The 57,671-nt window shown below is 40.7% G+C and carries 53 protein-coding genes and 1 pseudogene (1 of these 54 only partly in view); 47 read left to right on the plus strand and 7 right to left on the minus strand.

Annotated elements, in window-relative coordinates; translation table 11 throughout:
- Nucleotides 1-321: 321 nt before the first annotated feature.
- The 7 genes from acnA to AC2YHV_RS02670 all read left to right on the plus strand — a co-directional run bounded on the left by acnA (nucleotide 322) and on the right by AC2YHV_RS02670 (nucleotide 6,203).
- Entirely contained in the window at nucleotides 322-3,033 is a 2,712-nt protein-coding gene (gene acnA / locus AC2YHV_RS02640; RefSeq protein WP_048678624.1) for an aconitate hydratase AcnA, read from the plus strand.
- A 204-nt stretch (nucleotides 3,034-3,237) separates the two neighbouring features.
- Nucleotides 3,238-3,771, plus strand: a complete 534-nt coding sequence (locus tag AC2YHV_RS02645; RefSeq protein WP_053534825.1) for a redoxin domain-containing protein — start codon at nucleotides 3,238-3,240, stop codon at nucleotides 3,769-3,771.
- Nucleotides 3,772-4,582: 811 nt separating this feature from the next.
- Nucleotides 4,583-4,711, plus strand: a complete 129-nt coding sequence (locus tag AC2YHV_RS02650) for an FbpB family small basic protein (protein ID WP_072272906.1) — start codon at nucleotides 4,583-4,585, stop codon at nucleotides 4,709-4,711.
- A gap of 129 nt (nucleotides 4,712-4,840) precedes the next feature.
- Entirely contained in the window at nucleotides 4,841-4,984 is a 144-nt protein-coding gene (locus tag AC2YHV_RS02655) for an acid-soluble spore protein N (protein WP_048678620.1), read from the plus strand.
- Nucleotides 4,985-5,050: 66 nt separating this feature from the next.
- Nucleotides 5,051-5,296: a small acid-soluble spore protein Tlp gene (tlp, locus tag AC2YHV_RS02660; RefSeq protein ID WP_098865528.1), complete on the plus strand. Its 246-nt coding sequence runs from the start codon at nucleotides 5,051-5,053 to the stop codon at nucleotides 5,294-5,296.
- Nucleotides 5,297-5,453: 157 nt separating this feature from the next.
- The gene (locus AC2YHV_RS02665; RefSeq protein WP_034312417.1) at nucleotides 5,454-5,885 is read left to right on the plus strand and encodes an acyl-CoA thioesterase; all 432 of its coding nucleotides are present in this window, start codon (nucleotides 5,454-5,456) and stop codon (nucleotides 5,883-5,885) included.
- Nucleotides 5,886-5,909: 24 nt separating this feature from the next.
- Nucleotides 5,910-6,203, plus strand: a complete 294-nt coding sequence (locus AC2YHV_RS02670) for a hypothetical protein (RefSeq protein WP_034312413.1) — start codon at nucleotides 5,910-5,912, stop codon at nucleotides 6,201-6,203.
- A gap of 37 nt (nucleotides 6,204-6,240) precedes the next feature.
- On the opposite strand, the gene AC2YHV_RS02675 is transcribed toward AC2YHV_RS02670, so the two are convergent.
- The gene (locus AC2YHV_RS02675) at nucleotides 6,241-6,537 is read right to left on the minus strand and encodes a HesB/YadR/YfhF family protein (RefSeq protein WP_034312410.1); all 297 of its coding nucleotides are present in this window, start codon (nucleotides 6,535-6,537) and stop codon (nucleotides 6,241-6,243) included.
- A gap of 90 nt (nucleotides 6,538-6,627) precedes the next feature.
- Between AC2YHV_RS02675 and AC2YHV_RS02680 the strand changes: the two genes are divergently transcribed.
- The gene (locus tag AC2YHV_RS02680) at nucleotides 6,628-7,113 is read left to right on the plus strand and encodes an NUDIX hydrolase (RefSeq protein ID WP_145505818.1); all 486 of its coding nucleotides are present in this window, start codon (nucleotides 6,628-6,630) and stop codon (nucleotides 7,111-7,113) included.
- Between the two features lie 253 nt (nucleotides 7,114-7,366).
- Here the strand turns inward: AC2YHV_RS02680 and AC2YHV_RS02685 are convergent, their stop codons facing one another.
- A complete protein-coding gene (locus AC2YHV_RS02685; protein WP_082609358.1) occupies nucleotides 7,367-7,516 on the minus strand; it encodes a YycC family protein in 150 nt (49 codons plus the stop codon).
- A gap of 324 nt (nucleotides 7,517-7,840) precedes the next feature.
- Here AC2YHV_RS02685 and AC2YHV_RS02690 point away from each other — a divergent pair.
- Nucleotides 7,841-8,319 (plus strand): annotated as a pseudogene (locus tag AC2YHV_RS02690) (protoglobin domain-containing protein).
- A gap of 120 nt (nucleotides 8,320-8,439) precedes the next feature.
- Here AC2YHV_RS02690 and plsY read toward each other — a convergent pair.
- Nucleotides 8,440-9,027, minus strand: coding sequence for a glycerol-3-phosphate 1-O-acyltransferase PlsY (plsY, locus tag AC2YHV_RS02695; RefSeq protein WP_034312400.1), 588 nt, complete (start codon nucleotides 9,025-9,027; stop codon nucleotides 8,440-8,442).
- Between the two features lie 491 nt (nucleotides 9,028-9,518).
- On the opposite strand from plsY, the gene AC2YHV_RS02700 reads away from it, so the two are divergent.
- From AC2YHV_RS02700 to AC2YHV_RS02845, 30 genes are all read left to right on the plus strand, one after another.
- Complete coding sequence (locus AC2YHV_RS02700; protein ID WP_063576383.1) at nucleotides 9,519-9,929, plus strand: CoA-binding protein; 411 nt, start codon at nucleotides 9,519-9,521, stop codon at nucleotides 9,927-9,929.
- A gap of 382 nt (nucleotides 9,930-10,311) precedes the next feature.
- Nucleotides 10,312-12,297: a DNA topoisomerase IV subunit B gene (parE, locus tag AC2YHV_RS02705; RefSeq protein WP_063576382.1), complete on the plus strand. Its 1,986-nt coding sequence runs from the start codon at nucleotides 10,312-10,314 to the stop codon at nucleotides 12,295-12,297.
- Nucleotides 12,287-14,731: a DNA topoisomerase IV subunit A gene (gene parC, locus AC2YHV_RS02710; RefSeq protein ID WP_106026501.1), complete on the plus strand. Its 2,445-nt coding sequence runs from the start codon at nucleotides 12,287-12,289 to the stop codon at nucleotides 14,729-14,731. Before parE ends, parC begins: the two co-directional genes overlap by 11 nt.
- A gap of 313 nt (nucleotides 14,732-15,044) precedes the next feature.
- Nucleotides 15,045-16,640 (plus strand): long-chain-fatty-acid--CoA ligase, encoded by a 1,596-nt coding sequence (locus tag AC2YHV_RS02715; protein ID WP_487372521.1) that lies wholly within the window; start codon nucleotides 15,045-15,047, stop codon nucleotides 16,638-16,640.
- Between the two features lie 45 nt (nucleotides 16,641-16,685).
- The gene (locus AC2YHV_RS02720; protein ID WP_063591289.1) at nucleotides 16,686-17,837 is read left to right on the plus strand and encodes an acyl-CoA dehydrogenase family protein; all 1,152 of its coding nucleotides are present in this window, start codon (nucleotides 16,686-16,688) and stop codon (nucleotides 17,835-17,837) included.
- A gap of 26 nt (nucleotides 17,838-17,863) precedes the next feature.
- Entirely contained in the window at nucleotides 17,864-19,039 is a 1,176-nt protein-coding gene (locus AC2YHV_RS02725) for an acyl-CoA dehydrogenase family protein (RefSeq protein ID WP_057277806.1), read from the plus strand.
- Nucleotides 19,040-19,059: 20 nt separating this feature from the next.
- Nucleotides 19,060-19,824: an SDR family oxidoreductase gene (locus tag AC2YHV_RS02730; protein WP_487372522.1), complete on the plus strand. Its 765-nt coding sequence runs from the start codon at nucleotides 19,060-19,062 to the stop codon at nucleotides 19,822-19,824.
- An 18-nt stretch (nucleotides 19,825-19,842) separates the two neighbouring features.
- Nucleotides 19,843-20,295, plus strand: a complete 453-nt coding sequence (locus tag AC2YHV_RS02735; RefSeq protein ID WP_095678347.1) for a MaoC family dehydratase N-terminal domain-containing protein — start codon at nucleotides 19,843-19,845, stop codon at nucleotides 20,293-20,295.
- Nucleotides 20,292-20,693 carry a MaoC/PaaZ C-terminal domain-containing protein gene (locus AC2YHV_RS02740; protein WP_053534836.1) on the plus strand — a complete coding sequence of 134 codons (402 nt, stop codon included), beginning with the start codon at nucleotides 20,292-20,294 and terminating at the stop codon, nucleotides 20,691-20,693. Before AC2YHV_RS02735 ends, AC2YHV_RS02740 begins: the two co-directional genes overlap by 4 nt.
- A 134-nt stretch (nucleotides 20,694-20,827) precedes the next feature.
- Entirely contained in the window at nucleotides 20,828-22,525 is a 1,698-nt protein-coding gene (locus AC2YHV_RS02745; RefSeq protein ID WP_487372523.1) for a sigma-54 interaction domain-containing protein, read from the plus strand.
- A gap of 583 nt (nucleotides 22,526-23,108) precedes the next feature.
- Nucleotides 23,109-23,534 carry a MarR family winged helix-turn-helix transcriptional regulator gene (locus AC2YHV_RS02750; protein ID WP_222619763.1) on the plus strand — a complete coding sequence of 142 codons (426 nt, stop codon included), beginning with the start codon at nucleotides 23,109-23,111 and terminating at the stop codon, nucleotides 23,532-23,534.
- Nucleotides 23,535-23,848: 314 nt separating this feature from the next.
- Nucleotides 23,849-25,489 (plus strand): MFS transporter, encoded by a 1,641-nt coding sequence (locus AC2YHV_RS02755; protein ID WP_487372524.1) that lies wholly within the window; start codon nucleotides 23,849-23,851, stop codon nucleotides 25,487-25,489.
- On the plus strand, nucleotides 25,486-26,118 hold the full coding sequence (locus AC2YHV_RS02760; protein ID WP_057277799.1) for an HlyD family secretion protein: 633 nt from the start codon (nucleotides 25,486-25,488) through the stop codon (nucleotides 26,116-26,118). The genes AC2YHV_RS02755 and AC2YHV_RS02760 overlap by 4 nt, the downstream gene beginning before the upstream one ends.
- 43 nt (nucleotides 26,119-26,161) lie before the next feature.
- Nucleotides 26,162-26,692 carry an NAD(P)H-dependent oxidoreductase gene (locus AC2YHV_RS02765; RefSeq protein ID WP_057277798.1) on the plus strand — a complete coding sequence of 177 codons (531 nt, stop codon included), beginning with the start codon at nucleotides 26,162-26,164 and terminating at the stop codon, nucleotides 26,690-26,692.
- A 12-nt stretch (nucleotides 26,693-26,704) separates the two neighbouring features.
- Complete coding sequence (locus AC2YHV_RS02770; RefSeq protein ID WP_278089947.1) at nucleotides 26,705-27,076, plus strand: hypothetical protein; 372 nt, start codon at nucleotides 26,705-26,707, stop codon at nucleotides 27,074-27,076.
- Between the two features lie 1,069 nt (nucleotides 27,077-28,145).
- Complete coding sequence (locus AC2YHV_RS02775) at nucleotides 28,146-29,009, plus strand: branched-chain amino acid ABC transporter permease (RefSeq protein ID WP_487372525.1); 864 nt, start codon at nucleotides 28,146-28,148, stop codon at nucleotides 29,007-29,009.
- Between the two features lie 28 nt (nucleotides 29,010-29,037).
- Nucleotides 29,038-30,006 (plus strand): branched-chain amino acid ABC transporter permease, encoded by a 969-nt coding sequence (locus AC2YHV_RS02780; protein ID WP_231892262.1) that lies wholly within the window; start codon nucleotides 29,038-29,040, stop codon nucleotides 30,004-30,006.
- Entirely contained in the window at nucleotides 30,003-30,773 is a 771-nt protein-coding gene (locus AC2YHV_RS02785) for an ABC transporter ATP-binding protein (protein ID WP_487372526.1), read from the plus strand. Before AC2YHV_RS02780 ends, AC2YHV_RS02785 begins: the two co-directional genes overlap by 4 nt.
- Nucleotides 30,766-31,473: an ABC transporter ATP-binding protein gene (locus tag AC2YHV_RS02790; protein ID WP_063576370.1), complete on the plus strand. Its 708-nt coding sequence runs from the start codon at nucleotides 30,766-30,768 to the stop codon at nucleotides 31,471-31,473. Before AC2YHV_RS02785 ends, AC2YHV_RS02790 begins: the two co-directional genes overlap by 8 nt.
- A 22-nt stretch (nucleotides 31,474-31,495) precedes the next feature.
- Entirely contained in the window at nucleotides 31,496-32,677 is a 1,182-nt protein-coding gene (locus AC2YHV_RS02795; protein ID WP_063576369.1) for an ABC transporter substrate-binding protein, read from the plus strand.
- A gap of 360 nt (nucleotides 32,678-33,037) precedes the next feature.
- Nucleotides 33,038-33,946: an N-acetylmuramic acid 6-phosphate etherase gene (gene murQ / locus AC2YHV_RS02800; RefSeq protein ID WP_268936866.1), complete on the plus strand. Its 909-nt coding sequence runs from the start codon at nucleotides 33,038-33,040 to the stop codon at nucleotides 33,944-33,946.
- A 10-nt stretch (nucleotides 33,947-33,956) separates the two neighbouring features.
- A complete protein-coding gene (locus AC2YHV_RS02805) occupies nucleotides 33,957-34,814 on the plus strand; it encodes a MurR/RpiR family transcriptional regulator (protein ID WP_057277791.1) in 858 nt (285 codons plus the stop codon).
- A gap of 32 nt (nucleotides 34,815-34,846) precedes the next feature.
- Complete coding sequence (locus AC2YHV_RS02810; RefSeq protein WP_487372527.1) at nucleotides 34,847-36,217, plus strand: PTS transporter subunit EIIC; 1,371 nt, start codon at nucleotides 34,847-34,849, stop codon at nucleotides 36,215-36,217.
- Complete coding sequence (locus AC2YHV_RS02815; protein WP_487372528.1) at nucleotides 36,214-37,224, plus strand: MupG family TIM beta-alpha barrel fold protein; 1,011 nt, start codon at nucleotides 36,214-36,216, stop codon at nucleotides 37,222-37,224. The genes AC2YHV_RS02810 and AC2YHV_RS02815 overlap by 4 nt, the downstream gene beginning before the upstream one ends.
- Before the next feature lie 201 nt (nucleotides 37,225-37,425).
- On the plus strand, nucleotides 37,426-39,366 hold the full coding sequence (locus AC2YHV_RS02820; RefSeq protein ID WP_487372529.1) for a glycoside hydrolase family 3 protein: 1,941 nt from the start codon (nucleotides 37,426-37,428) through the stop codon (nucleotides 39,364-39,366).
- 46 nt (nucleotides 39,367-39,412) lie between these two features.
- Nucleotides 39,413-40,618 (plus strand): exo-beta-N-acetylmuramidase NamZ family protein, encoded by a 1,206-nt coding sequence (locus AC2YHV_RS02825; RefSeq protein WP_283930862.1) that lies wholly within the window; start codon nucleotides 39,413-39,415, stop codon nucleotides 40,616-40,618.
- Between the two features lie 190 nt (nucleotides 40,619-40,808).
- Nucleotides 40,809-42,284, plus strand: coding sequence for an N-acetylglucosamine-specific PTS transporter subunit IIBC (nagE, locus tag AC2YHV_RS02830; RefSeq protein ID WP_487372530.1), 1,476 nt, complete (start codon nucleotides 40,809-40,811; stop codon nucleotides 42,282-42,284).
- Between the two features lie 367 nt (nucleotides 42,285-42,651).
- Nucleotides 42,652-43,080 (plus strand): DUF1801 domain-containing protein, encoded by a 429-nt coding sequence (locus AC2YHV_RS02835; protein WP_487372531.1) that lies wholly within the window; start codon nucleotides 42,652-42,654, stop codon nucleotides 43,078-43,080.
- Between the two features lie 45 nt (nucleotides 43,081-43,125).
- Nucleotides 43,126-44,169 (plus strand): oxidoreductase, encoded by a 1,044-nt coding sequence (locus AC2YHV_RS02840; protein ID WP_063577755.1) that lies wholly within the window; start codon nucleotides 43,126-43,128, stop codon nucleotides 44,167-44,169.
- Between the two features lie 151 nt (nucleotides 44,170-44,320).
- Nucleotides 44,321-44,455: a hypothetical protein gene (locus AC2YHV_RS02845; RefSeq protein ID WP_487372532.1), complete on the plus strand. Its 135-nt coding sequence runs from the start codon at nucleotides 44,321-44,323 to the stop codon at nucleotides 44,453-44,455.
- Nucleotides 44,456-44,639: 184 nt separating this feature from the next.
- Here the strand turns inward: AC2YHV_RS02845 and AC2YHV_RS02850 are convergent, their stop codons facing one another.
- Nucleotides 44,640-45,827, minus strand: coding sequence for an MFS transporter (locus AC2YHV_RS02850; RefSeq protein ID WP_057277784.1), 1,188 nt, complete (start codon nucleotides 45,825-45,827; stop codon nucleotides 44,640-44,642).
- A 121-nt stretch (nucleotides 45,828-45,948) separates the two neighbouring features.
- On the opposite strand from AC2YHV_RS02850, the gene AC2YHV_RS02855 reads away from it, so the two are divergent.
- Both AC2YHV_RS02855 and AC2YHV_RS02860 read left to right on the plus strand, forming a co-directional pair.
- The gene (locus tag AC2YHV_RS02855; RefSeq protein WP_057277783.1) at nucleotides 45,949-46,395 is read left to right on the plus strand and encodes a MarR family winged helix-turn-helix transcriptional regulator; all 447 of its coding nucleotides are present in this window, start codon (nucleotides 45,949-45,951) and stop codon (nucleotides 46,393-46,395) included.
- A gap of 299 nt (nucleotides 46,396-46,694) precedes the next feature.
- Nucleotides 46,695-48,284, plus strand: coding sequence for a long-chain-fatty-acid--CoA ligase (locus AC2YHV_RS02860; RefSeq protein ID WP_487372533.1), 1,590 nt, complete (start codon nucleotides 46,695-46,697; stop codon nucleotides 48,282-48,284).
- 166 nt (nucleotides 48,285-48,450) lie between these two features.
- Here AC2YHV_RS02860 and AC2YHV_RS02865 read toward each other — a convergent pair whose 3' ends face one another.
- Nucleotides 48,451-48,954 carry a hypothetical protein gene (locus tag AC2YHV_RS02865; RefSeq protein ID WP_487372534.1) on the minus strand — a complete coding sequence of 168 codons (504 nt, stop codon included), beginning with the start codon at nucleotides 48,952-48,954 and terminating at the stop codon, nucleotides 48,451-48,453.
- Nucleotides 48,955-49,712: 758 nt separating this feature from the next.
- Here AC2YHV_RS02865 and AC2YHV_RS02870 point away from each other — a divergent pair.
- Genes AC2YHV_RS02870 through AC2YHV_RS02895 form a run of 6 tightly spaced genes read left to right on the plus strand, consistent with a single transcriptional unit; the run spans nucleotide 49,713 to nucleotide 55,781 of the window.
- Entirely contained in the window at nucleotides 49,713-50,816 is a 1,104-nt protein-coding gene (locus AC2YHV_RS02870) for an amidohydrolase/deacetylase family metallohydrolase (RefSeq protein ID WP_328129889.1), read from the plus strand.
- Entirely contained in the window at nucleotides 50,794-51,903 is a 1,110-nt protein-coding gene (locus AC2YHV_RS02875; RefSeq protein WP_057277778.1) for a DgaE family pyridoxal phosphate-dependent ammonia lyase, read from the plus strand. Before AC2YHV_RS02870 ends, AC2YHV_RS02875 begins: the two co-directional genes overlap by 23 nt.
- Nucleotides 51,900-52,655 carry a 2-dehydro-3-deoxy-phosphogluconate aldolase gene (dagF, locus tag AC2YHV_RS02880; protein ID WP_487372535.1) on the plus strand — a complete coding sequence of 252 codons (756 nt, stop codon included), beginning with the start codon at nucleotides 51,900-51,902 and terminating at the stop codon, nucleotides 52,653-52,655. The genes AC2YHV_RS02875 and dagF overlap by 4 nt, the downstream gene beginning before the upstream one ends.
- A complete protein-coding gene (locus AC2YHV_RS02885) occupies nucleotides 52,648-53,661 on the plus strand; it encodes a sugar kinase (protein WP_363928677.1) in 1,014 nt (337 codons plus the stop codon). The genes dagF and AC2YHV_RS02885 overlap by 8 nt, the downstream gene beginning before the upstream one ends.
- A gap of 15 nt (nucleotides 53,662-53,676) precedes the next feature.
- A complete protein-coding gene (locus AC2YHV_RS02890; protein WP_191930205.1) occupies nucleotides 53,677-54,399 on the plus strand; it encodes a GntR family transcriptional regulator in 723 nt (240 codons plus the stop codon).
- 56 nt (nucleotides 54,400-54,455) lie between these two features.
- Entirely contained in the window at nucleotides 54,456-55,781 is a 1,326-nt protein-coding gene (locus AC2YHV_RS02895) for a GntT/GntP/DsdX family permease (RefSeq protein WP_034312312.1), read from the plus strand.
- Nucleotides 55,782-55,998: 217 nt separating this feature from the next.
- On the opposite strand, the gene yppF is transcribed toward AC2YHV_RS02895, so the two are convergent.
- Nucleotides 55,999-56,181 carry a YppF family protein gene (gene yppF / locus AC2YHV_RS02900; protein ID WP_055348417.1) on the minus strand — a complete coding sequence of 61 codons (183 nt, stop codon included), beginning with the start codon at nucleotides 56,179-56,181 and terminating at the stop codon, nucleotides 55,999-56,001.
- Between the two features lie 253 nt (nucleotides 56,182-56,434).
- A protein-coding gene (locus AC2YHV_RS02905) for an MFS transporter (protein ID WP_487372536.1) crosses the window boundary here: on the minus strand, nucleotides 56,435-57,671 show its 3' portion. Its footprint extends 59 nt past the window's final position; the window shows 1,237 of its 1,296 coding nt (coding positions 60-1,296); its start codon lies beyond the right edge, outside the window — the gene reads right to left on this strand; its stop codon occupies nucleotides 56,435-56,437.

Genomic DNA, 57,671 nt, shown 5'->3' on the forward strand with positions numbered 1-57,671 from the left:
TTGATGGAATAATTTATCAGGCCGCAAATAGGGGGATTTTCAAGAAAATGCATATCAGCAAGTCTTCTTAAATGCACTTTAATATGTGGGGGATTTTTTTCTATAAGAGAAACTTATCAAAAACAATAACTTTCTTGTTATTTACTTATACTCATTTCTATATTAGTATTAAGTTGAAGGAAGAGTTAGGGTGGGAGAAGAGAGAGAAAATTCGACAAACTAACTTTTTTACTTATATTTATAGTAAACATGGTTTCAGTGAACCAGGTTTTACTTTCATGTGCAGAATACGTTCTGACAGTTTAATAGGGGGTAATATTCATGACGAAAAATGACGTATACCAAGCGCGTAAGTCCTTTGAAATTGATGGGCAACGCTACAACTACTACAGCCTAGACGCTATTGAAAAAGCAGGGGATGGCCAAGTATCACGCCTCCCATATTCCATTAAAGTATTACTTGAAGCGGTCCTTCGCCAAGTAGACGGAAGAGTAATCACAAAAGAACACGTTGCGAACCTTGCTAAATGGGGAACAAGCGAGCAACAAGATATAGATGTTCCGTTCAAGCCTTCACGTGTAATCCTACAAGATTTCACTGGTGTTCCAGTTGTTGTTGATTTAGCTTCTTTACGTAATGCTTTCGCGGCACTTGGTGGAGATCCTGACAAAATCAACCCGGAAATCCCGGTTGACCTTGTAATTGACCACTCTGTACAAGTTGATAAAGCAGGTACAATGGATTCCCTAGATGCCAATATGGATCTTGAATTCGAACGTAATGCAGAGCGTTACCAGTTCCTAAGCTGGGCTCAAAAATCATTCAACAACTATCGTGCAGTTCCACCGGCAACTGGTATCGTTCACCAAGTTAACCTAGAGTACCTTGCGAACGTGGTTCATGCTGTTGAAACTCCAAACGGAGACTTCGAAGTATTCCCTGATTCTGTTTTCGGTACAGATTCACATACTACAATGATCAACGGTATTGGTGTTCTTGGTTGGGGTGTCGGCGGTATCGAAGCAGAAGCGGGCATGCTTGGACAGCCATCTTACTTCCCAGTTCCAAAAGTCGTTGGTGTTAAACTGACTGGCCAACTTCCTAAAGGTACAACAGCTACTGACCTTGCATTGAAAGTAACACAAGTTCTTCGTGCACACGGCGTAGTTGGTAAATTCGTTGAGTTCTACGGCCCAGGAGTAGGATACCTTCCACTTGCTGACCGTGCAACAATCGCTAACATGGCTCCTGAATACGGTGCTACAGTTGGTTTCTTCCCTGTTGATGCAGAAGCGATCGATTACATGCGCTTAACAGGCCGTGATGAAAAACAAATTAAAGTGGTTGAATCATACTGCAAAGAAAATGGTTTGTTCTACTCTCCTGAAAACGAAGATCCAGCATACAATGATGTTGTGGAAATCGACCTTTCAGCAATTGAACCAAACCTTTCAGGCCCTAAACGCCCGCAAGATTTGATTCCACTTTCTCAAATGAAAAAATCTTTCCATGACGCGATCAATGCACCTATGGGCAACCAAGGTTTTGGCATGGACAATTCTGAATTGGATAAAGAAGTAACTGTTAAATTTGCCGATGGCAAAGAAACGGTAATGAAAACAGGTGCGATTGCAATTGCTGCAATCACGAGCTGTACAAACACTTCTAACCCGTACGTAATGCTTGGAGCGGGTCTTATTGCTAAAAAAGCAGTTGAGAAAGGCTTGACTGTTCCGGATTATGTAAAAACATCATTGGCACCAGGTTCTAAAGTTGTTACTGGTTACCTTCGTGATGCAGGTCTTCAACCATACCTTGATCAATTAGGATTCAACGTAGTTGGTTACGGCTGTACAACATGTATCGGTAACTCAGGTCCATTGGCTGACGAAATCGAAGCAGCTGTTGCTGAAGCTGATCTACTAGTAACTTCAGTGCTTTCTGGTAACCGTAACTTTGAAGGTCGTATTCACCCACTAGTGAAAGCAAACTATCTTGCTTCACCTACTTTGGTTGTAGCTTATGCTCTTGCTGGAACTGTGGACTTCGATCTTAACAATGATTCTCTTGGTAAAGACAAAGATGGTAACGATGTATATCTTGCTGATATCTGGCCATCACAAGAAGAAGTTAACGCTGCTGTTAAAGCGACAGTTACACCGGAATTATTCCGTAAAGAATACGAAACAGTATTCAACGATAACAAACGTTGGAATGAAATCCAAACAAGCAACGAAGCGATTTATGCTTTCGATTCTAAATCGACTTACATTCAAAATCCTCCATTCTTTGAAGGATTATCACCAGAACCGGGTTCAGTTAACCCACTTTCCGGCTTGCGTGTAGTTGGTAAATTCGGCGACTCAGTAACAACTGACCATATTTCCCCTGCAGGTGCAATCGGTAAAGATACACCAGCTGGTATCTATCTTCGCGAAAACGGTGTGAAACCGCGTGACTTTAACTCTTACGGTTCTCGTCGTGGTAACCATGAAGCGATGATGCGCGGAACATTCGCAAACATCCGTATCCGTAACCAAGTTGCTCCAGGTACAGAAGGTGGTTACACTACTTACTGGCCAACAGGCGATGTAATGGCTATCTATGATGCTTGTATGAAATACAAAGCTGATGGAACAGGTCTTGCAGTAATCGCTGGTAAAGACTATGGTATGGGAAGCTCTCGTGACTGGGCTGCGAAAGGTACTAACCTTCTTGGCATCAAAACAGTCATCGCTGAAAGCTTTGAACGTATTCACCGTTCTAACCTTGCATTAATGGGTGTTCTTCCACTTCAATTCAAAGAAGGCGAAAACGCTGAAACGCTTGGATTGACTGGTAAAGAAGCGATCGCAGTTAAAATCGACGAAACGGTTAAACCGCGTGATATCGTAAAAGTTACAGCTACTGATGAAGCTGGAAACGTAAAAGAATTTGATGTACTTGTTCGTTTCGATTCCGAAATCGAAATCGACTACTACCGTCACGGTGGTATCCTTCAAATGGTATTACGTAATAAATTAAAAGGCTAATTTCAGCTTTTAGGAAGCGGTAAACCTATTATAGGTTTACCGCTTTTTTTGTGTCAGGTTTATGAAACAATGAGATATCATGATATGATTTATAGGAATTGCACTTTTCCGCATACCCTTTTATTGTTAAGATGGAATAGGGAAGTTGTTCTAATTCTGGAAATGGACTAATATTTTTATTGTAATGGGACTAGGAGGACGAGTATGCTTAAAAAAATTATTGCTTCGGTGGCCTTACTATCACTTATTACTGTAGCGATCGTGCAGGCGATGGATAATGAATCAAAGGGAAATGACGAAAAAGATGCTTTGGGCGGATTGAAAATTGGAGCTAAAGCACCGAATTTCTCCCTGAAAACTTTGGATGGTAAACAAGTTGAATTATCGGATTATGAGGGAAAAAAGGTAATGCTCAATTTTTGGGCAACGTGGTGCCCGCCTTGCAAGAAGGAAATGCCGGATATGGAGAAATACACACAACAAGCGGGTGATGATGTCGTCGTACTTGCAGTCAATATTGACCCTGAAAATGATGTACAAGCATTTGTGGAGGATAATGGAATTACTTTTACCATACCGCTGGATAGTCAAAGTGCAAAAAATCCAGTGAATGAGCGCTACAAAATCCTTAGCATACCGACAACTTACTTCATCGACAAAAAAGGCATTATCAGGAATAAGGTAATTTCGGCCATGACCTTAAAAGATATGGAACGAAATATAAATAGTATGCAGTAGGGGAACTTTATGAAGTTCCAATAGTATTGAAGGAATTAGCGAAACTCGGTGCCCAAACCCGGCTAGATGCATGGGGCTAGGAGGCTTGGCGGCAGTCGGACGGAAAATTACAAACTGAAACGGAACCTTTATAGGTTCCGTTTCAGTTTGTAGACAAGAGGGGGGCGGAATTAAAAAATTCCGAACCCTTTTGTCAATGGCAGCCTCCATTTTACGTGGCACCAGTTGGTATAAAGTAATCATTTCCAGTTCGATCTCTCTGAATAGAATCATGTTTAGAAAGTATCCTCATCACCTCAAGTTTTATTAATTCTATTTTAAGGCAGTGAAGACTTTAGGCAAAAGGGTTCTATCTAAAAGTTAAAACAAAGTTGATTGGAACGGAAGGTACGAGACTCCTGCGGGAAAAGCGCGTCTAGGGGAGACCCCGCAGGCGAAAGCCGAGGAGGCTCCCCGACCGCCCGCGGAAAGCGAGTGCCTGGAGTGGAAATTAACGTCCAAATTGTACAAGCCATAAAAATAGACAAACTCGATTTTCATCGAGTTTGTCTACAGTCTGGACGGAACCTTATGAGGTTCCGTTTTTATGTATGTTAACAAAGTTGTCAAACTTTTATGGAAAAATCAAAAAAATTAAAAAATTATGGTTAAAGTTTATGAAAAAAGGGTTAAAGTAAGAGTGGAGATATGGAATTTTTATCAGGTTAAAAATCTGATAATTATGACAATTAAAGGGATGGAAACCATATAGTCATAATTTTACGTTAATTTGGCAATGCTGAATTGTATAATAAAAAAGTAGGTGAAAAGCATGAAGAAAAGAAAAAGGACATTTGAAGAATTAATTAAAGAAAATAAAAGGGAATTATTGATGGACGTTAAACAAATGGAAAGACTTGAAGAACGTCTTGAAAAAAAACATATGCAAAAGGCTGAATAGTCTTTGCTTAAAAAGAGTCAGTGCCATGAGGTCCCTTCAAGGTGCTGGCTCTTTTTTCATAACTATTTCAAAAACTGGCATTCATGAATTTCCTCTTTTTTATCCATGATAAGAGAAGGAGGCGATAGAATGGGTAATCCAAAAAAAGATTCCAAACACTTTAGACCGAGCCATCAAGGAACACAGCCAATAGCAGCGGGCGGGAACAACGGTAAGAAAATGCAGGACAAATCAGGCAAACATGCTCAGGTCATTCAAACTAAAGGCGAGTAATCAAGGGACAAGCTTATAAAGTAATCGTAATAATATTATGTAAATAAATAACATGAGGTGAAAATAATGGGCGCAAATAAGCACAATCCGGATAATCGTTTGGATAATGTTGAAAAAATTCAAGATGCAATAGAAAATACGGAAGAAAACATAATCGCTGCAAATGAAACGTTATCATTTTCTTCAGGGGAAGAAAAGCAGGCAATTCAGGATAAAAATGAACGAAGAAGAAAGAGCATTGATGGAATGAAGGAAGAAATGCAAGATGAGCAGGAAGCACGGGAAAACGGTTATAGTAACGATAATATGTAAACAACTAGGTAAAGGGGAGAAAGGGATGAGAAATCTTTCTCCCCTTTCATTTTAGGTTCAATGAAGGGAAACAGTCTATAAAGACAGCTTAAATGAAATTTGCACAATTGTTATGGTAAAATGTTTATTGCAAGAGAAATGAAAGTGGGGAAACAAAATGTTCATAGCTGAAAACGAAATTGAAGTGCGGTATGCAGAGACAGATCAAATGGGTGTTGTTTACCATGCGAATTATTTAATATGGATGGAACTAGGCAGGACAAAATTGATAAATGATTTAGGGTTTTATTATGCTGATATGGAAGCGGATGGCATCCTCTCACCTGTTATGGATATTCAAGCTTCGTATAAAACCCCTGTTAGATATGGTGATAAGGTGAAAATTAAAACCTGGATTGAAAAATATGACGGTTTACGCGTCGTTTATGGGTATGAGATCGTTAATGGGAAAAATGAAGTGGCGGCTACAGGTCATTCTTCCCACGTTTGCGTTAAAAAGGAGAGCTTCCGCCCAATATCCATTAAACGCATGTATCCTGAATGGCATGAGGCCTATGAGAAAAATAAAAAGCAGGATGAATTGGTTTAATTACAATTATTGAGGTGATCAAAAATGGCTTTTGGGATTAAACGGGTAGATATCGTAGCCTGGAAGCAGAAAATCGATCAAGGCCAAATAGCTTTTTTAACTCATTATTGGCTGGATGACCGATTTCCCGGTTGCAAGACGGTAACAAAAGTCGGGTGCAAGGATTTAAGGCGTTTAGCGGAGTGGGGTAAGCAATACGGGCTAAAAAAAGAGTGGATTCATCACAGGAAGGATGGCTATTCTCATTTTGATCTTTTAGGAGATAAACAAGCGGAAATTCTTAGGGCGGAAGATATTGAAGAGCGCCTGCTCGATTGAACAAGAAAAAACAGCAGTTTACACCGCTGCTTTATTGTCAAGCACTCTTTTCATATTGAAATTCTGGTTCAGTCAGTTTTTCATTAAAAGTAATAAGTAAATCGTGGCCATCAAAGTACCATAAATCTTTTTCTTCTACATAAAAATTAATCTCGTTCATAGTCGTTGCGGCCGCTGCATTTTCCGGTTCTTCTTGCATGATACCTAATGAAAAGCCGCTTTGGACGGTACTATGCCCGCCATATCTTACATAAAAGCGCAAATGAGAGCCTTCTTGAAGCCCCAGTTCATCAATATACCACTTAGCTGCTTGATCGGAAATGGTCAGTTTCATACTCATTCTCCTTCCTAGAGGTTCGTTATTTAAGTATAAAGTAATTATGCGGTAGATGCGAATAATGTGCGTTTAAGAAAGGAAATAACAATGGATATTATATACAATATTTGTTTCATAACTCGAAAAAGATCCAACGAAGTCGAAGTGTTGATGCTATTTCGCCAAAAGGATCCCAATCGGCATAAATGGAATGGCATAGGCGGGAAAATAGAAAAAGGTGAAACCATCGATGAATCGATGGAACGCGAAATTCTTGAAGAAACTGGATTGAAAGTAAGGGGGATGAGCTTTCGAGGAATCGTGACATGGAATGAAACAGGTGGAATGTATGTTTACAGAGCTGAAGATGAAGGGGGAGGGCTATCTGCCTGTGATGAAGGGGAACTTGCCTGGAAGCCATTTCAATGGGTTATGGAGGCAAGTGAAGTTGTGTCCAACATAAAGTATTACCTGAAAGATATATTACAGGATGAACCACCACAAGAATTTGCATGTACCTATGAAAATGAACAATTAATATCAGTCAAAAAGAAGCCTCTGCATGATATGGCAAAAGAATTGACTTTCAATTGAAAACCGCCCATTTGCGGTTTTTTTTGCCTTTTTGATTCCTGAGCCAAAGCGGCGGGGGAGTATTCGGAATATTGATATATTTATGAGTTAAGCAAGACTCTGAAATTATATATTGTTAGGATAAAATGAAATCCATCTAATTAATTTCCTCATAAAGTCGGGGCTTTTAAAAGGAAATCCGGAAATGGTATTGCCCGTAAGATCGTTTCGTACCCATATGAGCACACACAAAAATAGCTGCAGATTCCTGCAGCTATTTTGTATTGCCTTTTTCTTTTGCTTCAGCCTCGGCAAGCTTTTTCAGCAAGACTGGTGTAGGCATATGCATGATTTGCTCTAAAGGCAGATTTAGTGACTTGGATAACTTTAATGCAGTTTCCGGTGATATTTGCAATGGTTTCATGGCACTTTCTCCTATCGATATGTAATAACTAGTTCCAGTGTAGCCCCTGTTCAACAATTATTCAATCCTTACTTGAATCTTTCGCCACTAAACGAATTCCAAACGATTTATTCGTTTGGAAGTTAATGTAGAAATGACTCAGGCCCTTTTACCTTGACAAAAGAATCGTGTGGAGTCCAGAATGAAATATAAATAGACTGAAAGAATCACTTTTTTTGAGGGTAACCTAACTTAATTTCAATTAATAGGTATAAAGAATCACATTTTATTGTTAGGTATAATGGATTAGCTTTGTTGTGATTTTCAAAATCCTGGGAGTGTGATATGGAGATTTTCATAAAAGTGAAGCACTGGTTTCAAAAAGCAAATGAAACAGATGGCATATTGGATGTAAGCAGTGAACAGGTAAAACTTCAGGTTAAAATCATCGATTTAACGGAATATGTTTTAAAGGTGATTAATATTTTAGAGAGGCAATCGAACTCCAGGTCGAAGGAGTTGTTGATGCCTTTTATCAAAATTCTGCAGGTTCCTGAATTGAAAGGGATTATAACGGTGCACAGCACAGTGGGAAGATTGAGAAAAACGTTAATTACTCATATGTTATCTTTATTCAATGGTGTGATTGACGATGATTTTGTTAAATTGCGGACAAAGTGGCGAAGACTCATTATTGTATTGGCTTACAGCCCCGGTGGTATTCACCAGGTTTTCAAAATGTAAAGAATCACTTGCAAAGAATCGTCTTTGAACAAACCAAGAATGAAGATGAGCAGCGGGCTTTAATATCAGCGATAGGATAGATACTCAATCTCGAACAGCAATTAGTGAAAAGGTTTCGAGGCATGCCTTACAAATGAATTGTAGAATGGAAAATAGGCCCTTGCATACGGGCCTATCTTCACATGGTAATGCACATGTTCTTATAACCATTTTACTTTAGGTTCAGTTTTATCGATAATCCGCTTGATGTTTGCGCGATGCCGGTAAAAAATGAAGATCGTTATTAAACTGATTACAATAATGAGCGGCAAATCTTTAATATGAAAAACTAAACTGTAGATGAGAGCAAGTAGACAAGCAATCATGGATGAAAGCGAGACATATTTGGATATGTATAAGGATATAAAGAAAATGATGACGGCAAAGACAAAAAACCATGGTTCATAAGCAAGAATGACACCAGCAGAAGTTGCCACGGCTTTTCCGCCCCGAAAGTTTGCAAAAATGGGAAACATATGACCGACTACCGCAATAACTCCGGCTAGCAATAAATGCATTTCCACGCCTAGCATATACGGCAGGTAAGTTGCTAGGGTACCCTTAAGTATATCCATGATAGTAACGGTTAGTCCTGCCTTGACACCAAGTGTCCTGAAGGTATTTGTCCCGCCTAGATTTTTACTGCCATGCTCCCGGATGTCGATTTTGTAAAATGTTTTACCGATTATTAAACCGGACGGAATCGAACCGATCAGGTAGGCAGCCAGTATAGTGATAAATGTAAGCATTCTATTACCCTTTCTTTAAGAAAAATCTTCTTTTTTTATCACGTTTAAGGAAGATTGTTCCCTTTTTCAAAAATAAACGTGTAGAAATAGCTAAAAACAGCCCTGAAATACCTGTTAAGCTTCTCTTATTGTAACATTTTCGTGACAAAATGGTACGGCTGTCCAAAAAAAATCCACTAAAAAAATGAATTTTCCTTGATGGACCTACATCTTTTGATATACGTTAAGTTCATGAACGGTAAAAGGTTTAGACTTCCTTATTTTCGTAAATATATAATGAACGATGCCTCCTTGTATAAATTGTTACAATACGTGGTAGTCTGTATGAACATAAGAAAGTTAAGTGAGTCATGCCTTTTCTAAACTTATTCTTTCTTGTATAATGATTTTTCTTAATAATGGTAATAAACAGCTTTTCTCTGTAAAATACCTTTGTTAGGAATACTCTTTAATCAAATATTACATTTTATTATAAAAGGGGATTGAAAAGAATGATAGAAAATCCAAGCAGGGAAGAAATGGGAAAGATGTTGAAAAAATCGAAGCGCATCGCTGTCGTCGGTTTATCTGATAACCCTGAGCGCACTTCTTATATGGTATCGAAGGCCATGCAGGATAGCGGATACGAAATCATCCCGGTAAACCCTGCTGTAGCTGAAGTGCTGGGTGTAAAGGCAGTAAAAGCCCTGAAAGATATTGAAGGGCACGTCGATATCGTCAATGTTTTCCGCCGTTCAGAGTTCCTTCCGGAGATAGCCAAGGAATTTGCAGAAATCGATGCAGATATCTTTTGGGCGCAGCTAGGAGTGGAAAATGAAGAAGCCTATAATTTCTTGAAAGAAAAAGGACATACTGTCATCATGAATCGATGTATAAAAGTCGAACACGCCCTTACTAAGTAAAATGAAGAGCGGAACTTCCGCTCTTTTTTTAAGGTATAGCTTTATTTCTGAAGAAAAACTGAAAGGCAGCCATAGCGGGCATTGAGCGGTCGGGCAAAATTAAGCCATTAAAGCTTAATTTGATTTAAATATAAAAGTATATTTGCCAAATGAAAATTTACCGCTACAATTAGAAAGGTAGCTATGATACGTTTTGTTCCACACAAATGTGCTAACGCTAATAAAAAGGACAAAAAAATAGAACACTTGTTCTTTGTTCATGAAAGTATTATACTTGTTATAATGATAATAACGTATTAATGGATTTGTTAAGCTAGTGAGTCATTTCATTGCAGTATGATTTGGCCCGGAAATTGTGTTTAGTAAGGAAAGGGGAATTTCTGTGGCAAAGAAAGTAAAAACAATCGAGTACAATGATGATGCAATTCAGGTACTGGAAGGACTCGAAGCGGTCAGAAAACGTCCCGGTATGTATATCGGCAGTACTGATGCACGCGGACTTCATCATTTAGTGTACGAGATTGTAGATAACTCCGTAGATGAGGCTTTAGCTGGATATGGAGACCAAATTAGTGTGAAAATACATAAAGATAACAGTGTAAGTGTATCCGATAAAGGGCGTGGAATGCCTATTGGCATGCATAAATTAGGTAAACCGACGCCTGAAGTCATTTTAACGATTCTTCATGCTGGAGGTAAATTTGGACAAGGCGGATATAAAACGAGTGGAGGCCTTCATGGAGTCGGTGCTTCGGTCGTTAACGCGTTGTCTGAATGGCTTGTCGTGACAATCAAGAGGGACGGGTTCATATACGAACAACGTTTTTTCAATGGCGGAAAGCCAGAAACCACACTGGAGAAAATCGGCAAAACAAATCAAGTCGGGACCAAAATCCACTTCAAGCCTGATCCTAAAATATTTTCGGTGACGACTTTTAATTATGAAATCCTTTGTGAGCGCCTTCGCGAATCAGCTTTTCTTTTAAAAGGCATGAAGATAGAATTGACGGATGAGCGTAATGACCATAATGAAATTTTTCACTATGAAAATGGCATTGAAGCGTTTGTTGATTATTTAAATGAAGAGAAAGAGACACTCCATAGTGTAGTCAGCTTAGAAGGGGAACAAAATGGGATCGAAGTCGAACTTGCCTTTCAATTCAACGATGGTTATTCAGAAAATATTCTAAGCTTCGTGAATAACGTTCGTACAAAAGACGGAGGCACCCATGAGATTGGTGCAAAAACGGCCATGACACGGGCATTCAATGATTATGCCAGAAAAATGGGGCTATTAAAGGAAAAAGATAAAAACCTCGAAGGTACCGATATACGTGAAGGCTTGTCTTCAATCATTTCAGTGCGCATCCCTGAAGAACTTCTTCAATTCGAAGGACAAACCAAAAGCAAACTTGGAACCAGCGAAGCCCGTTCTGCAGTCGATTCCATCGTATCAGAGCACCTAGCCTACTTTTTTGAAGAAGATCCGACCACAAGTACCCTATTGGTTAAAAAAGCGATTAAAGCGTTCCAGGCAAGGGAAGCGGCACGCAAAGCCCGTGAAGACGCAAGAAGCGGGAAGAAACGGAAAAAATCCGATGCCATCCTTTCCGGGAAATTAACACCGGCCCAATCGAAAAATCCCGAACGAAATGAATTGTATCTTGTAGAAGGTGACTCTGCTGGGGGATCCGCTAAACAAGGGCGGGATCGCCGTTTCCAAGCAGTTCTACCTTTGCGGGGTAAAGTTATCAATACGGAAAAGGCAAAACTGGCGGATATTTTTAAAAACGAGGAAATAAATACGATCATCCATGCCATCGGCGGAGGTGTCGGAGCGGAGTTCAATACGCCGGACACTAACTATGATAAAGTGATCATCATGACTGATGCCGATACGGATGGGGCCCATATCCAAGTGCTGCTGCTGACTTTCTTTTACCGATATATGAAGCCGTTAATAGAGTCAGGAAAGGTTTACATTGCCTTACCCCCTTTATATAAAGTGAGCAAAGGGACAGGGAAGAAAGAAGTCATTGAATATGCTTGGAGCGATGAGGAGCTCCAGGGAGCGATAGACAAGGTGGGGAAAGGCTATATGATTCAGCGCTATAAAGGGCTGGGTGAGATGAATGCCGATCAATTATGGGATACCACCATGAACCCGGAAACAAGGACATTGATACGTGTGAAGATCGATGATGGAGCACGTGCAGAAAGACGTGTGACAACTTTGATGGGAGATAAGGTTGAACCGCGTCGTAAGTGGATTGAAGCCAATGTCGCTTTTGGTCTCGAAGAGGAATCGAATATTTTAGATAATGAAAATATGTCGATTGAAGAGGAGGTCATTAACGATGGTATTTGAAGAAACGTTTCGGGATTTGCCGCTTGAAGAGGTAATTGGTGACCGCTTCGGCCGTTATAGTAAATATATTATCCAAGATCGGGCACTTCCTGATGCAAGGGACGGCTTAAAACCGGTGCAGCGCAGGATATTGTATGCGATGCATGTCGAAGGAAACACTCAGGAAAAAGGATTCAGGAAATCCGCAAAAACGGTCGGTAATGTAATCGGTAACTATCACCCTCACGGAGATTCATCCGTTTATGAGGCAATGGTTCGGATGAGCCAAGACTGGAAGCTGCGGAAGGTCATGGTCCAAATGCACGGAAACAATGGTAGCATTGATGGTGATCCGCCTGCTGCGATGCGGTATACGGAAGCGAGGCTTTCATCGATTGCCTCCGAGATGCTGCGGGATATTGAAAAAAGGACGGTCGATTTTGTACCGAACTTTGATGATACTTCTGAAGAGCCCATTGTTTTGCCTGCAATGTTCCCTAACCTGCTTGTAAACGGCTCTACAGGAATTTCAGCCGGCTATGCCACTGAAATCCCGCCACATCAACTAGGTGAAGTCATTGATGCTGCCATTATGCGAATCGATAAGCCGGAAGCGACAGTCGCTGATTTAATGACTGTCATTAAAGGGCCGGATTTTCCTACTGGCGGTATCATTCAAGGAATTGAGGGCATTCGTAAGGCCTATGAAACAGGTAAAGGGAAAATAATCATTCGCGGGTTGGCGGAAGTGGAAACGATTCGGGGTGGCAAACAGCAAATCGTCATCACTGAAATCCCATATGAAGTCAATAAAGCAAACCTTGTTAAGAAAATGGATGAATTCCGTCTAGACCGGAAAGTGGAAGGTATCGCCGAAGTTAGGGATGAGACCGACCGTACAGGACTGCGCATTGTCATCGAACTGAAAAAAGAAGCAGATGCAAATGGAGTCCTGCATTATTTATATAAAAATTCCGATCTCCAAATTGCCTACAATTTCAATATGGTTGCAATTTATAAAAAGCGGCCAACATTGATGAGCCTGCCTAAAATGCTCGATGCTTATATCGAACACCGTAAAGAGGTAATCGTGAACCGTTCACGTTATGAGCTGCAAAAGGCACATGACAGGGCACATATCGTCGATGGATTAGTGAAAGCTTTATCCATATTAGATGAAGTCATCGCTGTCATCCGGGCATCCAAAGACAAACGGAACGCTAAAGATAACCTCATAGCTAAATTTGCTTTTACAGAAGCGCAAGCTGAAGCCATTGTCTCCTTGCAGTTATATAGGCTGACAAATACGGATATTACAGCACTTGAAGCAGAGGCAGCGGAATTGAAGGACAAAATTGAAGAATTGACAAAGATTCTTGGAAGTGAAAAGGTTCTTCTTCAAGTAATTAAAAAAGAACTTCGATTCATTAAAAAGGGCTTTGATGACGGACGGCGTTCCAAAATCGAAAAAGAAATTGAAGAAATCAAAATAAATCTTGAAGTCTTGATTGCGAGTGAAGACGTAATGGTTACCGTGACGAAAGAAGGCTATGTCAAACGGACATCGTTACGATCTTATGCAGCGTCAGGAGGGCTTGATTTTGGCATGAAGGATTCCGATCGCCTGCTCCAGAGGCTGGAGATGAATACAACAGATGTCCTGTTGCTGTTCACGTCCAAAGGGAACTACCTCTATTGTCCAGTTCATCAGCTTCCTGATATTCGCTGGAAGGAAACCGGTCAGCATATCGCTAACATCATTCCAATCGACAGGGAAGAGCAAATCATAAAAGCGATTCCAATCAAAGATTTTACCATGCCGGAATTCTTAGTTTTCATCACGAAAAATGGTATGGTGAAAAAGACAGAATTAGCTTCCTATAAAGCTCAGCGTCATTCAAAACCGCTGGTTGGTGTCAATTTAAAAGGTGACGATGAACTGGTCGATGTCCATCATACGAATGGACAGGCTGACCTTTTCCTAGTCACTCATAATGGCTATGGTTTATGGTTTGATGAAGAAGAAGTAAGTGTTGTCGGTGTCCGGGCAGCAGGAGTCAAAGGGATTAACTTGAAAGAAAATGACTATGTCATTGGCGGAAAGGTTTTGGCCAAGGATAGTAAAGAATCGATCTTTATCGTTACACAGCGCGGGGCCATTAAGAAAATGAAATTAACCGAGTTTGAAAAAACGAGCCGGGCAAAACGCGGAGTCGTGGTCTTGAGGGAATTGAAATCGAATCCTCATAGGGTCATTGGTTTCGATACCATTAACAAAACCGACAGTCTATTCATTCTTTCCGAAAAGGGAACCATTGAAACGATTCATGCCGCTTCATTAAAAAATCATGATCGATATACGAATGGATCATTTGTTTTTGATGAAACGGTTAGTGGAAAAGCGAAAGAATTATGGAAAATATCATTGGAAGATGACACCGCCATAGAGCAGTGAATCATTTTTTGAACGGGATGCTGACCTTGATCAGCATCCCGTTTTATTTTCCTGAAAATGATCAGTATATCCACAGGCCAGCACTATAGTTGGGTCTTTATACGAAAGCAATGTCTTAATTCAAAAATGACTTATTGAGTCAAATTTAAATCCTAGAATTATGAACCTGGAATTATTAAAAACGCAGCAAATAATTCAATTTTGAATTTTAGCATTAACTGAATCAACGTATCAAAACGATTTATTTTTGGCACACTCCTTGCATGTTGTTAGTATGACTTCTTTATTTTTGAATGAAGAAAGGGGAGGACAAATGGATAGACCTTGGATAAAGCATATCCCGTCCGGAAATCCAATAGAGATTGAAATTCCTGAAATTTCATTGACAGAACTATTTTTTCAATCAGTCGAACAGTATTCGGATAATACAGCGGTAACGTTCATGGAGAAAAGGTATACATATTCAGAGTTGGGGAAGTTAGTGAAAAAATGTGCCCGCTTGCTTGCTGATGAAGGGATTGGAAAGGGAGATCGTGTGGCTATCATGCTTCCTAATTGTCCCCAATATCCAATTGGTTTTTTTGGAACTCTTTTGAATGGAGCCATTGTTGTCCAAATCAATCCAATGTATAAGGCGAACGAATTAATGCATGTCCTGAAAGATTCAGGTGCAAGGCACATCATTGTACTCGACGATTTATTGCCCATAGTTGAAGCTGCCATAGCTGAAACCGATGTTGAAAAGGTGTTGAGCGTGTCGCTGGAAAAGGGCAAATGTGAAATGACAAAAAAACTGCTATCTGTTACAGAGGCGGATTTCACTGTGGAGATTGAACCTGCTAGAGATGTCGCCGTCCTCCAATATACTGGAGGAACGACAGGGCGTTCTAAAGGCGCGATGCTAACCCATCGTAATATCGTAGCCAATACGCTGCAAAGTGCAGCCACTTCAAGAATCACTACTCAAAAGGGGAAGGAAAGGGTACTGGGCGTTTCCCCATTATTTCATGTTTACGGCATGACTTCAGGGATGAACCTGACGTTTTATAATGGCGGGGAATTAATTCTTGTATCCCGATTTCAGGTAACGGAGATCGTCGATATTATCACTAATCTTAAACCGACTATTTTTCCAGGGGTACCGACGATGTATATTGCTTTATTACAATATTACCAGTCCCATCCATTTGATTTGCATACATTGACATCTTGCGTTTCGGGTTCGTCACCATTGCCATTGCATGTATTGTCAAGGTTTAACGAACTTAGTGGAACAAAGATTGCTGAGGGCTATGGACTGTCCGAGGCGTCACCAGTCACGCACCGGAATCCAGTCAGCGGCCTGCAAAAACCAGGAAGTATCGGGATTCCGATACAAAATACAGATGCCGCCATAATTGACAGCATTACAGGAGAGCCAGCCCTCTTGGTTGATACACCAGGTGAATTGGTCATAAAGGGTCCACAGGTAATGAAAGGTTATTGGGGCATGCCTGAAGAGACGAAGAAGACGATTCAAAACGGATGGCTGCATACCGGTGATATGGCCAAGATGGATGAAGATGGCTTCTTTTACATTGTGGGACGGAAGAAAGAGATGATCATCGCAGGTGGATTCAATATTTATCCAATAGAAATTGAAGATATACTATACAGCCACCCTAAGGTTCTGGAAGCTGCCGTCTTTGGCGTTCCCGATCAATATCGCGGTGAAACGGTACATGCAGCGGTAGTTCTAAAACCAAGTGAAAGAATAACTGAAAACGAATTGAAGGATTATTGCCGAAAGCAGCTCGCTGCCTTCAAGGTCCCAAAAGCAATCACATTTGAAAGTGAACTTCCGAAGACGGCGGTCGGTAAAATTTTAAAACGCAAGCTTCAAGAAAAGCATATCGCTCATTCGAACTAAATATGTAAGCGTTAACAACCAATTCGCAGATAAAGGGGAATGCAAATGGACTTTCGCTTAGATGAAGACATCCTGCTACTTAAAGAAAATATACGCCAGTTTATTGAAGAACAAATCGATCCATTTTCCATGCAGATAGAGGATGAAGATCATATCCCGGAATCCATCATAAATTTATCGAAGGAAATCGGGCTATTCGGACTTAGTATCCCGGAAAGGTATGGCGGACTCGGAATCGGGATGGTGGGAAAATGTGCTTTATATGAGGAAATCGGCAAAACACATAATGGATATACCACTCTGATTGGGGCCCACACCGGTATAGGGACGGTAGGGATAGTAGAAATGGGCAATGAAATGCAAAAGGAAAAATATCTACCAGATATGGCAAGCGGTAATAGAATTGGCGCTTTTGCTTTAACTGAGCCTGCAGCGGGGTCCCATGCTACGAATCTCAAAATGACGGCGGTCAAAAATGGCGATAAATATATTTTAAATGGTACCAAGCATTATATAACGAATGCAGATGTAGCAGATATTTTTACAGTTATGGCCGTTACGGACAAAGATAAAGGGGCGAAAGGGATCACCTCATTCATAGTAGAAAAGGATTTTCCGGGTTTTAGAGTTGGTAGCCTGGAAAGGAAGATGGGTCTTCGAGGCTCACATTCGGCCGAATTATTTTTTGAAGATTGCGAGGTTCCTGCTGGAAATGTACTGGGGGACGTCGGCCAAGGGTATGTAAATGCCTTGAAAATCCTTGCAAATGGCCGGGCAGGCCTTGCTGCCCGTAATTTGGGGTCCTGTCAATACCTGCTCGATCTTTCTACCAAATATGCCACAGAACGTGAACAATTCAATGTCCCGATCATTGATCATCAAGCCGTATCCCATATGATTGCCGAGATGGCAATGGAAATAGAAGCACTTCGCTCATTCACATACAGGGTCGCATGGATGGTCGATCAGAAAGAAAAAATCATTAAAGAAGCGGCCATGCTTAAGTTGTATGGTTCGGAAGTATATAATCGTGTCGCTGATAAGGCCGTACAGATTCATGGCGGGATGGGATACATGAAGGATTATCCAGTTGAACGTTTCTATCGGGATGCCCGAATCACCAGAATATATGAAGGTACGTCCGAAATCCAAAAAAATATCATTACCGGACAATTGAAGAGAAAATATCAAAACTAGTCTAATTGGAAAGCGGAGGGGTTAATATGGATTTACGTCTATCAGATGAACAAAAAATGGTACAAAAAACAATACGCAAGTTCGTGGAAAATGAATTGATTCCATTGGAAAATGAAGTGCTTCGCAATGAAATGGCAGGGAAACCTAGTTTACCAGAGGGGACATTGAAAGATTTACAGGAAAAAGCAAAAAAAGCGGGGTTTTGGGGCATCAATACCCCGGAGGAATATGGCGGGGCAGACCTAGGTCAGCTCATGATGGCAATTGTCTTGATGGAAGTGTCAAAAACGTTTGTACCATTCAGCTTTGGAGGTTCGGCTGATAACATCCTTTATTATGCAAATGAAGAACAGAAACAGAAATATCTGATCCCTACTATTAATGGTGAGAAAAAGTCCTGTTTTGCCATGACGGAGCCGGGGGCTGGGTCCGATACGCGAAATATTAAAATGACGGCAGTAAAAGAAGGAAATGAATGGGTGCTTAACGGAGAAAAAACATTCATCACTGGAGGAAATGATGCCGATTTCGTCATGGTCATTGCCGTAACTGACAAAGAACGTCATCAAGCAACCGGGACGGAAGGGGTAACCTGTTTCATTGTAGACCGTGATATGGGCTGGAGATCAGAATATATCAATACGATGGGAGAATGGGGACCGGCCGGTTTAGTTTTTGATAATGTCAGGGTACCCGAAGAAAACATCTTGGGGGAAGTACATGGCGGTTATAAACTAGGCTTGGAATGGATTGGGTTTGCAAGATGGATCGTGGGCGCACGTGCTGTCGGTTCTGCGGAAAGATTGCTGCAAATGGCTATAGAATACGCTAAAGAACGAGTAACTTTCGGTAAACCGATCGCTGAGCGCCAGGCCATTCAATGGCAGATAGCTGATTCCGCTGTAGAGATTGAAGCCGCAAGATGGCTTGTATTGAATGCGGCTTTTACACTTGATAATGGAGAAGACAACCGCCATTTAGCTTCAATGGCTAAACTCTATGGAGCCAATATGGGGAATCGGGTCGTTGATCGTGTATTGCAGATTCACGGTGGCATGGGCTATACGAAGGAGCTTCCCATCGAACGCTGGTACCGCGAAGCCAGGCTTTGGAGGATTTATGATGGTACGGATGAAATACAGCGTATGATCATTTCCCGAAATTTGATTAAGGGACATGTTAAAGTAGGGCAATTTTTATAATAGATTAGGAGGAGACGATTATGACAGGGAGATTTTCAGGGAAAACAGCTTTAGTTACAGGTGGAAGCAGGGGGATTGGCCGGGCGATCGTCGAACTGTTTGCCAGTGAAGGCGCAAACGTAGCGATTATCGATATCAACGAAGAGGTTTTGACAGCAACAGGAAATGAACTAAGGGATAAGGGTTATACCATTTTTACCAAAGTGGCCAACGTGGTCAATCCAGAAGAGGTGGAAGTATCGATAAAAGAAATAGCCGACACATTCGGATCCCTTGATATTCTCGTGAATAATGCTGGGGTCATCCGGGATAATTTACTTTTTAAAATGACCGATTCTGATTGGCAGACGGTAATGGATGTGCATTTAAAAGGTACTTTCAATGCAGTACGTGCCGCCCAGAAGCATATGGTTGCAAATAAGTACGGAAGAATCATCAATATATCATCCACTTCGGCCCTTGGGAACCGCGGGCAGGCTAATTATTCAGCCGCAAAAGCTGGGCTTCAGGGGTTAACAAAAACACTGGCGATTGAACTTGGCAAATATGGGATAACGGCTAATTCGGTTGCACCAGGCTTTATCGAAACCGAAATGACGAAAGAAACAGCTAGGCGGGTGGGAGTGAGTTTTGAACAATTCATCCAGGATAGGGCAAACAGTATTCCAGTTGCCAGAAGCGGTTTGCCAAGTGATATTGCTCATGCTGTTGCATTCTTTGCCGATGAGGCATCCTCATTCATTAGCGGGCAGGTTTTATATGTTGCGGGCGGTCCGAAAAATTAAGGGAAAAGGCGGGATGTTATGTTCAACGAAAGTATTGGAAAACGATCCAACCCCGTTAAAAATATAGTTGAACGGGGAGCCGTTAAAAAATTCGCATTATCGATTGGTGATCCCCACCCGATTTTCATTGATGAAGAAACAGGCAGGCAATCAAGGTACGGTACGAATATCGCTCCACCAACTTTCCCAAGGGTCTTTGATTTTGGGACGATTGAAAGCTTAAATCTCCCGAATAAAGGCTTGATTCACGGTGAGCAGGTTTATCGCTATAACAGGCCGCTTAAGGTAGGGGAAGAAATCACCTGTTATACGGAAGTGAAAGACTATTATGAGAAAAAAGGGAAACAAGGGGAAATGGGATTTCTAGCCTTTAAAAATTATGGGACGGATGTAAATGGGGAAATTGTCTTCACTGCTGAACAGCTTGTCATTTTAAATGAAACGATCAGAAGGATGGTGATGAGTAAGTGACGACATTAACCGAACTTCATATTGGTGACTCGTTACATTCCATCGAGCTTGCACCTGTAACACGACTGGACCTCATTAAATATGCCGGCGCATCAGGTGATTTCAATCCCATTCATACCATTGATGAGGAAGCAAAAAATGCTGGTCTTCCAGGTATCATCGCACATGGAATGTGGACGATGGGAAACCTTGCAAAGCTATTCAGTAATCTTTATGAAATTGGGTTTATCGAAGAATACAAGATTCGTTTCAAGGGCATGGTTTTCTTGAATGATGTCATAACTCTTCAAGCGGATCTAAAAGAAAAAAATGGGAATAGATATTTTTTCAACGTAGCGGCCACTAACCAGTCAGGTAAGGAAGCGATCAGTGGAGAGGTTATTTTTAAGACTTACTGACGTAAAGTAGTGATGAAAATTATTTCATCACTACTTTTTTTAGGAGCGAAATTCGACAATTTTAAAGGAGTTTCGAAAATTATCCAGAATTGTACTTAAAAAGAATTCTTTTTGCGGCGGTGAGGTGAATAGTAATGAATCAAGTGAAACAGGATTCTCAGCTTAATTTGCTCAAAGAGTGGACCTTTCCTGCACTAGTCGTGGATTCTGCAAATCGGATTAAGGATTGGGGAAACTATTTTAATCAATTGTTAAGCCAGGATGGTAATCATACATTAACCGAACAATTCGATGAGTGGCAATTTCTCGATAATAAAAGGCTTGCAGCTGCAAGGCTGAATGATAAACGGTATTTATTTTTATTAATGAAACAAATGGATGCTGACAATATTCTTTATATAGGCAGGGAAACGGAATTTTTGGATGATTTACTGATTGATGCTCATGAGACGGATAAATTGAATCGCGCACTGGATGCAATAATCGAAAATTCCTATGATGGAATATACATCACCGATCAAGATGGAATCACGCTTTATACCAATTCGGCAATTGAACGGATCACAGGCATACCAAAAGAGTACTATATCGGCAAATCTGTGGACCAATTGATTAAACGCGGCATACTGAATGCGTCGGTGACTCATAAGGTAGTGAAGCTGAGACGAACGGTATCAGTCGTACAGGATAATTTTGCGGGAAAGGAAACATTGATAACAGGGAGTCCCGTTTTTAATGCAGAAGGGGAAATAGAGCAAGTCGTTACGAATATAAGGGATTTATCTGATTTAAATGAACTGATGCATGAGTTGACGAAAGCTAATGAACTGAATCATCAATATAAGCAGGAAATTGAGAAACTGCGGAAGATAACGAGCAAAGATGGAGTCGTATTCGTCAGTGATAAAATGAAAATGATTTATGAGATAGCAGAAAGAATATCGGATATTGATGCGACAGTACTCATACTGGGAGAAACGGGTGTTGGAAAGGATGTCCTTGCCCGCAATATCTATAATCGGAGCATCCGGTCTAAAAAAGGAGACTTCATCAAAATAAATTGCGGGGCAATTCCCGCTGATTTATTGGAATCCGAGCTCTTTGGATATGAAGGAGGGGCATTTACCGGAGCCAATCAAAAAGGAAAACCAGGGATGTTTGAGCTTGCAGAGAGTGGTATCCTATTCCTGGATGAAGTCGGTGAGCTTCCCCTGCAACTTCAGGTGAAGCTGCTCCGGGCCCTTCAGGAAAGGGAGATTCAAAGAATCGGAGGTACAAAACCAAAGAAAATCGATGTTCGCATAATAGCAGCCACGAACCGAAATCTTTCGGAAATGGTCAAAACGGGTGATTTTCGTGAAGACCTCTTTTATAGGTTGAATGTCATTCCGATTACGATTCCTCCTCTAAGGGAAAGAAGAGAGGATATCTTGGCATTGACTGACTTGTTTTTAACAAAAGCAAACGAACAATATAAATTCTCAAAAGAAATAGATTCGCGGTTGAAGGAATATTTTTATCAACATGATTGGCCAGGAAATGTCCGTGAATTGATTAATATTGTGGAAAGGCTCGTCGTGCTGACGGATAATCGAATATTATCGATTAACGACCTTCCGGAAGAATATCAGCCGGAAAATCGGAATCAACCGAACCTCAATGCTACCTTAACTTTAAAAGAAGCGGTGGAAAGAGCCGAAAAGGAAATTTTGACGAAAGCGGCTCAAACCTACCAAACTACATATGAAATAGCAGAAGCCCTGGAATCCAGTCAGGCAACAATCGTGAGGAAACTTAAAAAATATCGATTAAAGGTCAGTGGAAAAGAATAGATGAGTTTGAACTGTACCTTCCAATGTTAGAAAATGGGAGGTACAGTTTTTTTGACTGATTATACGAGTGGCGAAAATTCAATAAAAAAATATAAATTGAATGTGAACCAAAGACGAAAAGATAATATAGAATGGAGCAGCGGTGTCCAACCTAGATTCACCAGATGTCAACATCTTTGGCTAGAGGACGGTCTTACTGAGAAACCAATCTGCTCGATCAACATATTTATTTATTTAAAGTTCCGATGAATAAGAGGAAAAGCGGATTTATACAGGTGAGGAAGAATATGTAAAGTTACAGAATTAATTTATTAACACTGATTTTCGCTCGAACCTTTAGAATGTCAGAGACAAACAGGGGAATTTATCAATAAGATATCTGATTAAAACCTATTCAATATATTGATTTAAATGGGTTTATTAAGGCTTTAAAACTTGGTAAGCCATTGAAAATCATGTATATTGTTTTTATACACATACAAGGGTAGTGGATCATTTTAATTGGAAAATATATATAAAGAACCAGCTTCACAGTTCAGCCTAATTATTTTTCAAGTAAATCACTAGAAGGGAGATATAGATTTTGGACTCACTCCAGTTAATTGAATATGACATAGCCCTGCTTGTACGTCTAACAACATCCCCCAGTAGACAAATAGGCAACCTAGATCGATCCGAGTTTTTATTGCTAAGTGAATTGGATAAGCATGGGCCACTAGGCATTAATGAATTGTCAGACCAATTGAGACTGAATGTGTCTACCGCAAGTCGCCAGGTTGCCGCTATGGAGTCAAAGGAATTCATTCGCCGTTATCCAGATCCGAAAAACGGACGAATCAGCTTAATTGTCATGACGAAAGAAGGGCAAGAAATATTACATAATGCTCAGAAGTCTCGTCAAGAAAGATTATCCGATATTCTTAAAGACTGGTCAGAGGAAGATTTAAACGTTCTTCAGAGGAATTTAACACGTTTGAATCAGGATATTAAGAACTGGAAAAAAAGATAATCCGAATTTTGATTAGCAGAACCAGTAATGTTTATTACATATTTTAATGAACCTTTTCATGAAAAAGCCTAATTCAAATGTTCTTATTTGAATTAGGCTTTTTCATTTTTCCGTGTTATAGGTTAGTTTGGGTAATATTTTTTTATTGCTATATTTTATATATGTTGTATAATACAAATTGTAAATAGCAAGTTTGGGTATGTTGCATGTTTAACTGCTCAATATGAATGGATGGTGAAGACTTTTTTCTTTTAAAAATATTAAGGAATGGAATTTGACATTCAAAATTAGCTTAGAAAGAAAGGGGGAATTATATGAATTCACAAAATAATGTATTGAGTGGCGAGATGAAGAAACCCCTCTTGCCGGAATACGTGCTCATATCTCTATTAACGTTATTTTCATTTGGGCCTCAATACTTTACAAGTCTTTCCTACATCTTGAATCAAATGGTTATTCAAAATGGACTTAACTTAAGTACACACGTTATGTTACTTCCATCCCTTTGCTCAAATTTGGCTTTTTCGTTAGGTCTCCCATTTGGACGTATCCTTCCCATGAAATATGGAATAAGAAAAATTTATCTTACTTTCATTTTCATATTCCTTGGTGGAACGATCATCAATATTCTATGCTGGGGGATCATTCCGCTCACCATTGGCAGATCACTCCAAGGTTTAGGGGCAGGTGTATTGTTTCTGACAATCCTACCGCTTAGTTTAAGGTCTTACCCAAACAAGGTGCGGAATCTGTTTATATTGTTTGCGATAGGTGGTTTATTTGGTTGCAGCGCGGTAGGTGCATTTGTTGGATCCTTATCTTTAAGTATTTCAGAGTGGCGATGGATATTCTTGTTAAATATTCTCTCATCCCTCATTTGCCTTGTAATAGGGTTCAGGATATTACCCAAAACGAAGCCAGAGTTAAACTCAGGAACGACGAAACATAACATGAAAGGAATTTTCTTATTCACTTTATTAATATTGGACTTGATTTTCCCGCTGTATAACTTACAAGAACAAGGCTTTACATCAAATCAGGTTTGGCCATTTTTTGTGATTGCTCTTCTATTGGCGTTATTGTTCATAGCGGTTGATTTTAATGCTGTTGATCCCTTTATTCCAATCCGATCATTGTGGTCAGCAAAAACAGTTTCAGGAACAATTATGGCTTTAACTGCTCATATTGCTCTTATCGTCGCGATTGCAGGAGCTAATGGGTTTTTGAGTAACATTCTTGATCCTCCATTCATATATCTTACGTATTTTTATTTGTGGTTTTTTGTTGGCTTTTTGGTGTCTGGCATCATCTGTACTTTGCTGTATGACAAATGGGGTGCAGGCAGGCTGGGAATGGTAGGATCCATCATCATCATAATGATCAGTATTCAATGGAGATCAATGGGAACCGAGGTTTCTTTAACGGCAATAAATGTTCAAATGGCTTGTATAGGCGTAGGCGTAAGCATGGTGCTATTATCAGGGGCATTGGGAACAGCACTAGCAGGTGACATTCACAAGGCAGTACTACGGTCATCATCCCTGCATTCAATGAGAAATTTATTTGGTTCAATTGCTGGACCAGTACTAGGATGGTTCGCTTATCGAATGCATGCGATTCACTATGAAGATGTTCGAGGGGAAATATCTCTATTGAATCCCGAAACTAACTCAGAGATGGCCGGATTGGTCCGCAATTATATCAATAATGGACATACACTTACAGAGGCAAAAAGCATGGCTTATTATTCAATGGTTGAGAATAGTCAAAAAGGTGCGCTTCTAGGTGCTTACCATGATTTATTTACCATTCTCCTGGTATTAGGCATAATCATGTTGTTAGCTTCCATCGGAAAGGCTGTAACGGGCAAAGGAAGGTCGCTAGTGCAGAAAGAGCAGCACATTTTACTTCCAGCACCATTGGAAAAAACGAATAAAAAGGGGAAATACGTATGAGTAAAGGTCGTTTAATAATTGCCAATATTTTAGGTATTCTTGTTGTAATTGCTTTGCTAGCAGGCGGTGCCTACTTTTATTATCAAAATGAGAACTTTGTTAAAACCGATGATGCGAAGGTATCTGCAGACATGGTTCAAATTGTAGCACCAGCTTCTGGTATGCTCAAAGATTGGAATATTAAAGAGGGTAAAGCTGTTACAAAAGGAAAGGCAATAGGAACAATTGATGAAGAAGGTCAAGCCGTTTCCATAAAGTCTACCATGGAGGGAACGATTATTAAAAATGGAGCAGGAAATGACCAGCTAGTACAAGGTGGCCAAGTGCTAGCCCAAGCTGCAGACCTCAAGCATTTATACATTACAGCTAACATCAAGGAAACAGATTTAAAGGATATTGAAAAAGGCGATTCAGTGGATATAAACGTAGATGGCGATACCGACGTAACTTTCGAAGGAAAAGTTGAAGAAATCGGCTATGCTACTAAATCTGTATTTTCGTCTTTACCAGAGTCGAATACGGGCAATTTCACAAAGGTCACTCAAAAAGTTTCTGTTAAAATCTCAATTATGAATCCATCTGCCAAAGTACTTCCTGGTATGAATGCTAAAGTTAAAATCTCGTTGTAGATGAAAATTCGCATCAATGCAACCAAGAGGAGTGGGGAATTTTATGAAAATCTATGTAGTCTATGATAGTGAAGGTGAACATACAAAGGCACTGGCATATTCAATAGCGGAAGGGGCTCAAGAAGTGTATGGTGCAGAAGTGCATATAGATCATGTGGATCAGGCAGATGTATATAAGCTATCAGAAATGGATGCGATTGTGTGGGGATGTCCTGGACATTTCGGGACGATTAGCTCTGGATTAAAAGCTTGGATAGATAAATTAGGGTTCTTATGGGCAGAAGGTAAGCTGATAAACAAAATTGGTGCTGTATTTTGTACGACTGCTACCGTCCATGGAGGATTAGAAGCAACGATGCTTAACCTCATTACTCCAATGCTTCACCAAGGGATGATTATCGTCGGCTTACCTGGTAATGTTCCAGAAAATGCTTTATATGGATCATATTACGGGGTAGGGGTGTCCTGTCCTGTTGATAGTACAGATTTGCTTCCTAAGCAAGCCCAAGAGTTAGGAAGAGCTTTAGGAAAACGTGTAGCGGAAGTCACACAAACTCTAACACATGTACAGTAAGGGGTTGGTCAGATGGTGACCATTATTGCTTGCATAGGATTGGCTATGGCTGTTATTGGGGGATTGTTCAAGATTAATTTCTGGTCAACTTCAAAGGAAGAGATGGCACGTGAAACGGTTATAAACGAAACTGGTAAGGAAGCCATCCATTCACCTGACAAATCTGAATTGTTTCCAGAGGTTCCAGAGGAGACTCTAACTGCTTCCGTTGGGCAGGTTAAGCACATGAACGATCAGGCCTACCGCCAAGCCCTTCAATGTTTCCAGGATACGACGCAGGAAGATTTAAACATCAAGGGATTGGCTATGAAGGATGAAGAATATAGAAAAGCGTTAAAAACCATGAATCGTAAGCGTGACAATGAAAAAAACGGAGAAGTGTAGAAAAAACCTAAGGATGAACTAACTCTAAAAAGTGAGGTAACATTAAATCGTGAGTTAAGTACAACTGCAAGGTAACGGTTCTTAGACATTATGAATGCGTGACCCATTCGATCGGTAAGAGATTTGAGGATTAACAATAATTTACTAGCTGATCTCCGTGGTAAAAGCAAATAAGGAAATCTTGACGAAAGCGGCTTAAACCTACCAAATTACCATGAAATTGGAGAAGCGCTTGATTCCTCAGGCAACAATCGTGAAGAAACTTAAAAAATATCGAGGTCGTGTAAATGATAGGTAAGTATGAGCAGCACCTCCAATTTTGGAAATTATCCAAAATTGGAGGTGCTGTCTTTTTGACTGAATTCCTAATTATATTTACACGTTTTTGGGGGATGACGGGCTTTATTACCTTAGAAAATTATTGGTTCTTAGGTAGTGTTTTTTTACATTACCCGCCTGCTAATATGTGAAATGATGGAAGTTATAAACGGGATTTTTTGGTTCCTTTCCATTTTAATTTTTTTTGATTCAGAAATGATTTTTTCAGTCAATAGTGAATGAAGGACATCCCGTATGGAACCGATACTTTTGAGATTTTACAATTCAATAATGAATTCACAGACTGGTTAATAGCCTTATTGAAGGTGATTTAATGTTTGGCACGGCACTTGCATTATTATCTGGAAATTAATCTGGATCTGGAAATTAATCTGGAAATTATTCTGCGGAATGATTCTCCTATGGAAGGTGCGAGGTGAAAGGGGTGAAAAAACCAGACGGCCACCATGTATAAACCAAACAGAAAATGGAATCATTGGCTTTCCCTAAATACAGCTTGTCACGATCGTTACGCACGAAAAAAATGAAAGCGCTAACAAGGAATGCCTAAGCTATTTCTATAGGCGGAGAATAAAGGGAATTAAAGCTTATTGGCCATTCCTGAGATGTTGATGCTATGGGAGAGTGTGTGAAAATGTTTTTTAATACAGATGTGTGCTTTTAAAATATGGACAGGATTGTGAGCCAGGAACAGCAAAGTGAAGTTCATTAATTTTCAAGGAGGAAATAAATGGAAATTTTGATCCAGCAGCTTTTTAATGGTTTGACGATTGGCAGCGTATATAGTCTCGTTGCACTGGGCTTGACGCTAGTATATGGAATTTTGCATATTCCGAACTTTGCACACGGTGCCCTATATATGTTGGGAGGATATATCACGTTGTCAATGATGACATTATATGGGGTCAATTACTGGATGGCCATGTTCGTATCCATTATCGTTGTTGGTTTGTTGGGAGTCCTTTTGGAACGTTTCGTGTTCCGCCTGTTAAGGGAGGCACCTCCGTTGCACGATAAGATTGCAGCCATCGGCATTCTCCTTTTTCTTGAAGCTTTTGCCCAATTTGTCTGGGGTGCCGACTTCCATACTATGACTTCTCCATATGGTCAAGTCGTCAATATCCTGGGACTGACGTTCACACTTCAGCGATTATTGATCATCGTGTCAGCTATCGCAGTGATGGTTTTACTTTACCTTTTCCTAAAGAAAACTTATGCCGGTTCGACGATAATTGCAATGTCCCAAAGCCGTGAAGGGGCGTCATTAGTAGGAATTAACATTAATAAAGTCGCGATGCTTACCTTCATGATATCGGGGGGATTAGCAGCCATCGCTTCATCCCTTGCATCACCGATTAATCTTGTTTTTCCCGGCATGGGGCATTTAGTCATCCTAAAAGCCTTCGTCATTATCATATTGGGTGGGATGGGCAGCATCCCGGGGGCGATCGTAGGTGGATATATCCTAGGTTTCAGTGAGAGCCTGGGTGCAACTTATATTTCAAATGATTATAAAGACATCATTGCATTCATACTTTTAGTCACCATATTAACGGTGAAACCAACAGGTCTTTTTGCAAAGGGGGAGAGGTAGTGTGAGGATATTAACGAAAAGAAATGGGATTATCGCTCTTATCGTCTTTGCTTTTTCATTCCCCTATATCGCGCAAAACGATTATTATCTCCATATGCTGACACTTTCGTTCATCTGGGCGATAGCTGTTTATGGAATCAATTTATTATCAGGCTATACTGGGTATCTCTCGCTTGCACATGCTGGATTTTTTGCGATTGGAGCGTATTCTCTTGGCCTGCTCACAGTAAAAGCGGGAATGAACTTTTGGCTGGCACTAATATGTGCATGTTTAATCACATGTGCCATTGGGTTTTTAATCGGTTTGATTGCGCTAAGGACAAAGGAACACTTTTTCGCGATTTATACCCTATGTGTGGGTTACATCATTTATCTGGTGATCGATAAATGGGAGGGACTTACAGAGGGGGTTAGGGGATTGATCGGGATCCCTGCTCCTGGGAATATAGGGCCGATCACATTCGATACTGCAGCATCCCAATATTATCTCGTTCTCATTTTCCTGCTTGCAGTGATTTTAATCGTGTATCGAATTATACGCTCGTTGACCGGCAGAACGTATATGGCCATCAGGAACAGCGAGGACCTTGCACAAACAATTGGTATATCCACAATGAAGAATAAGTTAACCGCATTTGTCCTATCCACATTCTTCGCAGGTTTGGCAGGTGCCTTGTATGCTTCATTCATCCGTTTCATTGGACCTGATATCGGATCAACCGCCATCATGTTCGATCTATTGATGTATTTATTGGTTGGTGGAATCGGCACACTTTCAGGTCCATTGGTAGGAACATTATTATTAGTAATCCTGTCGCAGAATCTGCAATTCCTTCAAGAATATCGAATGTTGATATTCGGACCATTACTTACGGTGATTATTATCTTTTATCCGCGCGGAATCGCAGGGGCCTTCTTTGATTGGCAAAGAAAGCGAAAAGATAATGCGCTGTCCGGGGTTAGGGGCGAATTGCACATAAAAGCTGAGGAGGGATGAATTTGCTAATCGAAACTAAGAATTTGACAAAGCGTTTCGGAGGATTGGCGGCCGTCAATAATGTGGATTTTTCAATTGAAAAAGGTAGAATCAATGCAATAATCGGGCCAAATGGTGCAGGGAAATCCACTTTTTTTAACTTGATCAGTGGCTTTCATCGACCGACTTCCGGGACGGTCCTTTTTAAAGGGATTGATATCACCAAACTTCCTGCCAATGAAATAGCGGGGCTCGGAATTTCAAGAACCTTTCAAACGACAAGCCTTTTCGATCAATCGACCGTGTTGGATAATGTCATTGTCGGTCATAGACTGCGAACAAAATCCAATTTGATGGATGCCATTCTAAGAACAAAACGTTTAAAACGGGAGGAAGCGGCTTGCAGGGATAAGGCTATGGAGGTGCTTGATATTGTCGGATTAACGGAATCGGCTGACAGAATGGTCTCGAACATCTCACAGGAGGAAAAGAAACGGACAGCCATTGCCCTAGCCCTAGCGACAGAACCGGAAATCATCTTTCTTGATGAACCTGCTGCGGGAATCAACCCGGATGAAACGGAAGGCTTGACAGAACTGATTAAAAAATTGAATCGATCGGGACTGACCGTTTGTTTAATCGAGCACAAAATGCATATGATCATGAACTTGGCAGACCACATCATGGTCCTTAATTACGGAGAAAAAATTGCCGAGGGCACTCCTAAGGAAATCCGCGGAAATGAAGCGGTCATTAAAGCCTATTTGGGAGGGAGTGCCAGTGCTTAAGTTAACAGATGTCGCCGTTAATTATGGAAGTTTCACTGCGATAAACCATGTGAATATCGAAGTTGCCGAGGGAGAGATCGTTGTTTTGCTAGGAGCTAATGGGGCAGGAAAAAGCACGACTTTTCGTTCCATAAGCGGAATCAGTAAGCTTTCCAAGGGGGAAATCCATTTTCAAGGCATGCCGATAGGGGGCCGTGCCCCGGATAAGAATGTTCGGGAGGGGATCGTTCAGTGTGCCGAAGGACGTAAACTGTTTCCACAGATGACCGTTCAGGAAAATCTGCGGATGGGTGCCTATGTGCATCGAAAGAAAAAAGCGGAGATCAAGGATTCCTTGGAATACGTCTATCACTTATTCCCGATTTTAAAAGAAAAGCATCATGATGAAGCGGGAAGCCTGAGCGGCGGCCAACAGCAAATGCTCGCAATTGGAAGGGCTTTGATGTCAAAACCGAAATTGTTGATGCTTGATGAGCCTTCGGTGGGACTCGCTCCACTCATTGTCGAACAAATGTTTCAAGTCATTGAAGAAATAAACCGCGAAGGAATCACGGTTCTGCTTGCTGAACAAAACGCGAATGCTGCCCTAAGCATTGCAGATAAAGGATATGTTTTTGAAAATGGGGAAATTGTCGTTCAAGGAACAGCAAGTGAGTTATTAGCCAATGATGAAGTAAGGAAAGCGTATATTGGGGCCTGAATAAATTGAATGGGGGATTTTTATGAAAAAACTGAAAGTATTATTTGTCTTTCTCCTGCTAACCATCACTGTTTTGACCGGGTGCAATAAAGGGGATAGCCCTGTGTCCAGCAGTGGCAGTAAAGGAAAAAATGACAATGTCGTAAACATCGGTTTTAGCGGTCCTTTAAGCGGGGCAGCAGCGTTATATGGGAAACGGACATTGAATGGTGTCGAAATGGCCGTCAATGAAATTAATGATGCTGGTGGTTTTGAAGTAGATGGTAAGAAATACACGTTGAACTTAGTATCGTTGGACGATAAATACTTACCTAATGAAACAGGGTCGAATGCTAAACGTTTAATTCAGGAATATGATACGCCGATCATATTCACGCCTCACAGCGGAGGCGTGCTGGCACTTCAGGTTTTTAATGAACAAGAGGAATTCATCATTGGTGCATATACGAGTGAACCGGCAGTGACCGAGAGCGGAAATTCATTAACTGTTCGAATCCCACCGAATTACGAGGGGTATATCGAGCCTTTTACAACATATGCGATGGAACATTTCGGCAAGAAAATTGCCGCTTTGCCAACATCTTCACAATACGGTAAGGACTGGACGGAAGCCGTGCTCCCACATTGGAAAAAGCAAGGCGGAAAAGTCGTTTATAATTCTTCGATTGATTTCGCCAAAGAAACCGATTTCTTTACGATTGTCACAAATGCCTTGAAAAAAGATCCTGATGTGCTATTCATCGGTGGAGCTTCGGAACCTACGGCAAAAGTGGCAAAGCAAGCTCGGGAGCTGGGATTTAAAGGCGGTTTCATCATCATGGATCAAGCAAAGCTGGATCAAATGAAGCCGATTGCAGGTTCATATGAAACATTGGAAGGCTCGATTGGCGTTCTGCCATTGATGGACTCAGATGAAGAAGCAGTGCCTGCATTCGTCGAGAAATATCAAAAGAATTATAAGGAAGATCCAAGCTCCGAAGTAGGATTGAATTATATCGCGATGTATGCGTTTGTGGAAGCGATGAAATCAGCAGGCAGCGTTGATGATGCCAAGGCTATCCGTAAACATATGCAAGACGGGCTTTCAAATATAGGGCCAGATCAAAAAATTTACGATATTCCCTCGATAGATAAAAATGGAGGATTTGCATCAACTATTGTCGTCGGTGCAGTAGAAAACGGGAAAGTAGTCCCGATCCGTTAACTGGGTAAAGGAGTACAGGTGTACCGGGTCTGTAGTAGTATACTAGTTTAGCATTTTGCAAAATTGCGTGTATCGTTCCTAATAAGGTGACGGTACACGTTTTTTTTGTTGAGTAAATCCACACTAAAAATAGTAGGCTCCTTTGGGTAAATTAAGCCACTCTGAAAGGGATAGATGCAAGTCCGCCAGCATCGAGTTTTGAAGAACGGAGATTGCTGGTTAACAAATTTTACAAAAATATCTTGTCTCCGAGTAATGAAAACGCTATCATTGAATATAATATGAAATATAATTTCATTATTTTCTATTAAAAAATGAAATTATATTTAAGTGATTGTTTATAGGAGGATTAAATAGTCTATGGAAGAACATTTGCGTTCATTAACGACTGAATTACGGAACGAAAAGACGATGAATATCGACAGTGTTACTACAATGGACATCATTTCTGCAATCAATAAAGAAGATTTTAAAGTGGCAGCAGCAGTTCAGGAGGTATTGCCAGAGATTGAAACGGCAGTTGAATGGGCTTGCGAATCGTTAAAAAAAGGAGGGAGACTCATATACATCGGAGCAGGAACGAGCGGAAGGCTCGGAGTGCTGGATGCTGTGGAATGTCCCCCGACTTTCAGCACTCCGCCTGATAGGGTGCTGGGAATAATCGCAGGAGGGGAAAAGGCATTTGTTCGGGCTGTTGAAGGTGCAGAGGATAAAGAAGAGTTTGGGGAAAGTGACCTGATTGACGTGGCGCTTACAGCAAATGATACGGTTATTGGCATTGCGGCAAGTGGGCGCACTCCTTATGTGAAGGGTGCTTTGCGTTATGCAAGAAAGGTCGGGGCTAAAGCGGTCGCTTTATCCTGCAATAATAACTCGAGCATCACGAAAGAAGCTGATATAGGGATTGAAGTGGTGGTCGGGCCGGAAGTGTTAACAGGATCCACGAGAATGAAAGCGGCAACCGCACATAAAATGGTACTCAATATGATTTCAACGGCAACAATGATCCGATTGGGCAAAGTCTATGAAAATCTGATGGTCGATGTAAATGTCAGTAATCAAAAACTGAAGGATCGTGCAGTAAACATCATAGAAACAGTAACGAATGCTGATTATGATCAAGCTTTGAATATGCTTGAAAAGGCAAATAATCAAGTTAAGCCAGCGATTGTCATGATAAAAACGGCAACAGATTATGAAAAAGCTATGGAGTTACTGGAAAAAGCGGATGGAGATGTCAGAAAAGCCATCTCGATCTATGAAGATTAGGAGGGAAGCAATGGCTACAGGAGGATTATCCATCATACAGACGATGTTGACCAAGCTGCCGCAATCAGAACAAAAACTAGCGGAATATATTCTGCAGAATCCTCATGAAGTTGTGAACAGCACTGTACAGGAATTAAGTACGTCTGCCCAAACAAGCGGGGCTGCTGTTATTAGGTTGTGTAAATCGCTTGGAATAAAAGGATATCAAGATCTGAAAATAAGGATTGCCGGAGATTTGATGAAGACGGTTGAACAGGGCTACCGGGATATCGAGCCTTCCGAATCACTGTACCGGATTGTGGAGAAAACAACGAGTAATTCGATTCAGACCATCCGGGACACATCTGAAATAATCGATCATGATAATCTAAAACATGCCATGACGCTGATGCTGAATGCAAAAACCGTCCACTTTTGCGGTGTGGGTGCTTCGAATATAGTTGCTGCGGATGCTCAGCAAAAATTACTTCGCATCAATAAAGGAGCAACGGCTTTTACAGATATGCATTTAGTTGCAACCCTGATTGCAAATGCTGATGAGAATGACATCGTTTTTGCCATTTCATTCTCTGGGGAAACACCTGAAGTTGTCAATATATTGAAGCTGGCAAAGGAACGTGGGGTCAAGACAATCGGGCTGACCCATTATGGCCAAACAACGGTATCTTCTTTGTGTGATGCCACATTGTTTACATCCTATTCGAATGAAGCACCATTTCGAAGTGCAGCAACATCCTCACGATTGGCGCAATTATATATGATTGACATTTTGTTTTTGGGGATGGCTTCAGAGCAGTATGAAGAAACTGTCCAATATATTGATAACACCAGGTCTGCCATTAAATCGATGACAGATCGATATAAATGATTAATCCGAGATTTGAAAAAGGGGGCTTATGAATGGGTAAGGGGGATAAGTACGCCAGTTTAGCAGAAGAGTTATTGAGGAAATTAGGTGGGGCATCTAATGTTGCCGATGCTGCACATTGTATGACGAGACTGAGGGTATTGCCAATCGATCGTTCGAAAGTAAAAATGGAAGATATAAAAAATACGGAAGGCGTTTTTGGCGTCATTGAAGAGGAAACGATACAAATCGTTCTCGGGCCAGGCGTGGTGAACAAGGTTCATACAGAATTTGAAAAGCTTCTGGGGGAAGCTTCTGGAGATTTGAACTTAAAAGAAGTGGCCTCGAAGAATAAATCAGAGATTGATAGGAAAAACGCAAAACCGTTTAGACTTTTTTTACGCAGGATTGCAAGTATTTTCATCCCTTTAATTCCCGCCTTAGTGGCATCAGGTTTGATTACCGGTATTACAAAGGCAATCGTTCAAGCGGGCTGGCTTGCAGCAGAATCACAATTAGCCATCATTTTAACCGTTATCGGATCCGGTCTGTTTGCCTACTTGGGGATTTTGGTTGGGACCAATGCTGCAAAAGAATACGGCGGATCACCTGCACTTGGTGCCCTTGCTGGTATCTTGGTCATAAATCCGGCCGTCGGCGACATTTCATTGTTCGGTGAAAATTTGCTCCCTGGCCGCGGTGGGTTGATCGGAGTACTCTTTGCAGCTATTTTCATAGCCTTGGTGGAAAAACAGGTCAGGAAATTCATTCCTCAATCACTGGATATCATTTTGACGCCAACCATCGCTTTACTCATTACCGGGATTGTCACTTACATTGTATTTATGCCGGTAGGAGGGTTTTTATCGGATGCCATTACGAATGGGTTATTGAATGTATTGGATTTCGGCGGTGTTGTAGCTGGATTCGTGCTTGGGGCGGCCTTCCTCCCTCTCGTCATTACTGGTTTACATCAAGGTTTAACGCCTGTCCATCTAGAATTGATAAATTCGATTGGTGATGATCCACTGCTTCCCATTTTGGCGATGGGTGGCGCGGGCCAAGTGGGAGCGGCATTTGCCATCTATATGAAAACGAAGAAAGCAAGTTTGAAGAGGGCTATCGGAGGAGGGCTTCCTTCAGGAATGCTAGGTATTGGTGAACCCCTTATATTTGGAGTGACCCTGCCATTGGGCCGGCCCTTCTTAACTGCATGTTTAGGTGCAGGAGTAGGCGGAGCATTCCAAGCTCAATTCGGGATCGCCACGTCTTCCATCGGTGTGTCCGGACTGCCGCTTACCTTTCTAGTTCATCCAAACCAAATCGCCCTGTTCCTTGCTGGGTTGTTCATTTCCTATATAGCAGGGTTTATTTTTACGTATCTGTTCGGATTTAAAGATGAAATGGCGGTTGAATTTAAGTGATCGGAATTTCTTTTTATCTACAGGACCCGCTTGCAGAAACACAAATTATACATGCTGCTAACCTGGGAGTGAAGAGAGCATTTACCTCGCTCCATATTCCTGAAGAAAAGGGGGACCTCGTGAAGAGGATGATCAGGCTTTTAAAGCTTGCAGAGGACTATGGAATGGAAATCCATGCAGATGTCTCATTAAATACGCTTGATCATTTGGGGATTAACAAATTTACGGATTTATGGCCATTAGGTATTAAAGGGATTCGCCTTGATGATGGGTTCGATAAAGAAACGGTCATATCTTTATCTAAGGTGTTTTCACTCTCACTAAATGCAAGTACGTTGAATGAGGATGAACTTTTAGCCGTGCTTGGGGGCGGAGTGGAACCGGAAAGTCTCATAGCTTGGCACAACTTTTATCCAAGGCCTGAAACGGGCCTTGAAGAAGAGTTCTTTCATGAACAAAATAGAATGTTCAAGAAATACGGCATACCGATCTTTGCTTTCATCCCGGGTGCAGGAAGTAAACGCGGTCCTCTTCATGAGGGTCTTCCAACGCTTGAAAAACACAGGTTGATGAATCCTTACGCCGCCGGAATTGAGCTGATCCAGCATGTGGAAGGAGTTTACATTGGAGATCAGGGAACGGAGGGTAATTTGCTTGAGAATCTAACTGCGTATGAAAATCTGAACATTCTAACTATTAGAATGGAATCCCGACTTTTGCAAAGCGGTCAGTATAAATTGAGGCCAGATGTTTCTCAAGATGTTTTCCGGCTGCAGAATACCCGTGTCACCGCAAATGTTGAGCCGAGTAATACAGCTGCACGAAGCCTTGGATCCATAACGATGGACAATGATGCTTATGGAAGGTATCGGGGAGAGGTTCAGATTTGCAAAAGAGACCTAGGGGCAGACCACCGAGTCAACGTTATAGGAAGAGTTATAGAAGAAGATATTCCCTTGCTGTCCCTTCTAAAGCCTGGTCAAACAATAAAACTTATAATTGAGTAAACAATTGGACTAAAGAATCCAGGGATAAATGGATACATTTCATGAAGGCTTTTTAAAGAGGCGGCTGCTGGGATTCCCGATGCTGCCTTGATTTCTTTATAGGATCTATATAGTTCATTTCCATTCATTTTTACCCCTTCATGGCAGTGGTTTGGAATTGTTGCTAACAGAACTAAAAAGAATACAAGGGAGGAAGCCTGAATGATAAAAAGGATATGTGCCCCAGCTGGAATCGCATTATGTTTGGTTTTGTCCATTATGGGAGGGAATGCGACGGCAAAGGGATACGAGAATGAAAAAACGGTTTCAGATATACAGGAAATCGTAGAAAATATGACAATCGATGAAAAAGTCGGTCAAATGCTCATGCCGGATTTTCGTAATTGGCAAAAACAAGGAGAAACAAAGGCGACCGGGTTTATTGAAATGAACTCGGAAGTTGCAAGCATCATCAAAAAATATCATCTGGGCGGTGTGATTCTGTTTGCTGAGAATGTAGTCGATACCGAACAAACGGTTCGGCTCACCGATGGTTTACAGATGGCAAGCCCGGACCTTCCGCTGTTCATAACGATTGATCAGGAAGGTGGAATCGTAACTCGCCTTCAAACTGGAACGAACCTTCCTGGTAATATGGCACTTGGTGCAGCCAGACAAGAGAGTTACGCATATCAATCCGGAGAAATTATTGGCAAGGAACTGTCGTCACTTGGCATAAATGTCAATTTCGGACCGTCTGTCGATGTCAATAATAATCCCGGAAATCCTGTTATTGGCGTTCGATCCTTCAGTTCCGATCCGGAACTTGTATCAAAGCTTGGCATTCAGATGATAAAAGGATTGCAAAATCAGAACATGATAGCGACGACCAAGCATTTCCCTGGCCATGGAGATACAGCAGTCGACAGTCATTATGGTCTTCCCCTTGTTTCTCATGATAAAGAGCGTTTGCGCTCCATCGAGCTGCTTCCTTTCCAAAGAGCCATCGATGCTGGAGTTGATATGATGATGACTGCACATGTTCAATTTCCTGCATTCGATGACACTACCTATATCAGTAAAAAAGACGGTCAAGAAATTATGGTTCCTGCAACGCTGTCACAAAAGGTCATCACGGGTCTATTACGTGAAGAAATGGGATTTGACGGTGTTGTGGTTACAGATGCTTTGAATATGAAAGCCATCGCGGACAACTTCGGACAGGAAGAAGCTGTGGTCCTTGCCCTGAAATCTGGTGTTGATATTGCTTTGATGCCGGCACAGGTTAATTCGCTTCAAATGGAAAAGAATCTAACCTCTGTATTCAATGCAGTGAAGGTAGCAGTGGCAAGCGGGGAAATTCCTCTAAATCAAGTCAATCAATCTGTAACGAGGATACTTGAACTAAAAGTGAAAAGAGGGATATTAAACCCGGAAGATACTCCGATAGATAAAAAAATCGAAACCGCGCTTCAAGTGGTCGGTAACGAAGATCATTTGAAAAAAGAAAGGGAAATGGCGGAAGATGCCATCACTCTATTGAAAAATGAACACAAAACATTGCCTTTCAAACCTAAGAAAAATGATAAAGTTTTAATTCTTGCTCCTTTTGATGACCAAGTTGAATCCATGTCCAGGAGCATCAGCGAATTAGCTGATAAAAAGAAAATAAAGAAAGTCCAAATAACGGGTATGAGTTTTTCAGGAAAGTCATTTACAGATCAAGTGGCCAGACTCATTGATGAATCGGATTTTGTCATAACTGGTTCCTATATTGTCAAAAACGATCCGGCTGTCAATGATGGAGTGATAGATGACAGCATTCAAGATTCGTCGAAGTGGGCAACAGCCTTCCCTAGAGCGGTCATGAATCATGCCAAGAAAAAAGACAAAGAATTTGTTTTAATGAGTTTAAGAAACCCTTATGATGTTGCAAACTTTGAAGAAGCGAAGGCGATTCTTGCTGTTTACGGGTTTAAAGGGTATTCGAATGGGCGTTATAGACAGCCGAATATCCCGGCAGGCATCTCGACCATTTTTGGAGAATCAAGACCAAAAGGCACGTTGCCGGTCGATATACCTTCAGTAACTAAGCCCTCTGAAAGCCTTTATAAATATGGATATGGATTAGATATTAAATCTGGAAGACCCATTAAAAATTAAGGAGAGAAGCAATTTGAAAAGAATGATAATCCTATTTGCCATTTGCATGCTTTGTTTCGGCATCGTTTCCTCAAAAAGTGTAACTGCTGTTAAAGAGAAGAAAAAACAAAAGGTCAGTCCTGGTATTGAAGTTCTTTTAAAAGAAGAAAAGAACGTTTTAAGCGGAAAGAAAGTCGGCTTGATTACGAATCCAACTGGCATCGACTCTAAATTAACCAGCATCGTCGATCTCCTTCATGATGATCCGGATATTCATTTAACGGCTTTATTTGGTCCTGAACATGGAGTGCGTGGAGATGCGCAAGCTGGTGCAAGCGTTGAATATTATATTGATGAAAAAACAGGATTGCCCGTTTATAGTTTATATGGTAAAACGAAAAAACCGACACCTGAAATGTTAAAGGATGTTGAGGTCCTTGTTTTTGATATCCAGGATGTCGGAACACGCTATTACACTTATATCTACACGATGGCTTATGCAATGGAAGCAGCCAAAGAAAATGATATCCCCTTTATCGTGCTGGACCGGCCGAACCCACAAGGCGGAGAGTCGGTAGATGGGCCGGTCCTTGAACCTGAATTCTCATCGTTTGTTGGGTTGTATCCAATCCCGCTTAAGCATGGGATGACGGTTGGGGAACTCGCGACTTTATTCAATAAGGAATTTAAAATTGGAGCAGATCTCAAGGTCATCAAGATGAAAGGCTGGAAGCGAGATATGGATTATGACGATACTGGTCTCCCTTTTGTCTTGCCGTCACCGAATATGCCGACAGTTTCCACTACTTTCGTATATCCGGCTACAGGCTTGATCGAGGGAACGAATGTCTCGGAAGGCAGAGGAACGACCAAACCATTCGAGTTGATAGGTGCTCCTTATATAAACGGTGATGAGCTTGCTGGGAAATTAAATGCATTAAGGTTACCCGGTGTAAAATTCAGGGCAGCGTCCTTTACACCTACATTTTCAAAACATGCAGGTAAACTAAGCCACGGAGTGGAAATTTATATAACGGATAGAGAACAGTTCAAGGCTGTCCCTACTGGACTTCACATCATCAAGACCATTCAGGATCTATATCCCGGTGATTTTGAATTCCTTGCAGCCAACAATTTCAATTTATTGATTGGCAATGGCTGGATAATGTCTAGAATTAAAGAAGGTTCAACAGTAAATGAAATCTTGAAAGAATATCAAGTAAAGCAGGATGCCTTTAAAAAGGTTCGCAAAAATTACTTGCTCTATAAATAAGTGAAAAAAGAAAAGTCCGGGTTGGACTTTTCTTTTTTTATGGGCTTTCGAAGGAGGAGTAAATCGCTAAGACTTTATTCCTGAATATAGTCAAATTTATAAATGAAATGAAGTTCTAAAATGGAAGGAACCGTTGTCTAATAGAATATGGGGTTTGCCCTAAATCAGTAATTGTCAGGAGGAAAGCGGAATGAAAAAATATCTTCAAAAAATAGGGCGTTCCTTGATGCTGCCAGTAGCCGTATTGCCGGCAGCCGCCATTTTAATGGGGATCGGTTACTGGATAGATCCAGCAGGATGGGGAGCGGGAAGTCCATTAGCAGCTTTCTTAATCAAAGCAGGTTCTTCAATCATTGACAATATGGCTATCTTGTTTGCCGTTGGAGTGGCGTTGGGGATGTCGAAAGGAAAAGATGGAGCTGCCGCTTTGAGCGGGCTGGTAGCCTATCTAGTCGTAACGACATTGCTTTCCACGGACTCGGTGGCGATGCTGCAAGGAATCGATGTAAAAGATGTAAATCCAGCGTTTCTGAAAATAGAAAATGCATTTGTCGGAATCCTCTCGGGTCTTATAGCGGCAGCTATGTTTAATCGGTTCAGTAAGGTAGAACTGCCGGATGCATTCGCTTTCTTTAGCGGTAAACGCCTTGTTCCGATCCTTACTGCGGTTGCCATGTTACTGGTTTCCCTAATATTATTCTTCGTATGGCCACTCATCTACTCCTGGTTAGTTATATTTGGGGAAGGAATAAGTGAATTAGGTGCCGCTGGAGCAGGACTCTATGGGTTCTTCAATCGGCTTTTGATACCAACTGGTTTACATCATGCGTTAAACTCCGTATTCTGGTTCGATGTAATCGGTCTTAACGATATCGGTAAATTCTGGGCTGGAACGGGAATAAAAGGAACCACAGGCATGTATCAAGCCGGCTTCTTTCCCGTCATGATGTTCGGTTTACCGGCAGCGGCTCTTGCCATGTACCATTCGGCAAAATCACGGAAGAAAAAACAAGTGGCCTCATTAATGCTCGCAGCCGGCTTCGCTTCATTTTTCACAGGCGTTACTGAACCTTTGGAATTTGCTTTCATGTTTGTTGCACCAGCCCTATTCGTTGTGCATGCCTTATTAACAGGAATATCGTTGGCTATTGCTGCGACTTTCCAATGGACAGCAGGGTTCGGTTTTAGTGCAGGATTCATTGACTTTGTTTTAAGCTCAAGATTGCCAATGGCAAATGAACCTTATATGCTGCTTCTTCAAGGACTGGCTTTTGCAGTCATCTACTATTTCTTATTCCGATTCTTGATAACTAGGTTCAATTTAATGACTCCCGGCAGAGAAGAGGATACAGAAGATGAGCTTGATGGCGGAGGAGCGATTGTGGAAGCAGACAGCGGTCAAGGCGGGAATAATGAGAGTAAATTCTTTGGAATGGCTTCCGCTATATATGAGGGATTAGGCGGAGACGCTAACGTAACATCTGTAGATAATTGTGTTACCCGATTAAGGGTGGAAGTGGAAAATATGGGAGCTGTCGATCAGAATAAAATCAAATCAGCAGGGGTTGCCGGAATCAATATTGTGGGTCCCAAAAGCATTCAAGTCATCGTAGGGACACAGGTGCAATTCATAGCTGATGAAATAGAAAAGATCAGGCGGCAATAGATCTGGTAAAACTGCAGTTTGCCTTTTTAAAAAAAATCTACGATCAGAATAATAATTTCTGATCGTAGAGATTATTATGGTAAAGTACTGATTTTTAAAGCGCGAAAGATTTACTTAATAAACTTGCTCTTAAAATAGAATAAAACGAATCAATGTTCTATAATATATTAGGGTATTGAATGAAGGATTTGCCATGAAGCATAGAGAAATAGTAAAGGAGCTCGTCCGCCAATCATTGATACATCGGTGATGAAGGCTATATACATACATAACAACCTAAAAACACGATTGTATAGGGTATTAAGATACTGAGCAAGCGATATCTTATGAATTTTTTCTGCCTTTTAATATAAGGGAGGTTCCGGTCATGTATAAACAAAAAACCAATGAGACGGACAGTAGTGTCATTGAGTTCATCGAAAACGTCGATAATTCGAAAAAACGTGAAGATGCCTACGAATTGTTGAATGTTTTTACCGAAACGACAGGTTATGAGGCAAAGATGTGGGGACCTAGCATAATTGGGTTCGGAACCTATCATTATAAATATGAATCCGGTCACGAAGGCGATGCCCCACTGGTAGGCTTTTCACCTCGAAAAGCAAAAATCAGTTTATACTTTGCTCCAGGGGACAAAAAAAGAGAAGAATTGTTACAGGTATTTGGAAAACACACTTCCGGAAAAGCGTGTGTGTACATCAAAAAAGTGGCAGATATCAATATTAATGTATTGAAAGAATTGATTAATCAATCTGTCAAGTTTTTGAGAGATACATACCCGGACAATGAAATATAATAAAATGTTTGTTTAAGAGGAACAAGAAAGCGAGTGGGATTGAAAATGAGAAAAATTAAAGTGGGCATAGTTGGGTACGGATTGTCAGGAGCTACTTTCCACGCGCCATTACTAAGTGTTTTAGAGCAGTTTCAAATAGTGAAAGTTGTGAGCTCCAATAAGGAAAAAGTCCAAAAAGATTTGAAAGATGTGGAAGTGGTAGGCAGCTTAGAGGAAATTCTTGAAGACCCGTCCATTGATTTGGCTGTTATTACGACACCGAGTGGTTTGCATTATGAAATGGCCAAGCAAAGCTTGTTAGCCGGGAAGCATGTCATTCTCGAAAAGCCGATGGTTGTGGAAGCTTGGGAGGCGGAGGAGCTCATCAAGATTGCCGAGGAAAAGAATCTTGTTTTAAGTGTCTATCATAACCGGAGATGGGATAATGACTTTTTGACTGTGAAAAAACTTATGGATGATGGAGTGCTTGGGGAAATCAATACATACCAAGTCCATTACGATAGATACCGGCCTGTGGTCAGGGATAGATGGAGGGAAAAACCGGGCCCGGGATCAGGCATGCTTTATGATCTAGGATCACATCTCATCGATCAAGCACTTCATTTGTTTGGATTGCCGCAATTCGTTTCGGCAGATGTATTTTCCCAAAAAGAAAATGCAGAAACGGATGATTATTTCCATGTGATATTAGGATATGAAAAGCTGAGGGTTATCTTGCATTCAGGCTCAATCGTTCCGTATAATGGACCGCGGTATCAGGTGCATGGAAGTAAAGGATCATTTATCAAATACGGTCTTGATTGCCAAGAGGCTGACTTAAGTGAGGGGAAAAAACCAGTCGATGACTCTTGGGGTGCAGATGATCCCGAATTCTATGGTAAGCTGGTTACGGTTGAAGGAGAAAATGAGATACATGAAACCATTGAAACACTGCATGGTTCTTATTTAACGTATTACCAGGCAGTTGCCGATAGTATATTGAGCGGGAAAAAAGCTCCAGTCACTGCCCAAGAGGGGTTGGCGGTCATTAAAATCATTGATGCGGCTTTTGAAAGCAGTAACGGAAAGAAAGCCATTTATATTAAATGAAATTAATTTCCCTTTATAACAATATGAAATGAGAAAACTGAATGATAAGCGGCCTTATTCCAAAAATAAGGTCGCTTTTTATTTTGGTGAGATAAAAGCTTCAACTTAAGGAAAGAATGGAGCAAATACTTGTAAATTGTAGAGGATGCGCATGAGTTGTAAGCTGTTTACTCGTGAATTAGAGCCATTTACTCGTGAATTTGGAGCAAATAATCGTGAAATTGACGCATTTACTCGTGAGTTTGAAGCAAATACTCGTGAATTCGAGTGTTACGCAAAAATATGAGAAGTTACCGTGTGAAATTGGAGCTTAGTTCTCAAGAGATTGAAGTGTTACTCGTTATTAAACTGTTTTGGAGGATTTCAATTAAAAGAAGAATGGATAAAAAAATCATAATGAAAACCCCCGGATAGCGGATGCTACTCGGGGGGGTTCGTTAAGGAATAAATTTTGAAATGCCAATTAAGCTCTAAGATAAGGCCTTTGCATGAAGTGATCGCTTTTGCCAAGCCATAGTAATCATTAAAGTAATGAATAAGAGGATAAGACCCAACATGAACGGATAGGTAATGTGGACATCATACATCATTCCCGCAAGTGTTGGTCCAAGCACATTTCCGATGCTCATATACGCATTATTCATACCCATTGCAAAACCTTGCTCATTCCCTGCCATCTTGGAAATCAGTGTGTTAAGAACTGGACGTAAGATGGAAGTGGAAAGGAAGATGATAAGTGAAATCAAAAAGAAAATCAGGTAATTTGATGCAAAAAGTGATAGGAGGAAACCGATGGCTGCAACACTGATAAAGATATTCAGCACATTCACTTCCCCGAAACGCTGTACGATCCGATCGACGACAAACAATTGAACTATTACACTGACGATACCGGTGGCTGTAACCATGACGGCGATGTCCTTAGGAGTCGAATTGAATTGATTATCAAGATAAAGACCAATTACAGATTCATACGCCATTAAGCCAAAGCTCATTACAAGCGTAATGATGAGTGGGATGAAATAAGGCTTTTTCACGGATAAAGTGATCTTCCGAAGCATCGTTTCAGTTTTTGCATCCATGGATTGAGTAACCTGTGCCGTTTCGCTTTCTTTTAAAACAAAAATTGAAAATACGACTGCTGATAGGGATACAAGCGCAGAAATCAAAAAGGGAAACTTCAAGCCAAAGTCAGCTAAAAAACCTCCAATTCCTGGACCGACTACAATTCCCAGGGACATGGCGGCAGATACTAAACTATTGCCTTTAGCGCGTTGATCAAATGTGGTGATATCGGCAACATAAGCAAAAATTGCGGGTATAAGCAAAGCTGCTCCGATTCCGCCAATGATCCGTGAAGCATATAATAACCAAATGGAATTGACTGCATAAAAAATGAACATGGATAATGTCAAACCGACCAATCCATAAATAATCATTTTTCTGCGCCCGAATTGGTCAGTCCATTTTCCGGCAATTGGCGAAAAGATAAGTTGTGCACCTGCGAAAATGGCAATCATTAGGCCAGCGGCGGTTCCGCCTTGATTAATGGAGGCCAGGTATGCTGGTAAAATGGGGATGATGATCCCGAAACTTCCTATTGCTATAAACATATTGATCATGAGGATAATGATCTTTTTGCGTTGTTCTGCTGACATGGACAGCCTCTCTCTCTCTTTAAAAATCAATAACCAATTTAATTCGCATGGTTAATTTTTTGATACGTTAATTATGTTATAGTTTTAGATAGATAGTGTCAATAAGAAAGGATTGTCAAACATGCATTCAAGTGAATTGTATAATTTACATCTAGAGATCAGGGAATTAAGCAGCCTATCACAGGAATTGGTGGAACCGTTACTGGTTAAATATGATTTAACTACTGTGCAGTATCGCGCATTGCAATTAATAGTCTTGAATGAATCCATAGCGGTTAAAGATGTTTCGAATCATTTGAAGATTAAACCTGCAGCAGGAACTGCACTAATTGATCGGCTTGAACGGAAGAAGTTGATTGAGAGGGTACACAGTGAGGATGATCGGCGGGTCGTTTTTATCCAATCCACCGAAAGTGGAAGGAGTACCTATCATTCCATCAATAAGTGTTTTACCAAAACCTTTCGTGATTTTTATAGCGTCCTGAATGAAGAGGAAACGGAACGACTCAAACAAATCGTTGGGAAACTTACCGAACATCTGTCGGCATGCATAGATAATAAAATATAATTTTCCTGACGTGTATAGTTTCCATTATAATAGAAAGAAGAAGCACTATATTCTTAAAGCAGTGAATTTCACTGTTTTTAGGAGACTAATTATCAGAATAATTAAAAAATATTTGGATTTTTCATTTCAAAGCGGATAGGTCATTCAAAAATCTTTAAATGGAAATCCATTAAAGAAGATATGACGGCTGGAAAATGAATATGTATTTAAAGGATACGAAGTTTTTTTCTCAGGATCCATCATGACGAACCAAGCAGGGTGCTGTATACAGTGAATCCGGAAAGAAGGAGATGGTAAAAATGTTTTCCCCATTAACTCCAATTGATTGGAAGCGCAGGGCAGTAAAATATTATCCTCATAAAGTGGCAGTCATCGATGAAGAGAAAAAGTTTACATATAAGGAATTCGGGCAGCGAACAGATCAACTTTCCAGAGCTTTGTATTCTTCGGGAATTGAAAAAGGTGACCATATTGCAGTTATGTTGCCAAATACGCATTATATGTTGGAATGTTTTTATGGCATTTGTCAAATGGGAGCGGTAATGGTTCCTTTGAATTATAGGCTTGCTGCAGAGGATTTGGAATATATCATCAAGCATAGCGATTCAAAAATGTTGATAATCGATGAAGAATTCACCGCTCCGGTCGAAAAGATCATCACTAAACTTTCCTTGGAAAAGATCATCATCGTGCCTTTTGAAGGATATGAAACCACTTTACCTGGAATAGATTATGAGAATTTCATTTTGCATGCAAATGATGATGGACTGCCGGAGGTTAAAATCGAAGAAAATCAACTTTTGACTATAAATTACACGAGTGGAACGACTTCAAAACCAAAAGGGGTCATGTTAACTCATCGCGGGAATTACATGAACGCCGCTAATTTCATTTATCACCTAGGGGTGAAGCATGACGATGTATACTTACATACATTGCCAATGTTTCACGCTAATGGCTGGGGAGGGGTATGGTCGGTAACGGCTACTGGCGGGACTCATGTTTGTTTAAGGAAAGTCGATCCCCCTCTTATCCTCAAATTATTCGCCCGGCATAATATTACATTGTTATGTGGAGCGCCTACTGTCGTAAATATGCTGGTAAATGACCCTAAAGCAAAAGAAACAAATATCAAAGTGCATCCAAGGATGGCAACGGCAGGTGCTCCTCCAGCAGCAGCGCTTATACAAAAGGCACAAGATATCCTTGGTTTGAACATGATCCACGTATATGGATTAACAGAAACTTCCCCATTCATCCTATATAACGAGTGGAAGGATGAGTTTGAAGCTAAATCGGCGGACGAACAAGCAATAATAAAGGCAAGACAAGGGATTGAATTGGTTTTCAATGGGGAAACGATGGTAGTCAATAAAGAAGGGAAAGAAGTCGCTTGGGACGGAAAGGAACTGGGGGAAATTATTACTCGCGGCAATGTTGTAATGGAAGGATATTATAAGGATCCGGAAAAGACGGCTGAAGCAATTAGGGATGGCTGGTTTCATACCGGGGATCTGGCATTTACCTATCCTGATGGGTATATTGAGATACAAGACAGGGCTAAGGATTTAATCATTTCCGGCGGGGAAAATATTTCTTCAACAGAGGTAGAAGGGGTATTGTATAAACATCCAGATGTTTTGGAGGCTGCGGTCATTGCCATTCCAGACGATAAATGGGGAGAAACGCCTAAGGCAATCATTGTGCTGCAGCCAAATGCAAAAGTGACGGAAAATGAGATCATTACCTTTTGCCGCTCAAAAATGGCTCACTTTAAAGCACCGACAAAAGTTGAATTCGTAGAGTCTTTACCGAAAACGGCAACAGGTAAGCTACAAAAATACCGATTGAGGGAAATCCATTGGAAAGGATCGAAAAAGGTAAATTAACGGCTTTCATAGGAACGGGATATATATTAAGTGAATGTCGTAAAAAGGAAAATCAAATGAAGTATGGCAATTAACAAGACCAAGAATGCTTTTAAATAAGCATTCTTGGTTTTTATATTATGGAAAGCAACATTTCCACTGTAATATTAGGAGCAGGAAGGATTAATTAACGAGGGCTTCTTAATGAAAGATTTGACTTAGTGTAATATATATACGTTATTTTAGATAAACTTGGTTTTTTACCACTAGCATAGACAGATACATGATAAGCGTGTTTTCCGGAATAATATGCTGCTATTAAACTATTAGGACTGCCAGCAAGTGCTGATTCCAGTGCAGTAGCTACTCCTGCTGGTGCGGTTGGGCCACCCGCAAACACAAGAGTACTTACGATGCTTAACCATGTTGTTCCCTTTTGATGAGCCTTTACCATCTTTCCTAATTGGGTATTTGTTAGTTTAGCCTGATGAGCAATAGGTTTGCTCATTTCAATGATGCTTGCTGTTGATTGTATTTGTATAACATCATCACTAATTAATTTGACTTCCACAATGGGGTTGACTGTTGATGAAGGTATTGTTTCATTTTTCTCTTCGGCCAATGTATTGGGGACATGTGAAAATACTAATAAACTGATTATTAGTATTGAAAATAAGGACTTTTTCTTCATTTTTAATACACTCCCTTATATTTTTTTGAAAATTTGGTATGATATCATACTATATAACTATATGAAGGGGGTCGAGATAAATATGGAAACTAAGGAAAAAAGTTTTAAAACAGTAATAATTGTACTTATTTCTATATGTCTAGGTTTTATAATCAGGATGTCCTCAGTAATAATAGCTGGTCGAAATTTATTTTCTATGTACAACATAGACCTATTCATTTTATTTATAGCGATAATTGGATTAATTATATGGTTGAATAAAAAGAAAAAAAGGATCTAATTCTTCTGTTTGAAGACAAAAGGGGTTCTATAGCGAGTGTCTTGGAGGAACCGTTCAAACCCTTTAAACCCATTAGTCTTTATTCTGATTTAGAGTAAGTTTTTTAATAAAAGCATTATTTCCGGGATAATTAGAGTAGAAACTTTCATCAATGGATTTTGTGAATTCGTAAAAAAAGGCGGGAAGAAAAACAAATTGTTTTTCTTCCCACCTTTTTTTCATGGGTAGCATGAAAAATTTAAAAAAACCTAATGAGATTATATTATATGAAGAAACTAAGAAGCACAAAGAAAAAATAGCCTTGATCTTATAAAAATTCTGTAAATTTAAATTAAACATTATAACGTTATATTGATTAGTTCGACAAAATATGATAATCTATTTTTGTAAAGAGAAATTAATGAATTCTTATACAATTCAGTGTAACCGTATACAAAGTACTTTCAATCGATAGGATGTACCGAAAAGGATGAGGGAAATGACAGATACGTTAGTTCTGAAGAATGTAAAAATGGTAGAGGGAAAAGCAGCGGATATCATCCTGGAAAATGGGATGATTAAGGAAATTGCACGACCCGGAACTGCAACAGGAGATAAGATAATAGATTATGATCAAAAGGTTTTTGTTTCGAGCGGTTGGATTGATATGCATGTACATGCTTTCCCGGAATTCGATCCTTATGGTGATGAGGTTGATGAGATTGGATATAAAACTGGTGTAACAACGGTCATAGATGCGGGAAGTACGGGGGCAGATAGGATAACCGATCTGGTTAGAAGTTGTGAAAATTCCAAAACGAATGTTTTCGCCTTTCTGAATATTTCGCGGATTGGATTGAAAAGGGTTGATGAGTTATCGGATATTTCATGGCTGGACGAAGGGGAATTAATGAAGGCAATTTCCAAGTACGGGGATTTTGTTGTTGGACTTAAAGCGAGAATAAGTAAAAGTGTAGTTGGTCCAAATGGTGTCGAGCCATTAAAAATCGCTAGGAAGTTCTCGGCTGAAACGGGTTTACCATTAATGGTTCATATCGGTTCAGGGCCGCCTGATATTAAGGAAGTCCTTCAATTACTTGAGGAAAAGGACATTATTACTCATTTTCTAAATGGTAAAGCGAATAATTTATTTGATGAAAGAGAAGAGCCGCTGCCTGAGTTGATTAAGGCGATTGAACGTGGTGTACATTTGGATGTAGGTCATGGAACGGCGAGCTTTTCTTTTAAAACTGCAGAAATGGCTAAAAAGCGGGGAATCGGCTTCAATACGATCAGTACGGATATATATCGGAAAAATAGAGAGAATGGGCCAGTTTTTAATATGGCAAATGTCCTTACAAAATTTTTGTACCTCGGTTATCCATTAAAAGAAGTAATAGATGCGGTTACGGTCAATGCAGCAGCCTGGTTGAATAAACCAGAGCTTGGAAGGGTTTCAGCTGGGGATATTGCGAACCTGACTTTATTCTCGATCGAGAATGAGCCGACCCTTTTATTGGATTCCGAAGGCGAAAAAAGGATGGCAGAAAAAAGAGTTGTTGTAAAAGGAGTGGTTATAAATGGAGAATTCATTGAATGCTAAATACGGTTTGAAAAGAGTCATCAATGCAAGCGGAAGAATGAGCATATTGGGAGTCTCTGCCCCAACTGACACAGTGATGGACGCGATGAAAAAAGGTGGGCAAAATTATGTTGAAATTTCTGATTTAGTCGATAAGTCAGGCCAGCATATAGCGAATTTGCTTCATTCTGAAGCAGCGGTGGTCGTAAACTCAGCATCAAGCGGAATTGCGCTTTCAGTAGCGGCAATCGTTACTGAAGGAAACAGAAGGAAAAGCGAAAGGCTTCATCAAGATCGTATTCAAAAGAATGAAATCATCATGCTGAAAGGCCATAACGTTCAGTATGGTGCACCGGTTGAAACCATGATTTATCTTGGCGGCGGAAAATTGGTTGAAGTTGGATATGCAAATGAAGGGAAAGCAGAACATATTGCGGAGGCCATAAATGAAAATACTTCCGCTATTTTATATGTGAAATCGCATCATGCTGTCCAGAAAAATATGATATCGGTCGAAGAGGCATGGGAAGTGGCCAAAACGAATAATATCCCTCTGATTGTCGATGCAGCTGCGGAAGAGGATTTGGAAAAATATGTACAATTCTCCGACCTGGCGATTTATAGTGGTTCAAAAGCCATTGAAGGACCCACATCCGGTATCGTTGCTGGCAGAAAAAAATATATCGAATGGGTAAAGGTTCAATTGCACTGTATAGGAAGGAGCATGAAGGTTGGAAAGGAAACGACCTTTGGTCTGCTTCAGGCATTGGATGAGTATTTTGTCAAGACGGATAATAGCGAAAAAGAAAAAGCTAGTTTACAAGTTCTCACATCACTTGACTCGATTGATGGCGTAAAAGTAACGATAGTTCAGGATGAAGCCGGACGTGCCATATATAGAGCACGTATTTCCATAAATCCTTTGATAACGGAAACGACGGCGAAAGAAGTGAACGAGCAGCTCAAAAATGGGGATATCGCCATTTATACACGGGATTATGGGATACGGCAAGGCTTTTTCGATATAGATCCGCGTCCATTGCAAGGTGATGATATAAATGTTATTGAATCACGATTAAGAACCATATTAGGAGGAAAACAAGGATGACAAACATAAACAAACGGTTATTGAATGATCGTGTAGCCTTAAATGTACTTGCAAATAGTGTGGAAAATGCAGTGGAAGTCTTTGAAGCAGCTGAAGGACATGTATTGGTTGGTGTACTCTCCAAGGATTATCCAACTGTCGAAGCAGGTGTCACAGCAATGAAAGAATACGGGGAAGCCATTGATGAAGCCGTTTCAATTGGATTGGGCGCAGGCGATAATAGACAGGCTGCAGTTGTCGCAGAAATAGCAAAATACTATCCAGGCAGTCATATTAACCAGGTTTTTCCGGCTGTTGGTGCTACGAGGGCCAATTTAGGCGAGAAGGATAGCTGGATAAATTCACTTGTTTCTCCAACTGGGAAAGTCGGTTATGTGAATATCTCCACTGGTCCAGTAAGTGCAGGCGCAAGTGAAACTGCCATTGTGCCAATCAAAGCTGCCATTGCGCTCGTTCGCGATATGGGAGGAAATGCTTTGAAATATTTCCCTATGAAAGGGCTGAAGCATGAAGATGAATATCGTGCTGTAGCAAAAGCTTGTGGTGAAGAGGGATTTGCTTTGGAACCAACAGGTGGAATCGACTTAAATAATTTCGAGACCATATTAGAAATTGCATTAAAAGCAAAAGTGCCTAAAGTCATTCCCCACGTATATTCTTCCATCATTGATGAAGCGACTGGTAAAACGAATGGGGAGGATGTACGGAAATTATTGGCCATGACGAAAAAATTGGTTGGAAAATATGCCTAAAAGGATTGTGGCATTCGGGGAAGTAATGATGCGTTTGCAGGTACCTGGGTATGAGTTGCTATCACAGGCTAACACGCTGCAATACTCCTTTTCAGGCACGGGAGTAAATGTAGCTTCTGCGATGACAAAACTTGGACATGATGGGTATCTTGTGACAATGTTACCGGATAACCCCCTTGGTGATTCAGCAATTTCAGCTTTGCAGCGCTTAGGTATCGGCAGGAACTACATCTCTAGAGGCGGCAAATACATGGGGATGTACTTTTTGGAAAATGGATTTGGACAGCGGGCGAGCCGTGTCACATATTCCAATCGACTGGAAAGCAGTTTTAATACTGCCACCTTATCCGATTATGATATGGATATGATTTCGGAAAAGACGGATATCATCCATTTTTGCGGAATCACGCTTGCAATGGCGGAAAATGTACGGGAAAGCATGAAGGTGCTGGCTAGAAAAGTCAAAGAAAAGGGCGGTACAGTCTGTTTCGACTGCAATTACCGACCTTCCTTATGGGAGGGTGGTTACGCTGACGCAAAGCCTCATTATGAGGAAATGCTTTCTTTGGCTGATATCGTCATGATGAATGAAAAAGACGCCCTTTATATTTTAGGAATGAAGTCAGAAGGTTCCACAAGGGAAGAACAGCTTGTTGAGTTGATCCCTGAAGTGGCCAAGCGATTCAAAATTCAATCGATTGCGGGGACACACCGTTCGATCAACAGTGATAATAGCCATACGTTGAGGGGGTATATATACAAAGAAGAAACATTTTACTTTTCCGATATCCTATCATTTTCCGTATATGATAGAATAGGTTCAGGCGATGCTTACACCAGCGGAATCTTACATGGCGAATTGCTAGGATATTCCCCTGAAAAGACAGTACGATTTGCTGCTGTATCAGGAATGCTGGCATGTACTGTCGTTGGAGATACTCCTTTGGCAACCGAAAAGGAGATACTCTCGGCAATGGAAGGTAAAATGGAAGATATTAAAAGATAAGGCAGGAGATTAGGAATGAATGTGAACAGGAAAAATGGACCGATGTATTTACAGATAAAAGAAATATTAAAGGATCGTATTTTACATGGGGTTTATGCCATCGACACAAACATTCCCTCCGAGCCTCTTTTGGAAGAAGAATTTAACGTAAGTAAGGTTACTGTCCGTAATGCAATCAAAGAACTCGTGCAAGAGGGGTATGTTGAAAAGAAAAGCGGCAAAGGCACTAGAGTCATAGCTAATGGTTCGATTGTCAAACTTTCCAAAGGGAAACGTTTCACAGAGCTGTTGGTGGAGGAAGGGCACTCCATTTTAAAAAAGGTGTTAAACATAAGTCAGATTGACCTTTCTTCAGACTCTAAGCTGCATTCTTTATTTGGTGCCCGTTGCATAAGTATCGAACGGATATATTTATTGGACAATGAACCTTATATTTACTTTACACATTATATTTCACTTGATTTAAACCAAGAAGAGATAAAAGAGGTCCAAATCAGTTCTTTGTACCGCTTTTTGGAAGAGCAAAACGTCAAACTTGAAACATTCAGAGATGAGTTTGCTGTTGCTATCGCTCCGGATCACATTTGCGAAACACTGAAAATCGAAAACAATAGTCCAGTACTAAAGAGGATTAGGATTTCCAGTGATGGGGACGGAAATGTTACGGAATACAGTGAAGGGTATTACAACACGGCTAAACAGAACTACATTGTGACATATAACGAGCCGGTACAATAATCCCATTTATTGTATTGGTATGAATGTAAGCGATTTCTTGGGAATGGGGAGAATATATGGAACTATATTTATTAGGAATCACGCTGATAGCAATCGTAATCGTCATTTTGGGGGTATCATTGTGGAAATGGCATGCGTTCATCAGCCTGACTGTTGCCAGTTTATTTTTAGCGATTTTTTCCGGTCTGCCAATGGACAAGATCGTTGGAGCTTATGAAACGGGTGTCGGAGCGGTCCTTGGGCACCTTATTGGAATATTGGCTTTAGGGACCATCCTAGGAAAGATGATGTCCGACTCTGGAGCTGGAATGCAGGTTGCTGACTTTTTCATTAATAAATTCGGTGTGAAAAACCTGCCATGGGCCATGCTTTTATCTGGTTTCATCATCGGCATTCCGGTATTTTTCGAGGTTGGTTTAGTAATATTGCTTCCTTTGGTCATTTCCATTCGTAAATCAACCAAAGTGAACATCTTGTTAATTGGCATTCCAGTACTTGCTGGTTTATCGATCGTACATGGGCTGGTGCCTCCGCATCCTGGAGCCATGACAGCTATTGGAATTTATAATGCTAACATGGGGCAGGTACTTCTGTACTCATTGATCATCGCATTCCCGACAGCTGTAATTGCGGGACCGCTATTCGCAAAATGGATTCATAAACGGGTTATTCCTGTTGGAGAACCGGAATTGATCCGTGTCGAAACAAAGTCAAGTGGATTACCCGGAACTGGAGTATCGTTCTTCATCATCCTTTTGCCAGTATTGTTGATGGTTTTAACGGTAGTTGCGCCTTATCTGCCGCTACCGGGTTCGATTGAAAAATTCTTATTGTTTATCGGAAGTCCAGTGATCGCCCTATTAATCTCCTGTTTTGCAGCTTACTATTTCTTGGGCTACAGACAGGGAATGGACAAATCACTAATTAAAAAGTTGACGGAAGAATGCTTATTGCCATTAGCATCCATAATTCTAATTATCGGTGCTGGCGGAGGGTTCAAGCAAATTTTAATTGATAGTGGTGTAGGGACTGCAATCGCTTCCATGTCTGAAGAAATTTCTTTATCACCGATCGTTCTTGCATTCCTTGTGGCCGGATTGATTCGGATTGCCACAGGTTCTGCAACCGTCGCTTTGACCACGGCAGCAGGGATCGTTTCACCGGTCGTTGCCAATATGACGGGTGTAAATCTAGAATTGCTCGTAATTGCCACGGGAGCAGGCTCACTCATGTTCTCCCATGTTAATGACGCCGGTTTCTGGTTAGTAAAAGAATACATGGGACTAACCGTTAAAGAAACTTTCAAAACTTGGACAGTGATGGAAACGTTACTTTCCTTCGTTGCATTCGGTTTGGTTTTAATTTTCGATATATTCATTTAATTAAAATGAAATTCTGCAATGTCTGATTAAGTAACATTTACCTCCGTGAACTGTCTTGGGGTGACAGATCACGGAGGCTTTTATTTATTTATGAACATACTGGGGGGGGGGGGAGAAATGACCGGCTGTATTTTTATGGATTGGTCGTTGCGGAATAAAACAGAAACAAAATTCATCCACAATCGGAAGCAGTTAGTCTAGTGACAAGGGTGTAGCTTCATCCAGGAGACGTTTGTTTGGCTCCTCGAAGATATAAGTCCTGACAGAGACTTCTATATTGCAAGATTGACAGCTTCCCGTTTACATATTCATTCTGAATATAGTCCAATAAATCATTGGCATGGTTAGGTTTTTGACGTTTTTCCTGAATATAATGGAGAATTAAAACTTCTATATTCACACACTCACCTTACTTGACAAGTATTTTTTTCCATAAATAATATAACATGGGCATTCAAAAAAATATCATTTTTTGAATATTTTAACTATCGACATATTTATACAAATAAAGGAGTGATTCGGAGTAACCGGTGGGAAATTTTATCGGGAAATCCAAAAAAGAGCGATGTTATTTCGACTTACTTTTAAGTCGGCACAAGAAAAACCCCTGATAATTCAAGGGTTGGAGATATAAAACTGATTTTACAAGGACTTCATGCTTGTATCTTTTGTACATGTATAGGTGATAAGCGCAGTTCTGCGGATTCTCTTTTAATGGAGAATAAATAAGCTGCCAAACCTAAGAGGGCTGTAAAAATCAGCATGGCGATCGATGAACTGAAGTCCCCGCCAGACAAGTCACGAAGCCATCCCATGATATAGCTCGAAAAGCCGCCCATGATATTCGTGAATCCAATTAGACCTGCGGCTCGTCCTGCCGTTTCAGGTGTTGAGTATTTTACCATGAGCATATTGCTTAGGTGGAACACACCGCCTTGACATCCCATTGCCAGTCCCATACATAGTCCGGCCAAAATAGGGTTGGGGATGAAGACTGCTACAGTCAAAAAGACAGCCGTCAATGAAAATAGAATCGTGGCCATCAAACTTGGACGTCTGGTTTTGTCAGCCAGAAAACCGCATGCCAAGACAAATCCTAAAGCGAATAGCCAGGAAAGTGAAGTAATGCTCGACATTCCTTCCTTTTCAAACCCTTTTGCTTCAATGAGATATGTAGGAAGCCAAATGCTGATTCCGAAAAATAAGAAGGAGCATACGAGCATACCGAACCAAACGATCCAGAAACGATAATCTTGGGCGAAACTTTTCTTATTCTCTGAATGGGCGGCGGTTTCTTTTATTTCATCATCCGTTTGGCGAATGAATGTCAATTCATCTTTACTTATACGGGGGTGTTCTTCTGGTGTATTCCTCGTCATTAAGATGAACATCGGGATATTTATAAATAAGTTGAAAGCTGCAAGCATAAAGAAAGCTGCTTGCCAGTGAAGTAAAGATATCACAAGCACCAAAACAACGGCTCCCATTGCCGGTCCTAAATAGTTTCCGGTAAGCCAAGATGCCTGGGCCCTCCCCAGTTCGCGTTTATTAAACCAGTTAGAAATGAGCTTTCCGGAAACCGGAATCATCATCCCTTCACCAAAACCAAGAATGATCCTGCTAATTAAAAATATTTCATATGAATTTGCCAGTCCTGACATAATCATCGTGATTGTCCAAACGAATAAACCGGCGATGGCTGTTTTTCGGGCACCCAATTTATCAATGATGAAGCCCCAAAAAAGATTTGAAACTCCATAAGCAATGGTGAATACAAAAGATAGAAGACCGATCTTTGCATTTTTGTCAGCACCTGTAATACCGAGTGCATGCAAGAATTCTGGATCTGTTTGAATGATGGAAATGCCAACCTTATCAATTTGTCCGAAA

This window comes from Peribacillus sp. SRI_006 (assembly GCF_057586375.1).

Coding starts and splice junctions, on each gene's coding strand:
- acnA (WP_048678624.1), top strand. CDS start 322: ATGACGAAAAATGACGTATACCAAGCGCGTAAGTCCTTTGAAATTGAT.
- AC2YHV_RS02645 (WP_053534825.1), top strand. CDS start 3,238: ATGCTTAAAAAAATTATTGCTTCGGTGGCCTTACTATCACTTATTACT.
- AC2YHV_RS02650 (WP_072272906.1), top strand. CDS start 4,583: ATGAAGAAAAGAAAAAGGACATTTGAAGAATTAATTAAAGAAAATAAA.
- AC2YHV_RS02655 (WP_048678620.1), top strand. CDS start 4,841: ATGGGTAATCCAAAAAAAGATTCCAAACACTTTAGACCGAGCCATCAA.
- tlp (WP_098865528.1), top strand. CDS start 5,051: ATGGGCGCAAATAAGCACAATCCGGATAATCGTTTGGATAATGTTGAA.
- AC2YHV_RS02665 (WP_034312417.1), top strand. CDS start 5,454: ATGTTCATAGCTGAAAACGAAATTGAAGTGCGGTATGCAGAGACAGAT.
- AC2YHV_RS02670 (WP_034312413.1), top strand. CDS start 5,910: ATGGCTTTTGGGATTAAACGGGTAGATATCGTAGCCTGGAAGCAGAAA.
- AC2YHV_RS02675 (WP_034312410.1), bottom strand. CDS start 6,537: ATGAAACTGACCATTTCCGATCAAGCAGCTAAGTGGTATATTGATGAA.
- AC2YHV_RS02680 (WP_145505818.1), top strand. CDS start 6,628: ATGGATATTATATACAATATTTGTTTCATAACTCGAAAAAGATCCAAC.
- AC2YHV_RS02685 (WP_082609358.1), bottom strand. CDS start 7,516: ATGAAACCATTGCAAATATCACCGGAAACTGCATTAAAGTTATCCAAG.
- plsY (WP_034312400.1), bottom strand. CDS start 9,027: ATGCTTACATTTATCACTATACTGGCTGCCTACCTGATCGGTTCGATT.
- AC2YHV_RS02700 (WP_063576383.1), top strand. CDS start 9,519: ATGATAGAAAATCCAAGCAGGGAAGAAATGGGAAAGATGTTGAAAAAA.
- parC (WP_106026501.1), top strand. CDS start 12,287: ATGGTATTTGAAGAAACGTTTCGGGATTTGCCGCTTGAAGAGGTAATT.
- AC2YHV_RS02715 (WP_487372521.1), top strand. CDS start 15,045: ATGGATAGACCTTGGATAAAGCATATCCCGTCCGGAAATCCAATAGAG.
- AC2YHV_RS02720 (WP_063591289.1), top strand. CDS start 16,686: ATGGACTTTCGCTTAGATGAAGACATCCTGCTACTTAAAGAAAATATA.
- AC2YHV_RS02725 (WP_057277806.1), top strand. CDS start 17,864: ATGGATTTACGTCTATCAGATGAACAAAAAATGGTACAAAAAACAATA.
- AC2YHV_RS02730 (WP_487372522.1), top strand. CDS start 19,060: ATGACAGGGAGATTTTCAGGGAAAACAGCTTTAGTTACAGGTGGAAGC.
- AC2YHV_RS02735 (WP_095678347.1), top strand. CDS start 19,843: ATGTTCAACGAAAGTATTGGAAAACGATCCAACCCCGTTAAAAATATA.
- AC2YHV_RS02745 (WP_487372523.1), top strand. CDS start 20,828: ATGAATCAAGTGAAACAGGATTCTCAGCTTAATTTGCTCAAAGAGTGG.
- AC2YHV_RS02755 (WP_487372524.1), top strand. CDS start 23,849: ATGAATTCACAAAATAATGTATTGAGTGGCGAGATGAAGAAACCCCTC.
- AC2YHV_RS02760 (WP_057277799.1), top strand. CDS start 25,486: ATGAGTAAAGGTCGTTTAATAATTGCCAATATTTTAGGTATTCTTGTT.
- AC2YHV_RS02765 (WP_057277798.1), top strand. CDS start 26,162: ATGAAAATCTATGTAGTCTATGATAGTGAAGGTGAACATACAAAGGCA.
- AC2YHV_RS02770 (WP_278089947.1), top strand. CDS start 26,705: ATGGTGACCATTATTGCTTGCATAGGATTGGCTATGGCTGTTATTGGG.
- AC2YHV_RS02775 (WP_487372525.1), top strand. CDS start 28,146: ATGGAAATTTTGATCCAGCAGCTTTTTAATGGTTTGACGATTGGCAGC.
- AC2YHV_RS02785 (WP_487372526.1), top strand. CDS start 30,003: ATGAATTTGCTAATCGAAACTAAGAATTTGACAAAGCGTTTCGGAGGA.
- AC2YHV_RS02795 (WP_063576369.1), top strand. CDS start 31,496: ATGAAAAAACTGAAAGTATTATTTGTCTTTCTCCTGCTAACCATCACT.
- murQ (WP_268936866.1), top strand. CDS start 33,038: ATGGAAGAACATTTGCGTTCATTAACGACTGAATTACGGAACGAAAAG.
- AC2YHV_RS02805 (WP_057277791.1), top strand. CDS start 33,957: ATGGCTACAGGAGGATTATCCATCATACAGACGATGTTGACCAAGCTG.
- AC2YHV_RS02810 (WP_487372527.1), top strand. CDS start 34,847: ATGGGTAAGGGGGATAAGTACGCCAGTTTAGCAGAAGAGTTATTGAGG.
- AC2YHV_RS02820 (WP_487372529.1), top strand. CDS start 37,426: ATGATAAAAAGGATATGTGCCCCAGCTGGAATCGCATTATGTTTGGTT.
- AC2YHV_RS02825 (WP_283930862.1), top strand. CDS start 39,413: ATGCTTTGTTTCGGCATCGTTTCCTCAAAAAGTGTAACTGCTGTTAAA.
- nagE (WP_487372530.1), top strand. CDS start 40,809: ATGAAAAAATATCTTCAAAAAATAGGGCGTTCCTTGATGCTGCCAGTA.
- AC2YHV_RS02835 (WP_487372531.1), top strand. CDS start 42,652: ATGTATAAACAAAAAACCAATGAGACGGACAGTAGTGTCATTGAGTTC.
- AC2YHV_RS02840 (WP_063577755.1), top strand. CDS start 43,126: ATGAGAAAAATTAAAGTGGGCATAGTTGGGTACGGATTGTCAGGAGCT.
- AC2YHV_RS02845 (WP_487372532.1), top strand. CDS start 44,321: ATGAGTTGTAAGCTGTTTACTCGTGAATTAGAGCCATTTACTCGTGAA.
- AC2YHV_RS02850 (WP_057277784.1), bottom strand. CDS start 45,827: ATGTCAGCAGAACAACGCAAAAAGATCATTATCCTCATGATCAATATG.
- AC2YHV_RS02855 (WP_057277783.1), top strand. CDS start 45,949: ATGCATTCAAGTGAATTGTATAATTTACATCTAGAGATCAGGGAATTA.
- AC2YHV_RS02860 (WP_487372533.1), top strand. CDS start 46,695: ATGTTTTCCCCATTAACTCCAATTGATTGGAAGCGCAGGGCAGTAAAA.
- AC2YHV_RS02865 (WP_487372534.1), bottom strand. CDS start 48,954: ATGAAGAAAAAGTCCTTATTTTCAATACTAATAATCAGTTTATTAGTA.
- AC2YHV_RS02870 (WP_328129889.1), top strand. CDS start 49,713: ATGACAGATACGTTAGTTCTGAAGAATGTAAAAATGGTAGAGGGAAAA.
- AC2YHV_RS02875 (WP_057277778.1), top strand. CDS start 50,794: ATGGAGAATTCATTGAATGCTAAATACGGTTTGAAAAGAGTCATCAAT.
- dagF (WP_487372535.1), top strand. CDS start 51,900: ATGACAAACATAAACAAACGGTTATTGAATGATCGTGTAGCCTTAAAT.
- AC2YHV_RS02885 (WP_363928677.1), top strand. CDS start 52,648: ATGCCTAAAAGGATTGTGGCATTCGGGGAAGTAATGATGCGTTTGCAG.
- AC2YHV_RS02890 (WP_191930205.1), top strand. CDS start 53,677: ATGAATGTGAACAGGAAAAATGGACCGATGTATTTACAGATAAAAGAA.
- AC2YHV_RS02895 (WP_034312312.1), top strand. CDS start 54,456: ATGGAACTATATTTATTAGGAATCACGCTGATAGCAATCGTAATCGTC.